The sequence below is a fragment of the Brevundimonas aurantiaca genome, assembly GCF_014199955.1.
In the GTDB taxonomy this organism is placed as follows: Bacteria; Pseudomonadota; Alphaproteobacteria; order Caulobacterales; family Caulobacteraceae; genus Brevundimonas; species Brevundimonas aurantiaca.
Genome location: NZ_JACHOQ010000005.1, coordinates 1 through 54,970, shown reverse-complemented (window position 1 = coordinate 54,970; position 54,970 = coordinate 1). Strand labels below are relative to the sequence as shown.

The 54,970-nt window shown below is 66.9% G+C and carries 56 protein-coding genes and 4 tRNA genes (1 of these 60 cut by a window edge); 32 read left to right on the top strand and 28 right to left on the bottom strand.

What is annotated here, in order from left to right; translation table 11 throughout:
- The 7 genes from GGQ93_RS11285 to GGQ93_RS11255 all read right to left on the bottom strand — a co-directional run.
- Positions 1–524: the 5' portion of a ribonuclease E/G gene (locus GGQ93_RS11285; protein WP_183217080.1), read on the bottom strand. Its footprint begins 508 nt before the window's first position; only the first 524 of its 1,032 coding nucleotides appear in the window; its start codon is at positions 522–524; its stop codon lies beyond the left edge, outside the window.
- The gene (locus GGQ93_RS11280) at positions 521–1,102 is read right to left on the bottom strand and encodes a Maf family protein (protein ID WP_183217079.1); all 582 of its coding nucleotides are present in this window, start codon (positions 1,100–1,102) and stop codon (positions 521–523) included. Before GGQ93_RS11280 ends, GGQ93_RS11285 begins: the two co-directional genes overlap by 4 nt.
- 17 nt (positions 1,103–1,119) lie before the next feature.
- On the bottom strand, positions 1,120–1,338 hold the full coding sequence (gene infA / locus GGQ93_RS11275; protein WP_008261544.1) for a translation initiation factor IF-1: 219 nt from the start codon (positions 1,336–1,338) through the stop codon (positions 1,120–1,122).
- 103 nt (positions 1,339–1,441) lie between these two features.
- The gene (locus GGQ93_RS11270; protein WP_054766060.1) at positions 1,442–1,909 is read right to left on the bottom strand and encodes a UPF0262 family protein; all 468 of its coding nucleotides are present in this window, start codon (positions 1,907–1,909) and stop codon (positions 1,442–1,444) included.
- On the bottom strand, positions 1,906–2,391 hold the full coding sequence (locus GGQ93_RS11265; RefSeq protein WP_183217078.1) for a DUF2948 family protein: 486 nt from the start codon (positions 2,389–2,391) through the stop codon (positions 1,906–1,908). The genes GGQ93_RS11270 and GGQ93_RS11265 overlap by 4 nt, the downstream gene beginning before the upstream one ends.
- A complete protein-coding gene (gene murA / locus GGQ93_RS11260; protein WP_183217077.1) occupies positions 2,391–3,683 on the bottom strand; it encodes a UDP-N-acetylglucosamine 1-carboxyvinyltransferase in 1,293 nt (430 codons plus the stop codon). The genes GGQ93_RS11265 and murA overlap by 1 nt, the downstream gene beginning before the upstream one ends.
- Positions 3,684–3,786: 103 nt before the next feature.
- Entirely contained in the window at positions 3,787–3,984 is a 198-nt protein-coding gene (locus GGQ93_RS11255) for a hypothetical protein (protein ID WP_183217252.1), read from the bottom strand.
- Positions 3,985–4,094: 110 nt separating this feature from the next.
- Here GGQ93_RS11255 and GGQ93_RS11250 point away from each other — a divergent pair.
- Positions 4,095–4,169 (top strand) — tRNA-Thr (locus tag GGQ93_RS11250).
- A gap of 60 nt (positions 4,170–4,229) precedes the next feature.
- On the opposite strand, the gene GGQ93_RS11245 is transcribed toward GGQ93_RS11250, so the two are convergent.
- From GGQ93_RS11245 to lipB, 4 genes are all read right to left on the bottom strand, one after another.
- Positions 4,230–4,826 (bottom strand): hypothetical protein, encoded by a 597-nt coding sequence (locus GGQ93_RS11245; protein WP_224764439.1) that lies wholly within the window; start codon positions 4,824–4,826, stop codon positions 4,230–4,232.
- A gap of 47 nt (positions 4,827–4,873) precedes the next feature.
- A complete protein-coding gene (msrB, locus tag GGQ93_RS11240; RefSeq protein ID WP_183217076.1) occupies positions 4,874–5,374 on the bottom strand; it encodes a peptide-methionine (R)-S-oxide reductase MsrB in 501 nt (166 codons plus the stop codon).
- Between the two features lie 74 nt (positions 5,375–5,448).
- A complete protein-coding gene (locus tag GGQ93_RS11235) occupies positions 5,449–6,933 on the bottom strand; it encodes a hypothetical protein (RefSeq protein ID WP_183217075.1) in 1,485 nt (494 codons plus the stop codon).
- A 126-nt stretch (positions 6,934–7,059) separates the two neighbouring features.
- A complete protein-coding gene (lipB, locus tag GGQ93_RS11230) occupies positions 7,060–7,776 on the bottom strand; it encodes a lipoyl(octanoyl) transferase LipB (RefSeq protein WP_183217074.1) in 717 nt (238 codons plus the stop codon).
- Between the two features lie 65 nt (positions 7,777–7,841).
- Here lipB and GGQ93_RS11225 point away from each other — a divergent pair, with 65 nt between their 5' ends.
- The 7 genes from GGQ93_RS11225 (at position 7,842) to GGQ93_RS11195 (ending at position 13,872) form a co-directional block, all read left to right on the top strand.
- On the top strand, positions 7,842–8,093 hold the full coding sequence (locus GGQ93_RS11225) for a FliM/FliN family flagellar motor switch protein (protein ID WP_183217073.1): 252 nt from the start codon (positions 7,842–7,844) through the stop codon (positions 8,091–8,093).
- 96 nt (positions 8,094–8,189) lie between these two features.
- Positions 8,190–8,274: transfer RNA gene (locus tag GGQ93_RS11220), tRNA-Leu, on the top strand.
- A 65-nt stretch (positions 8,275–8,339) separates the two neighbouring features.
- Positions 8,340–9,758: a magnesium transporter gene (gene mgtE / locus GGQ93_RS11215; protein ID WP_183217071.1), complete on the top strand. Its 1,419-nt coding sequence runs from the start codon at positions 8,340–8,342 to the stop codon at positions 9,756–9,758.
- A 69-nt stretch (positions 9,759–9,827) separates the two neighbouring features.
- A complete protein-coding gene (locus tag GGQ93_RS11210) occupies positions 9,828–11,669 on the top strand; it encodes a lysozyme (protein WP_183217070.1) in 1,842 nt (613 codons plus the stop codon).
- A gap of 81 nt (positions 11,670–11,750) precedes the next feature.
- Positions 11,751–12,914 carry an isovaleryl-CoA dehydrogenase gene (locus GGQ93_RS11205; RefSeq protein WP_054766071.1) on the top strand — a complete coding sequence of 388 codons (1,164 nt, stop codon included), beginning with the start codon at positions 11,751–11,753 and terminating at the stop codon, positions 12,912–12,914.
- 29 nt (positions 12,915–12,943) lie between these two features.
- Positions 12,944–13,132 carry a DUF3008 family protein gene (locus GGQ93_RS11200; protein ID WP_152950571.1) on the top strand — a complete coding sequence of 63 codons (189 nt, stop codon included), beginning with the start codon at positions 12,944–12,946 and terminating at the stop codon, positions 13,130–13,132.
- Positions 13,133–13,233: 101 nt separating this feature from the next.
- Positions 13,234–13,872 carry an exopolysaccharide biosynthesis protein gene (locus GGQ93_RS11195; protein WP_054766982.1) on the top strand — a complete coding sequence of 213 codons (639 nt, stop codon included), beginning with the start codon at positions 13,234–13,236 and terminating at the stop codon, positions 13,870–13,872.
- A 245-nt stretch (positions 13,873–14,117) separates the two neighbouring features.
- Here the strand turns inward: GGQ93_RS11195 and flaF are convergent, their stop codons facing one another.
- Complete coding sequence (gene flaF / locus GGQ93_RS11190; RefSeq protein ID WP_152950573.1) at positions 14,118–14,483, bottom strand: flagellar biosynthesis regulator FlaF; 366 nt, start codon at positions 14,481–14,483, stop codon at positions 14,118–14,120.
- Entirely contained in the window at positions 14,443–14,865 is a 423-nt protein-coding gene (flbT, locus tag GGQ93_RS11185) for a flagellar biosynthesis repressor FlbT (protein WP_152950574.1), read from the bottom strand. The genes flaF and flbT overlap by 41 nt, the downstream gene beginning before the upstream one ends.
- A 157-nt stretch (positions 14,866–15,022) precedes the next feature.
- Between flbT and GGQ93_RS11180 the strand changes: the two genes are divergently transcribed.
- The 7 genes from GGQ93_RS11180 to GGQ93_RS11150 all read left to right on the top strand — a co-directional run bounded on the left by GGQ93_RS11180 (position 15,023) and on the right by GGQ93_RS11150 (position 19,328).
- Positions 15,023–15,460: a hypothetical protein gene (locus GGQ93_RS11180; RefSeq protein WP_183217068.1), complete on the top strand. Its 438-nt coding sequence runs from the start codon at positions 15,023–15,025 to the stop codon at positions 15,458–15,460.
- A 10-nt stretch (positions 15,461–15,470) separates the two neighbouring features.
- The gene (locus GGQ93_RS11175; RefSeq protein ID WP_183217066.1) at positions 15,471–15,668 is read left to right on the top strand and encodes a hypothetical protein; all 198 of its coding nucleotides are present in this window, start codon (positions 15,471–15,473) and stop codon (positions 15,666–15,668) included.
- A gap of 63 nt (positions 15,669–15,731) precedes the next feature.
- A complete protein-coding gene (locus GGQ93_RS11170; RefSeq protein ID WP_183217064.1) occupies positions 15,732–16,592 on the top strand; it encodes an AAA family ATPase in 861 nt (286 codons plus the stop codon).
- A 56-nt stretch (positions 16,593–16,648) separates the two neighbouring features.
- Complete coding sequence (locus GGQ93_RS11165; RefSeq protein ID WP_183217062.1) at positions 16,649–17,461, top strand: methyltransferase type 11; 813 nt, start codon at positions 16,649–16,651, stop codon at positions 17,459–17,461.
- Between the two features lie 144 nt (positions 17,462–17,605).
- Positions 17,606–18,199: a YfbR-like 5'-deoxynucleotidase gene (locus tag GGQ93_RS11160; protein ID WP_054766983.1), complete on the top strand. Its 594-nt coding sequence runs from the start codon at positions 17,606–17,608 to the stop codon at positions 18,197–18,199.
- A 55-nt stretch (positions 18,200–18,254) separates the two neighbouring features.
- Positions 18,255–19,151 carry an NUDIX hydrolase gene (locus GGQ93_RS11155; protein WP_221233686.1) on the top strand — a complete coding sequence of 299 codons (897 nt, stop codon included), beginning with the start codon at positions 18,255–18,257 and terminating at the stop codon, positions 19,149–19,151.
- A gap of 87 nt (positions 19,152–19,238) precedes the next feature.
- A tRNA-Ser gene (locus GGQ93_RS11150) sits at positions 19,239–19,328 on the top strand.
- 125 nt (positions 19,329–19,453) lie between these two features.
- On the opposite strand, the gene GGQ93_RS11145 is transcribed toward GGQ93_RS11150, so the two are convergent.
- The 8 genes from GGQ93_RS11145 to GGQ93_RS11110 form a co-directional block, all read right to left on the bottom strand.
- Positions 19,454–21,280, bottom strand: coding sequence for a Ca2+-dependent phosphoinositide-specific phospholipase C (locus tag GGQ93_RS11145; RefSeq protein ID WP_183217058.1), 1,827 nt, complete (start codon positions 21,278–21,280; stop codon positions 19,454–19,456).
- Between the two features lie 38 nt (positions 21,281–21,318).
- Complete coding sequence (locus tag GGQ93_RS11140) at positions 21,319–24,294, bottom strand: TonB-dependent receptor (RefSeq protein WP_224764383.1); 2,976 nt, start codon at positions 24,292–24,294, stop codon at positions 21,319–21,321.
- A gap of 80 nt (positions 24,295–24,374) precedes the next feature.
- Positions 24,375–25,382, bottom strand: coding sequence for a FecR family protein (locus GGQ93_RS11135; RefSeq protein WP_183217056.1), 1,008 nt, complete (start codon positions 25,380–25,382; stop codon positions 24,375–24,377).
- Positions 25,383–25,466: 84 nt separating this feature from the next.
- Positions 25,467–25,985, bottom strand: a complete 519-nt coding sequence (locus tag GGQ93_RS11130) for an RNA polymerase sigma factor (RefSeq protein ID WP_224760962.1) — start codon at positions 25,983–25,985, stop codon at positions 25,467–25,469.
- A gap of 151 nt (positions 25,986–26,136) precedes the next feature.
- Positions 26,137–28,896, bottom strand: coding sequence for a TonB-dependent receptor (locus GGQ93_RS11125; protein ID WP_183217054.1), 2,760 nt, complete (start codon positions 28,894–28,896; stop codon positions 26,137–26,139).
- A gap of 179 nt (positions 28,897–29,075) precedes the next feature.
- Positions 29,076–29,705 carry a DUF1190 domain-containing protein gene (locus GGQ93_RS11120; protein ID WP_224764384.1) on the bottom strand — a complete coding sequence of 210 codons (630 nt, stop codon included), beginning with the start codon at positions 29,703–29,705 and terminating at the stop codon, positions 29,076–29,078.
- Positions 29,706–29,710: 5 nt separating this feature from the next.
- Entirely contained in the window at positions 29,711–30,124 is a 414-nt protein-coding gene (locus GGQ93_RS11115) for a DUF350 domain-containing protein (RefSeq protein ID WP_182713479.1), read from the bottom strand.
- Positions 30,125–30,151: 27 nt separating this feature from the next.
- Positions 30,152–30,799 (bottom strand): YjfK family protein, encoded by a 648-nt coding sequence (locus GGQ93_RS11110; RefSeq protein WP_183217052.1) that lies wholly within the window; start codon positions 30,797–30,799, stop codon positions 30,152–30,154.
- A gap of 113 nt (positions 30,800–30,912) precedes the next feature.
- On the opposite strand from GGQ93_RS11110, the gene GGQ93_RS11105 reads away from it, so the two are divergent.
- The 4 genes from GGQ93_RS11105 (at position 30,913) to GGQ93_RS11090 (ending at position 34,218) form a co-directional block, all read left to right on the top strand.
- Positions 30,913–31,617, top strand: a complete 705-nt coding sequence (locus tag GGQ93_RS11105) for a YjfI family protein (RefSeq protein ID WP_311734598.1) — start codon at positions 30,913–30,915, stop codon at positions 31,615–31,617.
- A gap of 16 nt (positions 31,618–31,633) precedes the next feature.
- Positions 31,634–32,374, top strand: coding sequence for a PspA/IM30 family protein (locus GGQ93_RS11100; protein WP_183217050.1), 741 nt, complete (start codon positions 31,634–31,636; stop codon positions 32,372–32,374).
- Positions 32,375–32,377: 3 nt separating this feature from the next.
- A complete protein-coding gene (locus GGQ93_RS11095; RefSeq protein WP_183217048.1) occupies positions 32,378–33,544 on the top strand; it encodes a glutathionylspermidine synthase family protein in 1,167 nt (388 codons plus the stop codon).
- Between the two features lie 68 nt (positions 33,545–33,612).
- Positions 33,613–34,218 (top strand): biliverdin-producing heme oxygenase, encoded by a 606-nt coding sequence (locus GGQ93_RS11090; RefSeq protein ID WP_183217046.1) that lies wholly within the window; start codon positions 33,613–33,615, stop codon positions 34,216–34,218.
- 21 nt (positions 34,219–34,239) lie between these two features.
- Here GGQ93_RS11090 and GGQ93_RS11085 read toward each other — a convergent pair whose 3' ends face one another.
- A complete protein-coding gene (locus GGQ93_RS11085) occupies positions 34,240–35,529 on the bottom strand; it encodes a PQQ-dependent sugar dehydrogenase (protein ID WP_183217043.1) in 1,290 nt (429 codons plus the stop codon).
- A complete protein-coding gene (locus GGQ93_RS11080) occupies positions 35,526–35,963 on the bottom strand; it encodes a DUF2231 domain-containing protein (RefSeq protein ID WP_183217041.1) in 438 nt (145 codons plus the stop codon). Before GGQ93_RS11080 ends, GGQ93_RS11085 begins: the two co-directional genes overlap by 4 nt.
- A 252-nt stretch (positions 35,964–36,215) precedes the next feature.
- Here GGQ93_RS11080 and GGQ93_RS11075 point away from each other — a divergent pair, with 252 nt between their 5' ends.
- The 7 genes from GGQ93_RS11075 (at position 36,216) to GGQ93_RS11045 (ending at position 44,870) form a co-directional block, all read left to right on the top strand.
- Complete coding sequence (locus tag GGQ93_RS11075) at positions 36,216–37,466, top strand: TetR/AcrR family transcriptional regulator (RefSeq protein WP_183217039.1); 1,251 nt, start codon at positions 36,216–36,218, stop codon at positions 37,464–37,466.
- Between the two features lie 268 nt (positions 37,467–37,734).
- The gene (locus GGQ93_RS11070; RefSeq protein ID WP_183217037.1) at positions 37,735–39,960 is read left to right on the top strand and encodes a TonB-dependent receptor; all 2,226 of its coding nucleotides are present in this window, start codon (positions 37,735–37,737) and stop codon (positions 39,958–39,960) included.
- Positions 39,961–40,099: 139 nt separating this feature from the next.
- Entirely contained in the window at positions 40,100–41,332 is a 1,233-nt protein-coding gene (locus GGQ93_RS11065; RefSeq protein WP_224764385.1) for a metallophosphoesterase family protein, read from the top strand.
- Positions 41,329–42,897 carry an alkaline phosphatase D family protein gene (locus tag GGQ93_RS11060; RefSeq protein WP_183217035.1) on the top strand — a complete coding sequence of 523 codons (1,569 nt, stop codon included), beginning with the start codon at positions 41,329–41,331 and terminating at the stop codon, positions 42,895–42,897. The genes GGQ93_RS11065 and GGQ93_RS11060 overlap by 4 nt, the downstream gene beginning before the upstream one ends.
- 20 nt (positions 42,898–42,917) lie before the next feature.
- Positions 42,918–43,724 (top strand): acid phosphatase, encoded by an 807-nt coding sequence (locus GGQ93_RS11055; RefSeq protein WP_183217033.1) that lies wholly within the window; start codon positions 42,918–42,920, stop codon positions 43,722–43,724.
- 281 nt (positions 43,725–44,005) lie between these two features.
- On the top strand, positions 44,006–44,158 hold the full coding sequence (locus GGQ93_RS11050) for a hypothetical protein (RefSeq protein WP_183217031.1): 153 nt from the start codon (positions 44,006–44,008) through the stop codon (positions 44,156–44,158).
- A complete protein-coding gene (locus GGQ93_RS11045; RefSeq protein ID WP_183217029.1) occupies positions 44,115–44,870 on the top strand; it encodes a reverse transcriptase domain-containing protein in 756 nt (251 codons plus the stop codon). The genes GGQ93_RS11050 and GGQ93_RS11045 overlap by 44 nt, the downstream gene beginning before the upstream one ends.
- A gap of 62 nt (positions 44,871–44,932) precedes the next feature.
- On the opposite strand, the gene GGQ93_RS11040 is transcribed toward GGQ93_RS11045, so the two are convergent.
- Positions 44,933–45,024, bottom strand: a tRNA-Ser gene (locus GGQ93_RS11040).
- A gap of 123 nt (positions 45,025–45,147) precedes the next feature.
- On the opposite strand from GGQ93_RS11040, the gene GGQ93_RS11035 reads away from it, so the two are divergent.
- The 4 genes from GGQ93_RS11035 to GGQ93_RS11020 are packed head-to-tail and all read left to right on the top strand — an operon-like array spanning position 45,148 to position 49,977.
- The gene (locus tag GGQ93_RS11035; RefSeq protein WP_183217027.1) at positions 45,148–46,653 is read left to right on the top strand and encodes an exopolysaccharide biosynthesis polyprenyl glycosylphosphotransferase; all 1,506 of its coding nucleotides are present in this window, start codon (positions 45,148–45,150) and stop codon (positions 46,651–46,653) included.
- A gap of 11 nt (positions 46,654–46,664) precedes the next feature.
- The gene (locus GGQ93_RS11030; RefSeq protein WP_183217228.1) at positions 46,665–48,110 is read left to right on the top strand and encodes a lipopolysaccharide biosynthesis protein; all 1,446 of its coding nucleotides are present in this window, start codon (positions 46,665–46,667) and stop codon (positions 48,108–48,110) included.
- Positions 48,107–49,048: a glycosyltransferase family 2 protein gene (locus GGQ93_RS11025; protein WP_183217018.1), complete on the top strand. Its 942-nt coding sequence runs from the start codon at positions 48,107–48,109 to the stop codon at positions 49,046–49,048. The genes GGQ93_RS11030 and GGQ93_RS11025 overlap by 4 nt, the downstream gene beginning before the upstream one ends.
- Complete coding sequence (locus GGQ93_RS11020) at positions 49,048–49,977, top strand: glycosyltransferase family 2 protein (protein WP_183217016.1); 930 nt, start codon at positions 49,048–49,050, stop codon at positions 49,975–49,977. The genes GGQ93_RS11025 and GGQ93_RS11020 overlap by 1 nt, the downstream gene beginning before the upstream one ends.
- On the opposite strand, the gene GGQ93_RS11015 is transcribed toward GGQ93_RS11020, so the two are convergent.
- Positions 49,974–50,675, bottom strand: coding sequence for a P-loop NTPase family protein (locus tag GGQ93_RS11015; protein ID WP_183217014.1), 702 nt, complete (start codon positions 50,673–50,675; stop codon positions 49,974–49,976). The two genes, GGQ93_RS11020 and GGQ93_RS11015, sit on opposite strands and share 4 nt — an antisense overlap.
- Positions 50,676–50,740: 65 nt before the next feature.
- Positions 50,741–52,180, bottom strand: a complete 1,440-nt coding sequence (locus tag GGQ93_RS11010) for a GumC family protein (protein WP_054766986.1) — start codon at positions 52,178–52,180, stop codon at positions 50,741–50,743.
- Between the two features lie 121 nt (positions 52,181–52,301).
- Here GGQ93_RS11010 and GGQ93_RS11005 point away from each other — a divergent pair, with 121 nt between their 5' ends.
- Complete coding sequence (locus GGQ93_RS11005) at positions 52,302–53,063, top strand: polysaccharide biosynthesis/export family protein (RefSeq protein WP_152950593.1); 762 nt, start codon at positions 52,302–52,304, stop codon at positions 53,061–53,063.
- Between the two features lie 19 nt (positions 53,064–53,082).
- Here the strand turns inward: GGQ93_RS11005 and GGQ93_RS11000 are convergent, their stop codons facing one another.
- The gene (locus tag GGQ93_RS11000; protein ID WP_152950594.1) at positions 53,083–53,394 is read right to left on the bottom strand and encodes a sel1 repeat family protein; all 312 of its coding nucleotides are present in this window, start codon (positions 53,392–53,394) and stop codon (positions 53,083–53,085) included.
- A gap of 172 nt (positions 53,395–53,566) precedes the next feature.
- On the bottom strand, positions 53,567–54,292 hold the full coding sequence (locus GGQ93_RS10995) for a glutathione S-transferase N-terminal domain-containing protein (RefSeq protein WP_183217012.1): 726 nt from the start codon (positions 54,290–54,292) through the stop codon (positions 53,567–53,569).
- A 176-nt stretch (positions 54,293–54,468) separates the two neighbouring features.
- Between GGQ93_RS10995 and GGQ93_RS10990 the strand changes: the two genes are divergently transcribed.
- Positions 54,469–54,879, top strand: coding sequence for a hypothetical protein (locus tag GGQ93_RS10990; protein ID WP_224764386.1), 411 nt, complete (start codon positions 54,469–54,471; stop codon positions 54,877–54,879).
- Positions 54,880–54,970 lie beyond the last annotated feature (91 nt).

The following is a 54,970-nucleotide window of genomic DNA, read 5'->3' as shown; positions in this document are numbered from 1 at the left end:
GCGACCAGGGCGCGCGTCCTTTCCAAGGCGAGATCGACGCCATGGGCCGCGCTGCCCCATCGGGCGGCTAAGGCCTCTTCCTCCGCTTCCACAGCGGCGTCGATGGCGGCGACGCCCTCGATCAAGTGACTATTCGGAGCCAGGGCCTGGAGACGTTCCGCCACGCCGGGCGCGGCTTGCAGCAGACGCGGCGCGCCCTCCCCCGGCCCCAGACGACGCACGACCGGCCCCTTGCCGGCGCGGGGTTCGGCGATCACCACCACCTCCAACCGCTCGCCCTGATCGACGCGATCCTTCCGATTCAGCGGCAGGAAGGCCGGCGGGCCGGCGCCCAGGTCCATGAAGGCGCCGCGAAGGCCTGGAATGACGTCGGTCACACGGCCTACGGCCCGCGCGCCCAAACGGCACTGAGCGACGTCGTCGTCGCGATGGATGATCAGATGGGTGTAGCGGCCGTTCCGGGACGCCACGCCGCGGATTTCGCCAGGCGTGTCGTCGAGGAAGACCTCGACCGCGCCGCTCATGCGCGCCAGCCGACGCCGAGCAACAGTTGGACGGCTTCGTACAGGGGCAGCCCCATGACCGAGGGATGGCTGCCGACGATCCGCTGAACGAAGGCGCCGGCCGGGCCCTGGATGCCGTAGCCGCCGGCCTTGCCGCGCCAGTCGCCCGTCGCGACATAGGTCGCGATCTCATGATCGGACAGCGGTTTGAAGGTGACGCGGGTCTCATTGATCCGCACGGCCGTCCTGCCGTCGCGCACCACCGCCACCCCTGTGAAGACGCGATGGTTGCGCCCGGACAGCAGTTTGAGGAAACGTGCAGCCTCGGCCTCGTCCGCCGCCTTTTCAAGAAACCGACGACCGACCGCGACCACCGTGTCGGCGGCCAGAACGACGGCCTGGGGGCGACGCGAAGCGACCACCTGGGCCTTGGAGGTCGCCAGCCGCTCGGCCAGACGCGGCGGCGTCTCCCCCTTCAGCGGGGTTTCGTCGATATCGGCAGGGTCGATGTGATCCGGCTTGATTCCCACCTGCGCCAGCAATTCGATGCGGCGTGGGCTGGACGAGGCCAGCACAAGCTCCAGACGCCCTTCCGACACGAAAACGACGCCGCTCCTTATTTGAAGCGGTAGGTGATGCGACCCTTGGTCAGGTCGTAGGGGGTCATTTCCACCAGGACCTTGTCGCCCGCCAGCACGCGGATACGATTCTTGCGCATCTTGCCGGCGGTGTGGGCGATGATCTCGTGGTCGTTCTCGAGCGTCACGCGGAAGGTGGCGTTCGGCAGCAGTTCGCTGACGGTGCCGGGAAACTCGAGCAGTTCTTCCTTAGCCATGCGGCCTCTCACGCCCGGTTGATATGCGTTCAGCCCCACGCCGGGCGGGCGCGAGGGGCGGAATGGAGGGGCCTAATGCCTCAAAACGGCAAGATAGTCGAGGTCAGCCGCGACGGTAGAGGGCGCACAGCAGGGTGAACAGCCGCCGCGCCGTCTCCTGATCGACTGCGATCTTGCCTTCCAGGCGGTTCATCAGCTGTTCCGCCCCTTCGTTATGCAGTCCCCTTCGACCCATATCGACAGATTCGATCTGGCTGGGCGAGGAGCCGCGCAGGGCTTCATAATAGCTGTCGCAGATCAGTAGATAGTCTTTGATGACGCCCTTCAGCGGCGTCAGGCTGATGGCGTAGGTGCGGGCGAAGGCCTCGCCCGTGACGTCGAACACCAGACGATTGTCCTGAAGCGACAGCTTCAGCCGGTAGGACCCACCCTCTGCGCCGACGGGTTCGAAACTGTTTCGTTCGACCAGATCGAAGATGGCGACGCGGCGCTCGTGCTCGATCTCGGCCGTCGCCGCCGGCAGGGTGGCGGCGTCCAGCTCGACGGACGCCAGCTTGTGGGGGGCGCTCATACCGTCTTCCCTTCGTCCAGCCCTGCGTCGTCCAAATGGGTCGGCGCCATTCGGGCCGGCCAGCGCTCGGATATGTCAGTGACGACGGCGTCCAGGCATTCGACGTCGATTCTCAGATCACCGCCCCCGGCGAACATCAGTATGACCCGACCGCTCGGCGCCTCCGTCGGGATGAAGTCGAGCGCCAGCAGTTCCAGCGTGGCGTCCGGATTGCGCGGCAACCGCCGGCTCTTTACCCCCATGACATCGCCGAACTGCATGGCGGACATGACGCGGGTGCCGCCGCATTCCCAACAGAAGCGGCTGAAGGCGATGGTCAGGGTGCGCGCGCCCTTTTCCCAGACGATGTCGATCGGCCGGAGTATGGCGTCCTGAAGGGCGGCCGAGATGATCTGCAGATCGTCGGCGTCCTCGGCCAGCAGACGCAGCGGTTCGACCGCCGTCTTGGCTTCGGACAGGGCGCCGTCGATCTCCGCTGTCATCACTCCATCCCTTCGCTGTGACCCTTGATCCGCCGAATCTCTGCGCCGCAGGCGCCGAGCTTTTGTTCCAAACGCTCGAACCCGCGATCCAGATGATAGACGCGACCGACGGTCGTTTCGCCTTCGGCGACCAGGCCGGCGATGATCAGGCACATCGAGGCGCGCAGATCGGTGGCCATGACCTGGGCGCCGTGCAGCGTCTCGACGCCGTGCACACGGGCCTCGCCCGCATGGACGGAGATCTCGGCGCCCAGCCGCGCCAGTTCCGGCACATGCATGAAGCGGTTCTCAAAGATCGTCTCCCGCACCGTGCTGACGCCCTCAGCCGTGGTCATCAGCGCCATGAACTGGGCCTGCAGATCGGTGGCGAAGCCCGGATAGATCGCCGTCTCGACATCGACCGCCTTCAGCCGGACCTTGGGGTCGCGCTTGATCAGAACGCCGTCGTCCGTCGGCGACACCTCGACCCCGGCCTCGATCATCTTGTCGGTCAGGGCGCCGATCAGATCAGCCCTGGCCTTGGTCAACCGGACCTCGCCCCCGGCCATGGCGGCGGCGACGGCGTAGGAGCCCATTTCGATACGGTCGGGAATCACCGACCAGGTCGTCCCGGTCAGCGACGAGACGCCGGTGATGGTCAGGACGTCGGTGTCGATCCCCTCGATCTTGGCGCCCATGGCGGTCAGACAGCGCGCCAGATCGCCGATCTCGGGTTCACGCGCGGCGCGGCGCAGCACCGTCGTGCCCTGGGCCAGGACGGCGGCCAGCAGTGCGTGTTCGGTCGCCCCGACGGAGACGAACGGAAACTCGATCTCGGCGCCCTTCAGGCCGGACGGCGCCTTGGCGGTCACATAGCCTTCCTCCAGCTCGATCTCAGCGCCCAGGGCCGTGAGCGCCTGAAGATGCAGATCCACGGGCCGGGCGCCGATGGTGCAGCCGCCGGGCAGAGACACCTTGGCCTCGCCGGTGCGGGCCAAGAGCGGCCCCAGCACATTGAAGGAGGCCCGCATCTGGCGGACCAGGTCATAGGGAGCGAAGGTCGAGGTCAGGGTCTGGGCGTGGAACAGGCTTTCCTGCCCATCGGCGCCGTCGCGCTCGGTCACCTCAATGCCGAACTGGCGCAGCAACTGACCCAAGAAGCGGGTGTCGGCCAGCCGCGGCATATTGGTCAGCAGCAGGGGTTGATCCGTCAGGATCGAGGCGGCCATCAGCTTGATGGCGGAATTCTTGGCGCCGCTGACGGGGATCTCCCCGAAGAGCTGAGCGCCGCCCTGAATGGCGATACTGTCCATGACGTCCTTGAAGCGCGCCCGAAGGAAACGCCTCGGGGGGAGGGTTCTCTAGCAAGCCGGCGCGCGCTTGCCAAAGGGCGGAGCGTCCGCCGGGCGATGACTTTCAGTTGCTGTCCTTGGGCGCCGCCGGGGTTCGGGCGGGCGCTTTGCGGCGTCTCAGGTTGGCGCGCAGGGCCGCCGCCAGGCGAATGGCGCGTTCGGCCTTGGCCCGCGCCGCCTCGGACGACGCGCCGCCCTCTGGCGTCAAGCTGGGCGAGGTCTCGATGGGCGGGGCGTCGGTGTCGTGCGGCGGACGAGTCATGGGCTTAGAATGCCGCGATAACGGGGCTTGTCCAAACTTTCTTTCAGATCGTCAAAAAGCCGCTTCCCTCCCCCGAACGGTTTGGCTATACGGCCGCTTCCTCAGTCGGGGCCGCCGTAGCTCAGTGGTAGAGCGCATCCTTGGTAAGGCTGAGGTCGTGGGTTCGATTCCCCCCGGCGGCACCATCTGAGACGAAAAAGGCCCGGCGAAAGCCGGGCCTTTTGCTTGATGGAAGCCGCGCCGCTTCAGTCTGAAGCCGTCGCGCCTCGCGGCCAGGCCGCACCGTCTTCAGCGTCCCGGTCCTTGCTCCAGCTGAAGCCCATCGACAGGGATTTGCGGCTCGAATCGCCGCCGTAGCCGCGCACCCGCCCGTAAGGCGGATAGAAACCAGGCCCCCGAAGTCCGTAGCCGTAAGCCTCATAGCCGTAGCCCCAGGGCTCGTTGCGCCCCTCGCGATAGGCCAGGTCCAGACGCCCGTTTTCGCCGATCGGCATCGAGACGGCTGCGCCATAGCTGCGATAGCCGCCGGTGCCGACGCCCGCCTCGACCATGCCGTGCATCTGGCGGTCGTCCATGGGGCCTTCAGGGAGGGGCTCCTGAAAATCCACGCCGGGCGTTCTGTTGCTGAGCCAGGCCTGGATCTGCTGTTCCGTCGTCATCCCATGGGGCTGAGCGTCCTGCGCGGTCGGCGCAGGCGCAGCGGCTTCCGGGGCGGCGGCCATGGCCTGGGCCAGGGTCGGGGCGTTGGTCGGGGCGGTCGCGACGACGCCGTCAGGATCGCCGTCCGCGCCTGCGCCCGAAGCTGCGAGCGCCAAGCTCGCCACAAGTCCTGCCATCAGCATGGGCCGTCTCCTTCCGCCTCATCCTAGCACGCCGATTGCGGCCATGGTCAGGCGTTTCCGTCGCCCCGTCGCAACGGGTCCGGCAAGGGTTCGCCTTCGGGCACGAAGGTCAGAGCGACCGAGTTGATGCAATAGCGGTTTCCCGTCGGCGGCGGGCCGTCGGGGAAGACGTGGCCCTGGTGGCTGCCGCAGCGGGCGCACAGGGTCTCGATGCGAATCATCCCGTAGCTGGTGTCGCGCACCTCATGGACGTGGGCCGGATCGACAGGTTCGGTGAAGCTGGGCCAGCCGGTTCCGCTTTCGAACTTGGTGCGGCTGCGGAACAGGGGCAGGCCGCATTCCCGGCAACAGAAGACGCCCGCGCGTTTTTCGCCCAGCAAGGTTCCGCAGAACGGCGCCTCTGTGCCGTGGGACAGGAGGACGCGCTTCTCGTCGGGGTTCAGGTCCGCCTCCAGCCGGGCGCGTTCCTGATCATCGGGCGGCGTCAGATCATAGCCGGCCGAGGAGCGTCGGGGGGCTAGGGAATCGGAAAGGTCGATATCGGTCATGACCCCGAAATAGGAAGGGGCGGGCCGAGGTTCCACCCCGACCCGTCCCCTTCAGATCCGATCGCCGAGACGTCCTATTGGAACAGGCTGGCGACCCAGGCGCGCACGGCCGTCTCGTCGGCCGCATCACCCGAGTAAGCCAGGCCCTGCGTCGGCGTGTACGGGGCGTCATTGCCGCGCTGGCGGGTGGTCCAGGCCTTATGGCCATAGGTCAGTTCCGCGTAGTTCGACGGCAGACGCGGCACGGTCGGCTCGATGAAGATGGTGTCCTCAGCCGTGGTTGATCCCGCCAGACGCACGTTCGGCAGGCGGGTCAGCAGATCCAGGGTGTCCAGGCAGCCCCCGCTGCAGCCGGCGTCCACCAGAACGACCACGGGTCCGGCGACCGGATTGGCCGCGCCGGTGTCCGGCACGGACGGACGACCCGGCATGGTGAAGGTCGCCTGATTGGCCGCCAGGGCCGAATCGAAGGCCGCCACGATGGCCTGGGTCTGGTCGATCACTGCGCTGGATTCCTGCACGAAGCGAGGATCGGCCTGCATGCGGCCCAAGGTGTCGACGAACCACTGGCGATTGGCCGGGGTGGCGCGATAGGTGATGGAGCCAGCTTCCGGCTGGCGGCTGACGGTGAACTCCGGCGTCCAGATGCGATTGGCCAAGCCGTAGCCGCGGCTGGTGGCGTTCAGCGACGACCCGTCGGCGCCGCGCAGATCGATCACCAGGCCCTGCGATCCGCGAATGGCCGGCAGCTGCGCCTCGACGGCGGCGAAGAAGGCGTCCCAGCCGGCGTCGTCGGCCAGACTGTGGACATGGACCCAGGGACGACCGTTGACGGTCTCGACGGCCAGCGGCGTCGCCGGCGGCACATAGACGGTCGCGCGATAGGCGGCTTCCAGCGACGCCGCGTCGGCGGGTTGCGGCTGCATCTGGAACTCGCGGTCTCGGCGCCCGACCTTGAAGCTGCACAGCGACGGCACGCCGCCGGTGAAGGGGTTGTTGCGGTTCCACAGCAGATAGGGGGCGGTGCGGACGCGCCCGGCTTCCGTCGTCAGATCGCCTTCCCAACGGTCCAGCCGCTCTTCGGCCAGTTGAGCCGCAGTCTTGTCGCCGCACTTGACCAGGGTCGAGCCGACAGGCGGCAGGTTTCGAACGCCCGGCTTGACGTAGGAGACCACATATTCGCCGTTGCGCCAGGCCGTCGTCAGGCCCGGCCAGCCGATGGCGAAGAAGGGCCCCTGCCCTTCATAGGTCGGCCGGATCGCGGTGTTGGAATCGCGGAATCCGTTCGCATAGTAGCGCAACAGATAGGCGTGGCTGTCCCCGCTGTTGACGCGGCCGACGCGGCCCAGGGCGTCCTGATAACCGGCGTCGATCCAGTTTCGGAAGGCTTCGCCCGGCGCGCCGGGAATGACGGCGGCCGGATGGTTGGCGGCCAGGGCGTCGCGGGCGGCCTGAAGGTCTTGCTGGGCCAGTGCGCGGAAATCCTGGGCCGATGCGGCTCCAGCCGCCAGACTGAGGGACATGACGGCGGCCGAGGCGGCGGCGATCAAGCGGTTCATGGAGGCTCCTGGGCTCGGATTCTAAAGCGAGGTGGCGCCGTTAAACCTTATGGCCGCCGGGCTTGCCAACCCCCATCGGCGCCCTTTGGCGCGATTGTCGCATCCCTCGCCGAGCGCCGATACGGCTCAGAGTGGCGGGGAACTTTCCGTTACCGGACCGAATATCTGTCGGAAGCTGTTCTTCAACGCCGCATCCGCCTCGTCCATCGTGGCCAGGATTCCCAGGTCCACCAGGCTGGTCACCCCGTGCTCCTGGATACCGCACGGCACGATGCCGCCGAAATGCTCCAGGTCGGGCTCCACGTTCAGGCTGATCCCGTGGAAGCTGACCCATTTGCGGACCTTGACCCCGATGGCGGCGATCTTGTCCTCGCGCGACCAGCCGGCGCCCTTGCGCTCGACCCAGACCCCGACCCGGCCCTCGCGCACCCCGGCCTCCACGCCGAACCGGTCCAAGGCGCCGATCAGCCATTGCTCCAACCCACGCACGAAACCGCGCACGTCCTTGCCGCGCTGGTTCAGGTCCAGCATCACATAGGCCACGCGCTGACCCGGTCCGTGATAGGTGAACTGCCCGCCGCGCCCCGTGCGATGAACGGGAAAGCGCGCCGCATCGAGCAGATCCTCGTCCTTGGCCGACACTCCGGCCGTATAGAGGGGCGGATGCTCCAAGAGCCACACCAGCTCCGCCGCCTCCCCCGCCGCGATGGCGGCGACGCGAGCCTCCATGAACGACTCGGCGGCGGCGTAATCGACATAGGTCGAAGAGACGGTCCATTCGACCGGGCGGCCGTCGCCGCGACGCAGCTTCTGAAGGTCGGGACTTAACGGGTCGGCAAGCATAAGGCTTCAATGTGCAGGCGGAGGCGTTTCCGCAAGGGACGACCTCTTAGTGAACGAGAGCGCCCGTGTCCCAGATCAACGCCGTCAACGTCGAAATCTCAGTCGTGCTGGGGCGTATGGTGCTGCCGATGTCCCAGCTGCTGAAGATGGGTCGGGGCGCGGTGATTCCGCTGGATGCATCCGAGGGCGACGAAGTTTGGATCCTGGCGAACAACCACCCCGTCGCGCGCGGCGAGATCGAGATTCGCGACGACCGGATCGCCATCACCGTCACCCGGCCCGCCGACGTCTATGACTTCATGGCCGGCGCGGCCTGAGGTCCGAACGGCGTCAGCCGCACAAAGCGCGCTCGGGTCAAAAGAGAGACTTTCCTTTTCCAGCGGCTTCGTCTATTCGCCGCCGCTCCGATGCGAGCGGTCGTGGCGGAATTGGTAGACGCGCAGCGTTGAGGTCGCTGTGGGGCAACCCGTGGAAGTTCGAGTCTTCTCGACCGCACCATCTGGCTAAACAGGGCGATTCATCGGCTAACTACGGCTGGACATTCTACCAAGGGAGGCGACCACGTGAGCAACACGGACACCGCCTTTGCTCCAGCCGAAGCGCCTGAAGCCGAAGACCACGCCGCCCTGGACGAGGACTACGTCCTCACGCCGCAATTCGTCGAAAAAGTCGTGGACGCCGCTGACGACGGCGACGGCATGCGGCTGCGGTCGCTGCTGGAAGATCTTCACCCCGCCGACGTCGCCGACCTGATGGGCTTTCTGACGGCCGAGCACCGCGCCGTCGTGGTGCTGTGGCTGCCGCCGGAGCTGCTGGCCGAGACCCTGCCGGAACTGGACGACGGGATTCGGGAAGAAGTGCTGGAGCGGGTGCCGCACGGCACCCTGGCCGAGGCCCTGCAGGAACTGGATTCAGACGACGCCGCCGCCGTGGTCGAGGATCTGGAGGACGATCAGCGCGAACGGGTTCTGGCCGCCATGCCTGACGTCGATCGCGCCGCGATCGAAAGCAGCCTGGGTTATGAGGAAGAGTCCGCCGGCCGCCTGATGCAGCGCGAGGTGATGGCTGCGCCCCAGTTCTGGAGCGTGGGCGACACCATCGACCACATCCGCAAACAGGGCGACGACCTGCCGGAGCTGTTCTTCGACATCTATGTGGTCGACCCGCTGAACCGCCCCGTCGGCGGGGTCCCGATCAGCGGCCTGCTGCGCGCCCCGCGCAGCGCCGCCCTGTCCGACCTGATGGAGCCGATCAATGAGATCGCAGTCGATCAGGACCAGGAAGAGGTCGCCTACATCTTCGAAAAATACCACCTGATCTCAGCGCCGGTCGTGGACGCGGCCGGCCGGTTGGTCGGCCAGATCACTGTCGATGACATCGTCAACATCATTCAGGAAGAGAACCGCGAGGACATCCTGCGTCTGGCCGGTGTCTCCGACGAGGATCGCGGCTCGTCCGTGACCGAGATCGTGCGCGGCCGCGTGCCTTGGCTGGCCATCAACCTGGCGACCGCCGCCCTGGGCGCCAGCGTGATCGGCCTGTTCGAGGGCACGATCCAACAAATTGTGGCCCTGGCGGTCCTGATGCCCATCGTCTCGGCCATCGGCGGCAATGCAGGCACCCAGGCTCTGACCGTCACTGTCCGCGCCCTCGCGACCCGCGAACTGAACTCCGCCAACGCCACCCGCACGTTTTTCCGCGAACTGGTCGTGGGCCTGGCCAACGGCCTGATCCTGGCGCCCCTGATCGGCGTCGCCGCGGGGATCTGGTTCCGAGATGAGGACTGGAAGATCGGCGTCGTCATCGCCGCCGCCATGATCCTGAACCTGCTGGTCGCGGCCTGTATCGGGGTTCTGACGCCCCTGACCCTGTCGAAGCTGAAGTTCGACCCCGCCGTCTCCTCGGCGGTGTTCGTGACCGCCACGACCGATTTCTTCGGCTTCCTCATATTCCTGGGTCTTGCGACGATCGTTCTGTTGTAAACGCTTGGCCCCAGGCTTGCTGCGGGACGGCTCAGGGCCGAGCCGTCGTCTCGCTTTGGGGCAACACCTGTGTCAGACACGTTGAAACCGACCAAGATCTCCCGCGAGGGTGTCATTCTGATCAAGAGCTTCGAGGGTTTCCGCCCTCGGGCGATCCAGCGCGACGACGGCCGCTGGATGATCGGTTATGGCCATACGGCGTCCGCCCGCGAGGGGCTGACCGTTTCGGAAGTCGATGCTGAACTGCTGTTGCAGTACGACCTGCTGCCTGTCGTCAAGGCGATCGACGAAGTCCAGGCGCCGCTGAACCAGCACCAGTACGACGCCCTCGCCAGTTTCGTCTTCTCCATCGGGGTGGATCGCTTCCGCTCCTCCGAGGTCTTGAGGCGACTGAACGCGGGTGAGACCCAGGCTGCGGCCGAAGCCCTGGCCGCCTGGATCGACGACGGCGGCCCCTTGTCGCCCCCGCGTCGCCGCGCGACCGAACGGGCCCTGTTCGTCGCCAATCCGGACGCCCCGGTCTCCCTTGCCGATCTGCTGTCCGCTCCCCTGCCCCCGGCGACGGCGACGATCTTGGAGACGACGGAGGCGGCCGGTTCGACCGGTTTCGACGCGGTCGATGTCGCGCCTTTTCCGGCCCATGACGCGTCGGAGCCCATGACGTGGGAAAGCGCAATATCCGCCCTGCTGAACGAGTCGGATCTCAAGCAAGCGGACGAAGAGGTCGACGAAGGTCCCGATCAGGCGTCTCATCCTGCAGACGACGCCGCGGACGCACCTGCGAGCCAGGACGCCGAAACCCCCATGGCGAACGGCGAAGCTCAACCGGTGGAAGCCGAGCCGGTGACGACGGTCGAACCTTTGGTCGATGCGGGCAAGCCGTGCGCAGACTCCGCCTCGCCCCCTGCCGAATCCTCTGTTGCGCTTCTTCTGGACGAGCCGGCCGTCGAGGCGGAACCCGAAGAGGCCAAGGCCGTGCCTAGGCCTGCCGAATCTTCAGATGGTGAGGCGGAAACAAGCGAGCCCCCGGTCGAGGCCGACGCAGGAGAATTCGTCGCTCCGGCCCTCGAACAGCCCACAGCGTCGGACGAACCCGAGCCTGCCTCATCGGAGCCGGCTTCAGCGTCCCCTGCCGCCCACCCGGCGCCCAGCGCGGCCGTCTTCTATTCTCCCTACGCGATTCGGGTGACCGGACCGCTCGCCCTCCTCTCCTCGCCCCCCCCGTCGCCCCCGGCGGCCTCCGCCTCAGCCGTCCCGGCGCCCCTGACGCCCGTCCCGCTTGAGACCCTTGCCGCAGAAGCGGAGCCGGCGAACGACGACGGCGTGAGCGTTCCGGAGGAGGCTGTGGGGGCGCCGGCCGCCGAGGCGGAAGCGGCCTCCGTCGATCAGCCCGCCTTCGAGCCGTCCAACGCCCCGAGCCCCACGCCGACCCTGGCATCCGCCGATGCGCCCGACGTGGAGGAACAGACGGTTCAGGTGCCCATGTTCTTGATCGCCCCGACCGAGCCGCCCGCCGAGCCGGACAGCGAGCAGGCGTCGGCGGGACGTTTGGAGGCCGCTCCGCCTCCCCACGCCGCGACCGATGCGACGGGATTCACCGACCTCGATCAGACCGCCCTGTTCGACGCGGAGGTCCAACCGGAGGACGGCCTGCATCCGTCGATCGACCAGGAGGCGACGCCCGACAAACGGTTCGACTGGAGCGAAACCGCGACCTTCCTGGTGATGGGCGGCATAGGCATGCTGGCCTTCGGCGCGGCCATGGCGGCCTTCCGACAGGCGTCGAACTCGACGGGGGGCGAGACCGCCGTCATCGGCTGGGTTCTGGCGATCATCGCCTTGGCCTGCGTCGGGGTGTCGGGCTACAATCTGTTTCAGCGCTGGGGCCGCCCGACGGATCCGACGGCCTGACGGACGGAATCGTCACAGGCTGAAACGGACAGGTCGTCCTGCGCTTTGCGAAAGGCCGTGCGCGATGCTACGCCCAAGGGCATGAGCATTCCCTTCGCACCCCAATCCATGGAATTCGGCCTCGGCGAGAACGCGGACGCCATTCGCGACACCACCGCGCGCTGGGCGGCGGATCGCCTGGCGCCCCTGGCCGCCGAGATCGACGAAACGAACAGCTTCCGCCGCGAACTCTGGCCCGAGATGGGCGAACTGGGCCTGCACGGCATCACGGTCGAGGAAGAGTTCGGCGGCCTTGGCCTGGGCTATCTGGAACATGTGGTGGCGATGGAGGAGGTGTCGCGCGCCTCGGCCTCGATCGGCCTCAGCTACGGCGCCCACTCCAATCTGTGCGTCAACCAGATCCGCCGCTGGGGCACGCCTGAGCAGAAACAGAAATATCTGCCCAAGCTGATCAGCGGCGAACACGTCGGATCGCTCGCCATGTCCGAGGCCGGTTCCGGCTCGGACGTCATGTCCATGCGCACCCGGGCCGAAAAGCGGGGCGACCGCTACGTCCTGAACGGGACCAAATTCTGGATCACCAACGCCCCCCACGCCGAGACCCTGGTGGTCTATGCCCGCACGGGCGACGGCAACGGCGGGGTGACCGCCTTTCTCATCGAAAAGGGCATGAAGGGGTTCAGCGTCTCCAAGAAGCTGGACAAGATGGGCATGCGCGGCTCCGACACCGCCGAACTGGTGTTCGAGGACTGCGAAGTGCCCGAGGAGAACGTCATGGGCCCGGTCGGCGGCGGCGCCGGCGTGCTGATGAGCGGCCTGGACTATGAGCGCGCAGTCCTCGCCGCCGGCCCACTGGGCATCATGCAGGCCGCCCTGGACGTGGTCCTGCCCTATGTCCGCGACCGCAAACAGTTCGGCAAGCCGATCGGCAGCTTCCAGCTGATGCAGGGCAAGGTGGCCGACATGTACGTCGCCCTGAACAGCGCCCGGGCCTACGTTTATTCGGTGGCCCGCGCCTGCGACGCCGGCCTGACCACCCGCTATGACGCTGCGGGCGCCATTCTGCTGGCGTCCGAAAACGCCGTGAAGGTCACGCTTGAGGCCGTTCAGGCCCTGGGCGGCGCGGGCTACACCAAGGAGTGGCCGGTCGAACGCTTGGTTCGCGACGCCAAACTCTATGACATCGGCGCCGGCACCAACGAGATCCGTCGCTTCCTGATCGGTCGGGAACTGCTGGGCGGCTGACGGCTTCTTCCGAACGGAAGGAGACGCCCATGCCCGCAAAATCCGCAGCCCAGCAGAAGGCCGCCGGCGCCGCCCTGTCGGCCAAGCGCGGCGACACGCCCAAGTCGGAGCTGAAGGGCGCGTCCAAGTCCATGGCCGAGTCCATGACGGAAAAACAGCTGGAAGACTTCGCCCACACCAAACGCAAGGGCAAACCCGAACACGCGGCCAAGAAATAGCCGGTTCGGCGCGATTCTTCGGCATTGTTGCCGTTCCGTAAGTGGCGGTGAAACCTCTGTGCGCCTAAATGGGCGAACTCCTTTCGCCGAGCCCGCCGCTGATGCCCGCCCAAGACAAGCCGAACGACGACCTGCGGCTCTTCTCCGACGTGATTGAGGAACTGGGCGAAGGCGACGACCCCAAGCTGAAGCTGGAAGAACTGGTCGCCGCTTTCGGCGAACGGGGCTTTGGGGCCATGATACTGATCCTGTCGATGCTGGCCCTGCTGCCTTGGCCGCCGGGCGGCAAGGCGGTGTTCGCCGTTCCCATCATTCTGATGTCGCTGGAGCTGGCCTTTCAACGCAGTTCGATCTGGTTGCCGCGCTGGGCTCTGCGCACCTCGATCAGCCGCCCCGCCTATCGCGCCGGGGTGTCGCGGATCATGAAGACGGTGCGCTATGTCGAGAACCTGACCCAGCCCCGCCTCCCCTTGCTGACGGGGGAGGTCGCCGACACCGTCACGGGCCTCGTCTGCGTCCTGCTGGCGCTGATCATGGCCCTGCCGATCCCGTTCGGAGACGCCCTGCCGGGCATAGCCCTTGTCTTCTTCGCCTTGGGCATGATGCAGAGGGACGGTGTGGCCATTCTTCTGGGCGCACTGGCGACCGGGGCCTGCGGTCTGTACCTGTTCCTCATCTGGCACACGGTGTCAGAGATCGCCCATCACGCGGCCGGATGGTTCTCGGGCGTTCTGCCCTGAACGACAAAAGGGCCGCCGCGTCGCCGCGACGGCCCTTCATTGTCTGACCGCGAACGGCCGGACCGCAACTCAGCCCGAAAGGATCAGGCCAGGCCTCCGACGAGGACCAGGGTCGCGGCCACCGCACGCGATTGATGACAATGAGACACTGGATCACCTCCTTTCGACTGTTGAACAGGGACTCGAAAGGTAAGACGCCTCAAGGCTTTGCGCCAATAGGCTTCGCGATTTCGTGAAGTCGGTCGTCAGGCCGCCTGCTGCGCGCCCGGCGCCAGGCCCTGCATCATCATGCGATTGATGTCGATCAGATCCTCGAACGACTCCTCTCCGCGCATGACCAGTGAAGAGTGGCGATTGACGAACAGGCTCAGCGAGATGATCTGGGCGCGCACGGCCTGAGGCAGGGCATTGGCGGAATCGCCGCAGTCCGCCGCCAGGGCCGACCAAAGACGGCGATTCCAATCCAAGGCGTCAATCCGGGTGGCCAGATCACGCTCATCAGACTTGGACGCCTGGACCAGGGCGCGCGTGACCTGACCGAACAGGCGGTATTCCAGGTCGCGCGGCGTCTCAGCCCGCGTCGCCGCCGCTGCGTACGCCTGAAGCGACATTGAGCACCTTCTCTTCGTAATCGACAATCTTACGGGCGGCCATCAAGGCCTTATAGTATTCGCGTTGCAGCACATAGCGCGAGGCGGCGACACATTCGGCCAAGACGTCCGGGTTCTTGGTCGCCCCCATGAATTCGGTGATGCGGAGGGCCATCTCGTCGTAGAATTTCGACGCCGACGCCTCGTCCAGATACATCATCATGATCGGGAAATAGATGCGGCGCGCAGGGGTCGTGACCTCATCGGCCTGCATGATGTCCTTTTCACGCAAAACACTGGCGCGGTTTTGCAGGATGAGAACGCCGCGACGGTCGCCGTTTTGAACCACCGCGCCGTTCAACACGAATTTTTCGCCGGGTTTCAACGACAGTTTCAAAGCCATTGACGACCGAACTCCTTCAGCAGGTCGGAACCGATCGAAGATGGACCGCCCCTAACGATTCGAAACCTTAAAGGCTGAGGGTTAATCATCCCTTGTTCCCAGCCTGCGCGGAACACCTGCCTCGGGGCGACGTTTCGTCACCAGACAGGAGGCGACCATGCCCGACATGGACTATCAGGACGATCAGGGACAGGCCGAGGTCTTTGACGAAACCCATCTGGACGATGAAGGCGAAGGCGACCTTCTACTGGATGAGGCTGAGCAAATTCTGGACGTGACCCAGGCCGACGGCGACGCCGATGAAGAACCGTTCGACGAGGACGATCTGGATATCGACGATCAACTGGCCTTGGACGGGATCGAGCGGGAGGCGGACGCCCTGCTCGGCATGGACGGCGAGAAAATCAATCAGTCCGACGCCGACAGCAATGATCTGGCGGCCGAGGACGAGATCGAACTGGTCTACTCCGGCCTGATGGAAAACGACCGCGGCGCCCAGGCCAGCGCCGCCCACTGGGAGTCGCGCCGCCTCGACGACGACGACCTCGAACAACTCGGCTACGCGCCGGACGAACCCCGGACGCAAAAGCCTTAAAGGAGCAGACATGCACGACACACGCGCAAAGGATGACGCCTCTACCGACGTCCCCCACGCCAAACGAGTGGAACCCCGACAAGGCAAGCCGGACCAGTTGGAACCCCGCCTAAAGCCGGACGAAGGCCGGGAGGAAGCGCTGGTCGACGAAAGCATTGAGGAGACCTTCCCCGCCAGTGACCCCATCTCGCCCAAACACATCACCTGATCGCTGTTCACGCGACTGATGATCGGCTAACCCGCTTCGTGACATCCACGGAGCGGGTTTTTCATGAGCCGGTTTGAAGGCACTGATCGCTACATCGCGACGGCGGACCTCAAGGTCGCCGTCAATGCGGCCGTGGCCTTGGAACGTCCGCTGCTGATCAAGGGCGAACCGGGAACGGGCAAGACCGTGCTGGCCTATGAGGTCGCCAAGGCCTTCGATGCGCCCCTGATCACCTGGCACGTCAAATCGACCACCAAGGCCCATAACGGACTCTATGAGTACGACGCCGTCAGCCGGCTGCGCGACAGCCAGCTCGGCGAGGCGCGGGTTCATGACGTCCGCAACTATCTGAAGAAGGGCAAGTTGTGGGAGGCTTTCACATCCCCGGCGCGCCCGGTCCTGCTGATCGACGAGATCGACAAGGCGGACATCGAATTCCCCAACGACCTGTTGCAGGAACTCGACCGGATGGAGTTCTATGTTCAGGAGATCGACGAGACGATCCGCGCCGAGGTCCGGCCCATCGTCATCATCACCTCGAACAATGAGAAGGAGCTGCCGGACGCCTTCCTGCGCCGCTGCTTCTTCCACTATATCCGCTTTCCCGACGCCGAGACCCTGGCGGCCATCGTCGACGTCCATTTTCCGGGCATCAAACCGCGCCTGGTCTCGGAGGCGTTGAAGACCTTCTACGAGATCCGCGACACGCCCGGCCTGAAGAAGAAGCCCTCCACCTCCGAACTGCTGGATTGGCTGAAGCTGCTGCTGGTCGAAGACATTGACGCGGAAACCCTGCGCGAAAAGACGCCCAACAAGCTGATCCCGCCCCTGCACGGCGCCCTGCTCAAGAACGAGCAGGACATTCACCTGTTCGAACGTCTGGCCTTCCTGGGCCGCAGAGACGGCGCGCGCCCGGGCGGCTGAGCGGCATTACCGCGATTTCACTGGACCACTCTCTTCGACGGCTCAAAATAGAGACCATGAGCGTTACACCCCCGTATCGTTTGCTGATCGTCGGCGTGGCGATCGTCGGGCTCGGTGCAGGCCTGGTCGCCTGTGACGGCGAAAACGCGGTTCGGATCACCAAGACCACCACGACCAGCGCCTCCCACGACGTAGAGCCCGGCGTGCTCAAGGTAGTCGAAGGTCTGAAATGCCCCGAAACGCTGGGCGTGCTGACGCGCAAGGGCTTTGCTGACCCGGGCGGGGCCGCCTGCACCTACGGCGGCCCTCGCGGCGCGGAGGTGGTGCTCTATCTGGTCAAGCTTGAAGATCGGTCCGCCGAGGACGTGCTGCGCGAATATGAACGCCGCGTCTCGTCGGACATGCCCCAGGCGGCGATGCGTATCGACGCCCGCCAGACGGAAAACGGTACGGAAGAGGCCACTGTCGCCGCGCCCGGCGTGAACATCCAGGCCAAGGGCGATGACGCCTCGGTCAAGCTTCCGGGGCTTCAGATCGAGACCCGGGGCGACAGCGCGAGCGTTCGCATCGCGGGCATCAACATCCAGTCCAAGGACGGCGAAGGCGTCCGCACCGAAAAGAGCAGCGTCAAGATCGACTCTAACGGCGAAACCACCCAGATTCGCACTCAGGCGCCAGGGGACGCCACGCGGGCCAGCTTCATCCTGGCGGACGACGACGTGCCGGCGGGCGCATGGCGTCAGGTCGGCTTCGAGGCGCGTGGGCCCGCTGGCGGCCCGCTCGTCATCGCGACGGTTCGCTCCAAGTCACGGCACGACCGGGTGTTCGAAGCGGCCAAGGATCTGGTCGCCCTGAACGTCGGAGACTGAAATCCACGCCGAAAACAAGCGCCGACGGCCGGACGCCTTGATCCTGACGGCGCTTTGCGTCACCTGACCAGCCCACCAGCGAGCAGGATCGACGATTTGGCCGAGCGCCCCAAGAAAAAGACCGAAGTCCGCGCCTGGCAGCGCATGCTGTCGGGCCGACGCCTGGATCTGCTCGACCCCTCTCCTTTTGACATTGAGATCGAGGACATCGCCCACGGCCTGGCCCGGGTCGCGCGGTGGAACGGCCAGACCATCGGCGAGCACGCTTTTTCGGTGGCCCAGCACAGCGTCGTGGTCGAGGAGATCGCCGCCCACATCAAGCCGGGGCTCGATCCCAAATGGCGCCTCGCCGCCCTCCTGCATGACGCCTCCGAATATGTCATCGGCGACATGATCTCGCCATTCAAGGCGGCCCTGGGGTCCGGCTACAAGGATTTCGAGGCGCGGCTGGAAGCCGCCATCCACGTCCGCTACGGCCTGCCGCCCAAGACGCCCCAAACGATCAAGACCCTGATCAAGAAGGCGGACAAGGCCTGCGCCTATTTCGAGGCGACGCAGTTGGCGGGTTTCAGCGAGAAGGAATCGCTCGGCTTCTTCGGCGCGCCGCCGCCCGGATACAGCCTGACCATAGAGCCCCTGCCGGCCTCTCTCGCCCAGGCGCGCTATCTGGAGCGGTATCAGGTGCTGGCCAAGGCCGTGGGCCTTCTGCCCGCCGACGACGCCTGGCACACGGAATAGAGCTGTGACCGGGCCGACGGATCAGGGCGTGAGAATCGGTCTGTCGGCCGTCGTCATGACGCTGAAGGACCGTCGTGCCGTGGTCCTGACCACCCAGACGGAAGACGGCGTCCGCGCCCTGCCGTTCGGGCCTTTCGACCCGGCGCGGGACCGCACCTTTGAGCGCGCGCTGCGCGACTTCGTGACCGATCAGACGGGGTTCCGGCTCGGCTTCGTCGAACAGCTCTACACCTTCGGCGACGCGGGCCGCGCCTCGCCCCGCGCAGCGCCCGGCCCCGACCAGATGCGCGAGGTGTCGGTCGGCTATCTGGCCCTGACCTCGGAAGCCGCCGCCCCGCCGGCCCATGACGCCCAATGGACCCCCGTCTTCGACATCTTCCCCTGGGAGGATCGGCGTTGCGGCCGATCGACTCTGCAGGGCTCGGTGATAGGCGCCCTTCTTAGCTGGGCCGGGGCGGATGAACGACGCCTGGGCCGCGCCCGGGCCCTCTTCGCCCTGACGCCGGATCATCGCTGGAACGAGGAGCGCGTTCTGGAGCGCTATGAACTTCTTTATGAGGCGCGCCTGGTTGCGGAGGCTTGGCGCGACGCCCGGCAGACGCCGCACGACGTCCCGCCCCTCCCCGGCGCCGTCATGGGCTCCGACCACCGGCGCATTCTCGCCACGGGCCTTGGTCGGCTGCGCAGCAAGCTGAAGTATCGGCCCGTCCTGTTCGACCTGACGCCTGAGTCCTTCACCCTTTCCGAGCTTCAGGCGGCCGCCGAGGCCGTCTCCGGCCTCACCCTGCACAAGCAGAACTTCCGCCGCGCCGTGGAACGCGCGGGCCTGGTCGAGCCCACCGGCCGGATGTCGTCGGCCACGGGCGGCCGCCCCGCCGAGCTGTTTCGATTCAAGGGCCTGGACCCGGAAACCGGCGCCGCGCCCGGCCTGTCGCTGCCGGCGCAAAGATAGGTTCGGATTTCTTTCACAGACAGCTTGCGGCGCCGCCGCTCTGCCATTAGAGAAGCCGCTCGCTCGACCAAGCGACTGATGCGCCGCGGAGAGGTGGCAGAGTGGTCGAATGTACCGCACTCGAAATGCGGCGTGCCTGGAAGGGTACCGTGGGTTCGAATCCCACCCTCTCCGCCATCATCCTGCCGTCCCGAGGCGAGGCGGGCCCCGCCTCACCGAACAGAAGAACTGCATTCGAACACTGCATGTTTCGGAGCCCTGCGCCCAGGGAGCCGCCGGTCTTTCGACCGGCGGGGCTGCCCCTATTGCGCCAGGCTGGCCCGCGCCAACGCGGCCTGGACCTCGGCGCGCGCGGCCTCCATGTCGCGGCGGAAGACGTCCGAGCGTTGTTCCGCGCCGTAAATGACCATGCCCGACAATATGCCGGCCTCGACGGCGCTGTAGCTGTGAGAACCGCAGATATAGCGGCTTTCGGCGAAAGCGCGTCCGCGGGCGTAGAGGGCGTCGGCGCGCTGGGGCGCCAGTTCCGCCAGGATCATGGCCACATGGGCGCCGTGGGCCGAATGGCCGGACGGATAGTCGGGATTGCCGGCCAGATGTTCAGTCTTGGCTTCGCAGATCGGCTGGTCCGTGCCGATATAGGGCCGTTTCGTGCCCCAGTGGGTCTTGGCGTCTCCGACCACGGACCGGTCCTCGCCGGCCCGATCCAGCAAGGCCGTCAGAACCGGCGCGGTCTCTGGCGTCAGCCGCACCCCCAGGGCCTCTGCGAAGTCATCATAGATTTCGCCCGACACGTCCGAGGTCGCCAGCGCCCAACGCGGCGTGCCCTGCAGGGCGCGCGTCTCACGGAACACGCCCTGGTCGGCGACGGCGCGAGGCGAGCCCGGTTCGGGCGGCGGAGCCAGCACCTGGGTCAGATCCGGTCGTTCCGCCGGAGTCAGATAGCCCCGCTCCGTCCCTTCGTCGGTCAGCTCCACGGCGAGCCCGTCGCACCGCTTTTCAGTCCGCAGCAGATTGCAGACAGCCGCCGCGCCCCCGGTCAGCCGCACCTGATAGGCGGGGAAGCGCGGATCCGGCGTCATATAGTCGGTAGACACATACTGCGCCCCGCTGGCGAAGGCGGCGCTGCGCCGAGTCACGTCCCCCGTTCGCGCTTCCAGAGTGTCGGCGTCGGCGCGGGTGCGGACAATGAAGCCGGCGCGGACGGCCGTCTGGATGCGCCCCTGCTCGGCCACTGGATCGTTCAGGGTCAGATAGGCGGCGGCGGGCGAGGTCTCATCGGTGTTGACGAAGAAGACCCGGCCTTCCAGCGAGCGCCGCGCGCCGCGATAGGCGGCGACCTTCTCGGGCCCTTCGTCCAGGGCGAAGAAGACCTTGCCGCGCGCTTCGCCCAGCCTCGGCCAGCCTCCGGCTAAAACCCCTTCACGCAGGGTGGCGTGCCGCCCCTGGACCCGGTCGGGCGTGATCAGGTGATCGGCGTCGAACACCGACCGCACCTCGGCGTCCAGGGCGTCCCAGGCGGCGGCGTCGAAATCCAACGGCGTCGTTCCGCCGGGCATGGAGGGCCCGCCCGTCTTGGCGTTCAGCATGATCAGAATGGGCGCGTGGTCCGGATGGGCGCGCGACCAATCGCGGATCTCCGCCAGACAGGCCACGAAGGTCAGGCAGGTGCTGCGGAAATCGACGTCGGGCATGTGCAGGGTCTTGAAGCCCGGCCGGGCCATGGCTTCCGCGAAGGCGACGCTGACCGGCGCGCCCTGTCCCGGCCGTCCCAGGGCCGACAGGGGATGGGCGTAGCGCCCGCCCTGCGGATCGTTCAGCACGTCGATCTCGATCTGGCGCGCCCCGGCGTCCAGCTGTTCCGTCAGGGGGCGATGCAAATAGTCCAGAGCCACGGCTCCGGGATTGACGGCGATCATGGCCTGAAGTTCGGCGACCGGGATCGGCAGCTTGTAGCTGTTGTGGGCGCCCACCGCCGTCAGATCGTTCATGCCCAGATTGCGATCCATCCAGGCCGGAGCGCAGGGGTCGCCGCCGGCTGTGCGCACGTCGGCTGCGGTCAGGTCGCAGGCCGGCGCCGTGCCCGCCAGAGCGGAGCCGGCCATCAGGGCCGCCATCAGATTGAGCATTGAAATCCTCGCAAGTCACAAGCAGAAGGGAAAAGGGATCACAGGGACCAACGCAGGCTGGCGGTCAGGCTGGGGCCGACGCGGCCCAGCTGGAGCAAGCGCCGCGTGTCGTGTTCGTAGGCGAGGTCGGTCGTATCGGTCAGGTTGGAGGCGGCGACGACCAGGGTGCCGCCGGACCCGATCTCGAACGAGGCCTGAGCGTCCAGATAGCCGGCGGGACCGACGGTGAAGTCGGCCACCCCTCCCCCCTGCATGTCCGCCTCGGACCGGAAGGCGGACCGCCACGACCAGGACAGGCCGATCGCGACCGGCCCCCGTTCGAAGAAGGGATTGATCGAATAGGCCAGGCGCGACACTCCGGCCAGGCTGCGTCCCCCGGGCCCGTGGCCGTCGGTGAAGGTCCCGCTGGCCCATAGTCCGAAGCCGGAGGGAAGCCGCCGATGGAGCCCCACCTCCACGCCCCGGCTGACGGCGCGCCCCAGATTGGCCGGCCGCGACATCATCACCTCGGCCCGCACCAGGGGACCGGCGCGGGTCTCGAACACCAGCATCTCCGGCGCCTCCACCAGCCCAATGAAGTCATCGATGCTCTTGTGGAAGACGGCGAGGCTGAGCGCGCCCTGCGGAAAGCTCCACTCAAACGAGGCGTCGAGATTGGTCGCCATGTAGGGGCTGAGATCCGGGTTCCCGCCGACCCCGGTGAAGATCGAGCCGGGCGACGGGGCGTCGATCTCCGCCTGTCCGCGCTCGTAGATGTTCGAGACGAGGGAGCTGGCGGGCACGGTCGCCAGACGCAGATCCGCCAGCGACGGCCGCGTCATCGTCCGCGACGCCGCGAGCCGCAGTCGCCGACCCTGATCAAGATCGAAGGCGATGTTGAAACTGGGCAGCAGGGCGGTGTCGGTCCCGACCTTGGAGACCGGACGAATGACGGCGCCGCCGCTCTCGCCGGCGTTGAGAAAGGCGCCGTCCACCACCGTGCGCGTCGTCACAAGACGAAGACCCAGATTGCCCGAGAACGGGGCGCCGCCCGCCTCTCCTTTGAAGTCCGTTCGTGCATAAAGAGCCCCGACCCGCTCCCCGACGCGATAGGAGTTCTGCAGATCAGCCCCCGTGGGAGCCAGCGCGTCGGGCCCGACCGCCAGTTCCTCGCTTTCCCTGGGGATTCGAAAGGCCTGCTGAAAGCGGTCGAAGTCGGCGGCGATCCAGGACCCCGGATGCCGTTCGATCAGGGAATCGAACACGTCGTCGGCCACGCGGAACCCGAGAAAATCGGGGGTGACCACGGCGCCCGGCCGAAGCGCGGCCTCGCGGTCGCGTCTCTGGTAATCGCGGGACCGGTCGCTGATCTGTGCGCCGAAGGCGATTTCGGTCAGGACCGTCCTGCCCAGATCGACGGACACAGGACGCCGCAGATCGAGGAGGCCCGTCAGGTCCTCGTCGACGGATTCGATGGCGCGCACGCCCAGACGCTTGAAGGCGAAACTCGCGGGGTCGGTCAGGTCCAGATCGGTCGCAAGCAGGGCCGCCTCGCGGTCGCTCGCCGCTCTGCTGACGTCGAATGCGTAGGACGGGGTTCCGATGGCCCGAGAAGATATCCGCTCCAGCGGCGTATCCAGCCTGGACCGCGCGCGCGACAGGCTGAAGCGCGGCGTCAGGCTCCAGTTGCCCAGCACCAGGTCCGCCAGGGCCGACACCACGATGTTCAGGTGGGCCTGTTCCGAAAACTCCGTGTTGTTGTCGATCGTGCCCGCCTGGATGGAAGCGGCCGTCACCACCCCGTCCGTGATAGAGGCCTTGGCGCCGGGCGTCTCCAGCAGCGCCCCGACCCCATAGGCGATCCGGTCCTCGCGAATGGTGTTGTCGAAGGTGGAGACGAGGCTGTCGAACCGCAGCCTGAGCGAAGGGGAGGCCCGCCACTCTCCACCTAGGAAGAGGCTACGCCTCAGCCGATCCTCGTGCTCGACCGTCGTCCTCACATCGCTGGGGGCGACCGCCGGCTGCCCCTCGACGACGACCGGCGTATAGCGTCCCACCTGAAAACGGTCGTAGAGGACCGACCGCCCCTCCTGGGACAGGCCGCCGACCAAACCCCATGCGCCGCCTTCGGACACGAACCGGCCCGCGAGGGAGACGTCTGTTTCCGGCCGGCCCGTTCGCGCCTCGACGGAGGCGCCCGCCCTGAGGCTCAGGAAAGGATCGCCGTCCAGTCCGCCGATCGTCTCGATGTCGATGTTGGAGCCGATCCCGCCCTCGATCAGATCGGGCGTCGTCGACTTGGTCAGTTGCGCCCCCGCCAGGAGATCGGCCGACAGGGCGCGGAACCGGAACTGCCGACCGCTCTGGGTCGAGTTGCGGATGTTCTCGTTGAAGGCGACCGGCGCTCCGTTCAGGGTCACCGACTGGAACAGCGGCCCCAGCCCCCGGACGCTGACGAACTGCCCCTCGCCCACCTCGCGTTCGATGGCCACGCCGGGGACCCGCTGCAAGGCCTCGGCCAGATTCGCGGCCGGAAGTTCGCCGATCCGGGTCGCGGACGCGCTGTCCAGGATGACGTCCGCCGCCGCCTTGCGTCGCAAGGATTCCTCGATCTGCTCCGACAGCCGCCCCACGACCGTGATCGACTCCAGCTCTGCGGTGGGAACGGCCGGGATCTCGGCGGGCTTTTGGGCTTCCATCCAGACCCGCAGGCCCCGGTCGCCGATGAAACGGTGCCGCAAGCCGGTGCCTTGGAGCATCTGGTCTGCCGCGGCGCGCCAGGACATTTGCCCGCGAACCGCTCGCGTGCGCCGCGCCTCGCCCGTGGGCGTCAGAAAGGCCAGGTCACAGCCCGCCGAAACACAGAGCTGCACCAGGGCGCGACGCGCGTCCTGGGCGGGGATGTCGAAAACCTGCGCCCGCTCCTGCGCCCGGGCGGCCGGGGCCCAGCCGCCGAGGGCGACGATCGCCAGAGCGGCGGCGGCGACGCCTCCCCGTAGCGCATCGAACGGCGTCGATCGTGCGGGCGGTTTCAAGCGAACGGCGCCTTGAGACAGGATAGCGAACAACGAAGACGCAACGCTTAGCGCGCTTGCGTGACAGCTCTGCGATAGACCTATTCGGCGCGGATCAGGACCCGGCCGTCTTCGCCAAGTTCGATCGAGATCGGCAACAGGGCGTCCAGCCGGTCGATCAGTTTCGCCTCGTCCGTCAGGGGCAAAACCGCCGTCACGCGCATCTCGGCGAGGGCGGGGTCGGCGATCACCAGAGGCGCGCCTGCGTAGCGCCCCGCCTCTTCGACCACGACCGACAGGGGCGCATCGTGGAAGACCAGTCTGCGCTCGCGCCAGGCGGTGGCCGCCTCGACGTCGACCCGACGAAGGCTGATGCGGTTGACGCCCCGTTTGAAAACGGCCTGCTGCCCCGGCGCCAGGGCGACGGCGCGCTCCATCGCACGCGCGCGGCCGACGTCCGTCCGCCCTACGGCGACCCGACCCTCCAGCAGAGACACCTCCGCCTGACCCTTCCTCAGCGCCGCCGCGAACCGCGTCCCCGTCACGATGACGTAGCGATCCTCGACAGAGACCTGGAAGGGTCGTTCGACATTGTGGGCGACGTCGAAATAGGCGGCGCCCTGCATCAGGGTCACGCGGCGGGCGTCGCGGCCATAGGCGACCTGGATCCGCGTGTCGGAATCCAGGGTGACGCGCGACCCGTCTTCCAGCGTCACATCCGTGATCTCGCCCGGCGCGCTGGCGTAAACACGACCGGCCGCGACGGCGGGCTCCTGCCCCGCGCCGGGCAGGACCAGAGCGACGGCGGCCACCGCCGCCACCGCGCCTGTCGCCAGGCCGCCGGCGATCAGCATACGTCTCTGGGACACGACATTCCGTCGCCCCCGAAGACGCGCCAGATCGGCCGCAAAGACATCGCCCAACGGCGACAGTTCCGCCACCCCCCTCTTCGCGGCCTCGTACTGGTCCAGATGAGCCTCGTCCGCCTCCAGCCATTCGAGGAAGGCCGCCTGGTCGCGTGCGGAGACGTCCGGCCGTCGCATGCGCGCCAGCCAGGCTTCGGCGGTCAGCGGCCGACGATCAAACAGGGATGTCAGGCGCTGGATCATGCGCAAACAGAACGCTCCGGGACGCGGCGGGGGGATGGGGCGCCGACGCCTTCAAGACTCACAACGACAGTTTCAGCGAACCCCTCAGCCATCGCGTGAAATCTTCAGCTGACGGAGAGCTTCGGCAATGTGTTTTTCGACCATGCTGACCGACACGCCCAGACGTTTGGCGATCTGGACGTAGGTCTGGTCCTCGAACCGGTGCAATAGAAAGGCGTCTCGGGTTCGCGGCGGCAGGGCGCGGATGACGCGGGCGGCCGCAGCCAGATTCTCTCGGCCGATCAGCTGCTGGTCGGCGGCAGGCGCCTCGCTCGCCACGGCGCGCGGCGAAGCGTCGAGGGCGTGGATGTCGTCCGTGCCCCGAACCCCCGTCCGACCAGCGGCCTTCCACCGATCCGCCTGAAGGTTTCGGGCGATGACGAACAACAGGGGGCGGGCGTCCGGCCCCGTCAGATCGTGGCCCGCGCGGTGGAAACGCGTGAAGGCTTCCTGGGCCACGTCCTCCGCGTCCTCGGCCGACAGGCCGCGGCGCTGGACATAGGCCATGAGATCGCGCCGCAGGCCGGCGAAGACCTGATCAAGCGACATGGTCGCCCCGCTCACCTGGACACTCAGACGCGACTAAGCGAAGACGCCCCCTCCTCGCGGAAGGGGCGTCGCGCCGGCCTCTGTCCCGCCGGGTTGGGCCGGGGAAGGCGAAGGACGACGTCGGTCGCCCCCCGCTTTCGACATGAGGTTCGCTTGTGGGAATGGATCAGAACTCCATCCGCAGGCCGAAGTTGATACGGCGTCCCGACTTTTCGTACATGGTCGGGAAGGAGGGATCCATCGTGTATCCCTTGGTCGCCTCGTCCGTGACGTTGATGCCTTCCACATTGAGCTGGAGGCTGTCGGTCACGCGATAGCTGGCCGACAGATCGACCTGGCCATAGCCCTCGCGCGTGATCGGGTACATCTCATAGCCGATGGCTTCGACATACTCGTCCTTGTAGTTGTAGGAGGCGCGGGCCTGCAGCTTGTCGTTCTCGTAGAACAGGGTGACGTTGTAGGTGTTGTCGGCCAGACCAATGGGCGGCGTCGGGATGTCCAGGGTCGACGAGCCGGTCAGCGAGCTGTCCAGCACCGTGTAGTTGGCGTTGATCCCGAAGCCTTCCAGCGGTGAGAAGAACTGGCCGAAGGGCACGACGGCGACCAGCTCCACGCCGCTGACCTCGTAGGAGCCGGGCTCGTTGATCGGCTGATAGACGTCGAAGGTGTAGACGCCGTCGATCGAGCCGTTGGCGTTGTACTTGGTGACGTTCGGCACCGTGCCCGTCAGGGCCTGACGCACCACGCCCTCGATCTCCTTCCAGAAGTAGGAGACCGCCAGCAGGCCGCCGTCGCCCAGATACTGTTCCAGACCGGCTTCCCACTGTTTGGCGTAGGTCGGCTTCAGGTTGGGGTTGCCGTCGGTGAAGCGGAACGAGTTCCAGCTGGCCGTGCGCTTGTAGGCCAGGTCCGTCAGGGCCGGACGGATCAGGGTCTCGGATGCTGCGGCGCGGAAGATCAGGCTGTCGGTCAGGTCGGCAGTGATGTTCAGGCTGGGCAGGACCTTGTCGTAGCTGCCGTCGCTGGACACCGGCTCCGGCGTATAGGTGGTGCCGCCGGTCGGCGTTTGAATCTGGTGATAGCCCGAAGAGGTGATCGAGGTGTCGATGTAGCGGGCGCCGCCGTTGACGGCGACCGGCACCGGTCCCAGGTCGAACTCCAGGTCAGCCATGGCGTAGGCGGCCAGAACCTCTTCCGTCACCTCGTAGTAGTCGCCGACGTTGAAGGGAGTGAAGAAGCCGTCATAGCGGAAGGTGCGACGGGCGTAGTCGTTCGAGACCTGGCTCCAGTTCAGGTCGCGGATGCTGTAGTCGCCGCCGGGCACCAGATCGCCGATCGGCGTCAGTTCGCTCTGCGACATCGGGCGCCCCACATAGTCGACCTTGCCTGCGCCGGAGCCCTGGATGTTCAGCGAACCGTACTGACGCTCCTTGGACTTGTCCGTGTAGCGCGCGCCGACCTGGACGCTCTTCAGCGCCGGGAAGAAGCTGAAGTCGAGGTAATGGGTGAAGTCGATCTGGGCGGCGTACTTGTCGTCGTTGATCTCTTCGTAGGTGGTCTCATACGCCTCGAACAGATAGCGCGAGGGCGAGTTGTACATGTCGATCGAGGCCGGGTTGGCGCTCTGGATCGTCTCGCCGCCTTCGGCCGTCCAGCGCGTCCGCGACGGCGCATAGGCCACGTGCTTCAGGTTGGCGTAGTCCAGGGTCTTCTCGGCGCCGGAATAGCCGGCGATGGCGTGCAGTTTCCAGCTGTCCCCGCTCCAGTTCAGTTCGGTTCCAAACTGCTGGTAGTCGGTTTCGTTGATGCGCTCCTTGCTGAGCATCTCGTGCTGGGTCGCGGTGTAGGAGACGTCGCGCAGCACCACCATGCCGTAGTCGGCCAGGGTTGTGGCGTCATATTCGTGGATCGTCTCCAGGGTCGAGCGGCTGGAGGCCGAATAGGCCGCCGCATCATACTCGTCCTCGGTCGTGTCGTAGCTGCCGATCATGGCGTCGAAGGCCAGGCTGAAGTTCGACGACGGGCGATACTGCAGAGAGACGGTGCCGCCCCACTGATCCTGGGTGTTCAGATAGGCGCGGTCGCCGACCTTGTCCTGGAAGATGATCCGGTTGGTGACATTGGTGTCGGACCGGTTCGGAATGGCGATGCCGGCGTCTCGCAGCAGAACCGCCGCCGCCTGGGTCCCCCGGGCGCCGGTCGAGGTCGCCAGGAAGCGCGACATCGGGCGGAAGTTGATGCCCGATTCCGAGTCGGTGCGGTTGGTGCGGCGGGCCGTCGAGAAGGACACCAGGGCCCCGAAGTCGCCCCAGGTGTCGCTGGCCAGGAAGGCGATCTTGGGATCGATCTCTTCGGAGATGGAGTTGTAGGCGCCCTCCACCGAACCGACGACCCGGCGACCGGCGTAATCGAACGGACGGGCGGTCGAGATATTGACCGAACCGGCGATGCCGCCTTCTTCATCGGCGGCGCGCGGCGACTTCTGGACCGTCACCTGCTGGATGATTTCCGAGGCGAAGATGTCGAACTCGACGTCACGACCGCCGCTGCCCGAGGCGGTGGCCAGGCCGTTGATGCTGACGAAGGTGAAATCGCTGGGCAGGCCGCGCACGTTGACGCGCTGGCCCAGGCCGCGGTTGCGTTCGATGGTGACACCTGGGATGCGCTGCAGCGCCTCGGCTAGGTTCTGTTCGGGGAAGTTGGCGACGTCGGTGGCGACGATGGAGTCCGAGAAGCCGACCGTCTTGCGCTTGATGTCGACCGCCTCTTCAAGGCTGCGGCGATAGGAGCCGGTGACGACGATCTCGTCCAGAGTGGCTGTGGCCTGGCTCGCGACGGCGGCCGGTTCGGCGGTCTGCGCCAAGGCGACGAACGGCGTTGCAGCGACCACGGCGAAGGCCGTCGTGCCCAGAATTCGGTTCTTCATGTGAGTAGCCCCCAGTGAGTTCTAGGCGCTTCAACGACGGGCTCTCAGGCCCCCTCAATGTGTGACAGGCCTTTTCATTCAAACTTCACGGCCCTGTCGCGTTCGACCTTCTCACACAAGCAAAACGGCCCGCAGGCGCAACCTGCGGGCCGTCGTCCGATTCTGGCGAAGGGACGAGTTCAGCCGCCGAAACTGCGCCCCCCGCCGCCGAAGCCGCCGCGCGAGACGACCGTGGTCCGGCTCTGTACCCGCGTCGGCGCCTGCTTCACGACATCTCCGTTGTCGCGCGTCGTCACCATCCGACCGGTCCGGTAGTCGCGATAGGCATAGCCGCCGCCGTATCCGTTCACATAGCGGTCCTCGCGATCCCGATACAGCGGACCCCCGCCATAGTATCGCCCGCCGTCCAGCATCTGGCCGATGACGAAGCCGGCCAGCAGCGGGGTGAAGAAGGATCCCCCGCCCTGATTGTTCGGCTGGCACTGCGATGGGCCCCATTGGCCCTCGCACTCCTCGCGCGTGGCGTAGCGTGGAGCAGTCCGCGCCGCATCCTCCTGCGCCTTGGCCAGGGCAGCGTCGCACTGGGCGTCGGGTATGACGTCGGCGGTCCGACACTCATCCAGCGAGGCATAGACCAGCGCCGGCTCGGCCTCGGCCCGCGGGGCTGGAACGTCCGGAGAATCGCAGGCCGCCAGCGTAAAGCCGGCCGTGGCCATCAGGCTTCCGATGTGCAGGACACGCGACCGCTTCAGCCGTCGCATCGTCCTTGTCTGGGGCAGATCGCCCGATCCATTGTTGTGGTCGGTCATGGCGGTCACGAGGTCATGCAGGCGGCGTTTAGCAGGCCGACACAGATCGAGATGGAGGCCAGATAGACAGCCGCCGCGATCTCGCCCGCCTCGATCCGGGCCACCAGATTGCGGAAGGCCAGGCGGCTGATGGTGACGAAGACCACGATCTGGATCACCCCGGCCAGCAGGGCCCAGGCGGCGAACTCGGCCAGGCTGACCGTATGGGACAGGGCCGAGGCCAGCGGCAGGACATAGCCGATCAGGGCGCCACCCAACGCAATGGCGGCGGCCGTATTGCCCTGCCGGATCAGCGTATGCTCGTGGTACGGCGTGACCCACTGGTAGAGCAGCTTGAACGCCAGGGTGAAGCCGCCCGCTACGGCGAAGGCGATCAGAAAGGCGATCGCACCTTGCTGAAACAGGAACCAGTCGAACATTCGGTCTTCCCCTCTTTAAACACGCCCTCAGGCGCGGAACTCGGCCATTTCCAGCGGAATGCCGATCATGATCTCATGCGTCGTCTCGCCGCCCTCGGGCTGCTGCTCCAGGGCGATCATCAGTTCGCGCCCGCCCGCCAGCTCCCGCGCATACAGCATACAGGTCTGGAAGATCCTGGCGTAGGGCTTGGTCGCGGTCCGGTCGTCCCAGACGGTCTCCCACAGGGTGACCGGCGGCTGGATCGCGTCGCTCTCGGAGAACCAGAACCGCGGATAGTCGGGCAGGTCCTCGGCCGCCCCGTGGAAGACCGGCGCCGACAGCCGGTCGCGCCAGACCCGCCGTTCCCGCTCTCCCGGCGGATAGGCCGAGGTCCAGGGCACGAACAGGCTGAAATCATAGTTCTCCAGCCCCGCCTCGTCGTCACTCATGGCCTGAAGCATGACGTGGTCGTCGGTGTAGAAGCGATGGACGAACTGGCCGCTTTCCAGACTGATCAGCCCCTGAGCCGAGATGTCGAGCACGTCGCGATCCAGTGCGAAACGGGTCTCTTCGCCCAGCCGCCGCCAGGCCAACGGGTCCAGCGACACGGTCCGACCCACGGTGATGTTGCGCACCGCCGCCAGCTTCGATGCGGGCTCAGCCTTGTTCGACGATCCGAAGAGTTTCTTGAACATGGCGACTATCTAGGCCCCATGGACGCCAAGGGCGAGCCTCGGACGCAAGAGCGACGGAACGAAGCGGTTCATACGCGCAACCTCTGCCCGATCTTGCATCATGTCAAGCGTTCATGTTACACGTTTCATGTAACGCCATGCCCAGCCGCACCCCGCACTCTTCCGCCGCCAACGACCGCATTCGCGCGTGGCGACAGGCGCGCCGGGAAGCGGGCCTCGTCAAGCTGGAGCTCTGGGTGCCGGAGGCCGCGCGCGACGACGTCAAGGCCGCCGTCCGCGCCATCGTCACGGACTCCACCCGCGGCCCGGAGCTTGCCGGGCGCCGCCGGATCCCCACTTCTGACCCCATCACCCCTGGAGACGACCACCCTATGGACGCCGTGATCGAAACCCCCTGGACCGTGCCCGCCATCAAGGCGGCGCTGGACCAGTCCCCCCTGGTGCGCGAGGGCGAAATGACCCTGCGCGTGCTGGAGGGGGCGGACCCCGTACTGCTGGCCACCATGCATGAATACGGCGACCTGCCGGTCTATCTCAGCGTCGGGGGCGCCCAGATCGTCTGTTCGGTCCTGCTGTGGCCGGTGTCGGAACAGACCGATCGCCATGCCTTCAACGAGTTTCTCCTGAAGGCCCAGCGGGTGGTGCCCCTGTCGAACTTCGCCATCACCAACGTCGGCGGCGAGGACGTGTATGAGTTGATGGGCGAGCTGTCGTGCAAGACGACGCTCCAGACCATACTGATCGAACTGCGCACCCTGGCCGAGAATGCGATCGACGCCACCGAACTGCGCGAAACCTTCGGCGCCGAAGCCGCCTGATCCGAAAGACCCGACCATGTCCATGCTCAGAAAACTCTCCGCCCTGTTCCGCGGCACGGCCCATGATGCGGCCCAGGGCGTCGTCGACGCCAACGCCCTGAAGATTCTCGATCAGGAAATCCGCGACGCCGACAACGCCCAGGGCAAGGCGCGCGACGACCTGGCCGGCCTGGTGGCGCGTCGCCGCATGGCCGAAAACGAGATGGCCAGCTTCCGCGACCAGATCGCCAAGTACGAAAGCTCGGCCCGCACCGCCCTGGCCCAGGGCAAGACCGACCTGGCCCGCGAGGTCGCCGCCCGCATCGCCGAGCTGGAGGTCGAGATCACCAGCCGCAGCCCGTTGATCGAGGACATGAAGACGGCCGAGACGCGTCTGCGCACGGCCATCGCCGCCACCGACCAGAAGATCGAGACGCTCCGTCGCGAGATCGACATCGTCAAGGTCAATGACTCAGTCCAGCGAGCCCAGACCTCGGTCGCCCTGAACTCGGCCGGCGCCCATTCGCGCATCGGCTCGGCGGCGGACAGCCTGCAACGGATCAAGCAGCGCCAGGCCATCCAGGAAGAAAAGCTGAACGCCAGCCAGGCCCTGGAAGATCGCCGCACCGGCGCCGATCTGGACGCCAAGCTGCGCGAGGCCGGCATCCTGCCCGGTCATTCGTCGGCCGACGATGTCCTGGCCCGCCTCAGCCAGCCGGAAGTGACCGTGGTCACCCCCCGCATCGGCCAGGCCACACCCGACAAGGACCCGGCCTGATCCATGGAGCGTCTGCGGTTCGATCCCCGCCCCGACTGGGAAGCCACGGCCGAGCGCCTGGGCTTCACCTGGCGCCACATCAACGGCGAGATCTACTGGGACGAGACGGCGGCCTACGCCTTCTCCATGGAAGAGGTCGAGGACGGGATCGAGGCGCCGACCGCCGAACTGCACGGCCTCTGCCTGGAGCTGGTGGAGGAGGCCGTCCAGTCCGAGCGGCTGATGGAGCAGTTGGATATCCCCGAGCCCATGCGGGACTATGTGGCCGCCAGCTGGACGCGCGGGGATCCGTCCCTCTACGGCCGCTTCGACTTCGCCTACGACGGCCGGGGTCCGGCCAAGCTTTACGAGTACAACGCCGACACCCCGACGAGCGTCTACGAGACGGCCGCCTTCCAGTGGCTGTGGCTGGAGGATCAGATCCGGGCCGGCGTCCTGCCCGCCGACGCCGACCAGTTCAACAGCCTCAGTGAAAAGCTGATCACGCGGTTCCGCACCATTTTCCCGAACGGCGGCTTCGTCCACTTCAGTTCCGACGCCGACTTTGTGGAAGACCGCCAGACGGTGCGCTTCCTCGAAGACCTGGCCCAGCAGGCCGGGCTTGAGCCCCAGTTCGTCGCCATCGACCAGATCGGCCTGAACGCCGACGGCCGGTTCGTCGATCACGAGAACTGGATCATCCAGGCGATGTTCAAGCTGTATCCCTGGGAGCAGATGCTGCGCGACGACTACGCCGCCCCCCTGCCGACCGCCGATGTCCGGGTGCTTGAACCCGCCTGGAAGAGCATCCTGTCCAACAAGGCCATCCTGCCCCTGCTTTGGGAACGCCACAAAGGCCACCCCAATCTGCTGGAGGCCTATTTCGAGGGCGATCCGGCGCAGGCTGCTCTCGGGAATTCCTACGTCCGCAAGCCCCTGTTCTCGCGCGAGGGCGCCAATGTCGAACTGATCGACCGGGGCGTCAGCGCGGAAGCAGTCGTGGACGGCGGCTACGGCCAGGGCGGTTTCATCCGTCAGGCCCTGCACGACACCCCCCGGTTCGACGACGCCCATGTCATCGTCGGCTCCTGGGTGGTCGGCGACGAGCCGGCGGGCATGAGCCTGCGCGAGGACGCGGGCCGGATCACCCGCGACACCTCACGCTTTGTCCCGCACTTCATCCGTGACTGAGGCTCAATCGAAAACAGCGATCGGCCCGCGCAACCACTCTCAGACCCACGCCTGGATGGCAGCTGCTGATGATCGAAACTGAGACAAGCCGAGCCAAAAGACTGAAGGCGGCGACGCAAGGCGTGCATCAGGGCCTGGACGAAGCCGTCATGGCCGCCCGCCCCTTCGAAAGTCGCGCGCGATATGCGGAGTTTCTGCGAATTCAGCAGATATTCCATCGCGACGTGGCGGCCCTCTATAAGAACGAGGCTCTGACGGCCCTGATCCCGGATCTGGCCGCGCGGCGAAGGTATGACGCGGTGATCGCAGACCTTGGCGACCTGGAGGCCGAACCCGGCGTCGAGTCTGACAGACCCGTATTTGAGGATCAGATCGCCGACATTCCCACCGCGCTGGGCTGGCTTTACGTGGCGGAAGGATCGAATTTGGGCGCGGCGTTTTTGCTGAAGGCGGCGGCCGGCCTGGGCTTGTCAGAGGCGTTCGGCGCCCGGCATCTGGCCGCCTCTCCGGACGGTCGCGCCAACCAGTGGCGCAGCTTCACCGCCGCCCTGGACGCGGCGGAGATGACGCAGGCTCAAGAGGATCGGGCAACGGCCGGCGCCACAGCCGCCTTCGCCCGCGTGCGCGCCCTGGTGGAGGCGCACCTCGGACCGGATCAGTCGGCGGCGGCCTGAACCCCGCCGACCGTCTCCGCCTTATTGCGGCGCGACCCGCCAGACGGTGTTCGACAGATCGTCGGCGATCAGCAGGATGCGACGTTGAGGGTCGAAGGTGACGCCGACCGGCCGTCCCCTCGCCTTGCCGTCCTTGATGAAGCCCGTAGCGAAATCGACGGGCTGTCCCGCCGGACGACCGGCGTTGAACGGCACCCAGCTCACCTTATAGCCGGACAGGTCCTGGCGGTTCCAACTGCCGTGCTCGCCGATGAAGGCGCCCTGGCTGAAGGCGCCGCCGAAACCACCGTTGGTGGCGAAGCTCAGGCCAAGGGCCGCGACATGGGAGCCCAGGGCGTAGTCGGGCTTGACCGCCTCGGCCACCTTGTCCGGCCGCTGCGGATGGGCGCGCGGATCGACGTTCTGCCCCCAATAGCTGTAGGGCCAGCCGTAGAAGGCGCCGGGCCGCACCGAGGTCAGATAGTCGGGAGCCAGTTGCGGGCCCAATTCGTCGCGCTCATTGACCACGGCCCAGAGAGCGCTGGTGGTCGGCTCAATCGCCAGGGCCGTCGGATTGCGGATGCCGCTGGCGAGGATGCGGTGGGCGCCGGTCTGCCGGTCGATTGCCCAGACCACGGCGCGGTCCTGCTCCACCGCCATGCCGCGCTCGCCGACATTGCTGTTGGATCCGATGCCGACGTAAAGGGTCTGGCCGTCGGCGCTGGAGGTCAGTGACTTGGTCCAATGGTGGTTGATGGCCGAGGGAAGCTCGGTCAGGACCGCGCCGGGCGCTGTGATCCGCGTCTGTCCAGGCTGATAGGGAAAGCGCAGCAGGGCGCCCTGCTCGGCCACGTAGAGGGCGCCGTCCACGAAGGCCAGGCCGTAGGGCGCGTCCAGATTGTCGATGAAGGTCGTGCGGAGTTCGGCCTGTCCGTCTGCGTCGGCGTCGCGCAGCAGGGTGATCCGATCCCCGCCCTTCACGCTGCTCTTGCCCTTGGCCTTGATGAGGCCGGCGATGACGTCCTTGGGACGCAGCTTGGGCGCATGGCCGCCCGACCCTTCCGCCACCAGAATGTCCCCGTTCGGCAGAACAAGAATCTGGCGCGGAATCTTCAGGTCGGTCGCCAGGGGCGTGATGGCGAAGCCAGCGGGCACGGCGGGCCGGTCGCCGTTCCAGCCCACCGGCTCGGCGATCTTCATCGGTGGAACCAGGGTCTGGTTCTGGGCCGGTAGATCGGGATTGGGACCGGTCTGTCTGAGGTTGGGATCACTGCGGCTGCAAGCCGTCAGGGCCAGGAGCACGGCGGTCGCGCCGAGAAGGTGTCTGATCATCGTGCAATCCCCCGAACCGGCGCGGCGCTATAGGCGAACCACCCTGCGACAAGGACGAAGAGGGTGGACAGGACAGACAGGGTCAGGCCCAGGGTCCCGACCGAGCTCCATGCGTCCTGGCTGTGCTTGAAGGCGTTGATCAGGCCGCAAAGCCAAGCCAAGGCCAGGGCGACCACATAGATCAGGGTCGCCAGCCGCTGAGGGGTGCGCCAGGCCAGGACCAGCTGGACGATCGCCCACAGTCCTGCGACGCCGCCGAACACCAAGGCGCCGACGATCAGCCAGGCCGAAAAATTCGACCACTGCATCTCAGCGGTCCGCAGATAGGCGATGTCGCTGATCAGGGCCGAGGTGAACAGGGCGATCGGAAAACACAACAGTATGGCGTGGAGTGGATTGTGGGCGGGGCGCTCCGACCCTGTGGCGGCGATCATCGACCTTCAATCTCCTCGTCCGGCCTTCGTCTGTCCGAGCCCAATCCTCCATTGCGGGATTTGGTTTCATCAGATCATCGGGGGAGCGCGGGCCTTGGCGGAAATGCTGTCGCCGGCGCCATCATCTCCGCTACACAATCCGAGATTAAGCCGCGCTCGGTCCGCGACGCTTCGTCGCTGAAGACAGGGCCGTCTTCCCCGAACCTCGCGCCGCGCACTCGACAGCTCATCATCGAGACTTCATTGAAACCTATGCCTCCAGTCCAAGCGCCCAGCCGGGCCGCCGACGCCCTTCAGATCATCGAGGCCGCCATCGCCCAGGCGGCGGCCAACGGGCTCGACAGCCTGACGATGCGGGACCTCGCCCACGCCGTCGGCAAGAGCACGACGGTCATCGTCAACCTCTTCGGATCGAAGGCCGGGCTGATCCAGGCGGTGGGAGAAGAGGCGCTGCGGCAGGACACGGCGTTTCACACCGCCTTCTTCGGCCCCGTCGTCGGCCTGCCGCCCAGCCGAGACGCTCTGCTGGCCTTGTTGCGGCACTATCTGCGCCTGCGCGCTTCCGAAAGCGCCGGTTTCGCGCGGATCTGGGAGGCGCTGTTGATCGACGGAGACGCCTGCGCGGAGCGTCGCGATCTCATTCGACGCTGGGCCGCGATGCGGGAAACGGCGTGGGCCGACTATCTGGCGGCTGATCCCCGGTTGGTCGACTTCGCCTCCATCATCGTGGCCTGGACCACGATGGAGCAGTTCTACGCCGGAGCCCTGGGCGAACGCGCAGACTATGAGGTGATCGCGTCCGAAGGTCTCGGCGGCCTCGTCGATCGCGCCTTCGGCGAGACCGAAAGGCCGGCGGCGGCGACCCTATGGCACAGGGAAACCCTGATCATACCCCAGGCGCCGGCGGCCGGACTGGAACCGGACTCGATGAAGCTTAAGCTTCTGCATATCGCGGCGGATCAGATACTGGAGCGGGGTCTGGGGGCCCTGACCAACCGGTCCGTCAGCGCCGTGGCGGGAACATCGACCTCAACCATCGCCTATCACTGGCCCGACATGCGCCGCTTCGTCCTGGACGCGGTCTGGCACAGCGTCTTCCGCGACATGCCGCTGTATCTGGCCGGTCAGCGTCCAGAAGGCGACCCGGCGTCGGCGGACCTGGAGCGTTGGGCGCGGCTGATGGCGCCGACAGTCGCCATCGCACCCCAGTCAGAGGGCTTCTACGTCCGATACGCCAGGCTGATCGCGGGCGTGTGCATGGAGGCGCGGCGCGACCCCGCGCTGCGTGACCTGGCCATGTTGCTGCGCGGTCCCGAAGGCGGTGGCACCTATTACAATCAGGCCGGGGTCTGGCCTGCCGACTTCGATCTCAATCGGCTGGCGGCGACGCGGTTCGCCCTCTGGATCAAGGCCGCCGCCCTGACCGCTCGGGCGAGCGGAGCGCCCCTCGATGAGGCGGCGCTCAAGGCGGCCGCAACCCGGCTGGTTGCGCGCCGCACGTGACAGAACACACGTTATCGTCGTGCGCACTCAGCCCTAACTACGGCTGACAAGAACAGTTCTAACAAGCTTCATAAAAGCATTGCGCGCGCAATCTAATGCCGCATCGTTGTCGAACATCTGTTTTTCCGCGCGACGATGCGGCCGGACTTCTCCCCAGGGTCAGGGCCCGCTTCGATCAGGAGGCGATCAAACGGCTGTTCGACGACCTTCAGCAACACATCGACACGCGAGGGTGGGGGCCCCGCGCGTCGCCCGATGGATGGTCAACATGCAACGTCTTCTTCTCGGCGCCTCGGTCGCCGTCCTCACGGCGGCGGCCCTGCCCGCCTCCGCCCAAACCCAAACCGCCTCTCAAACGGCTTCGGTCGATGACGTCATCGTCACGGCCCAGCGTCGCTCCGAATCGTCGCAGAAGGTCGCCGTGGCCCTGACCGTGGTGTCCGGCGAAACGCTGGACGACCGCAACATCCAGACCGTGAACGATCTGGAGAACACCGTGCCCAGCCTGGAGGTGGACAGCCAGCTGGGCGGCAGCCAGCCCCAGTTCCGCATCCGCGGCGTCGGCCTCACCGACTACGCCGCCAACAACACCTCGACCGTCGGCATCTATGTGGACGAAGTCGCTTATCCCTACGGCGTGATGACCCAGGGTCTGCTGTACGACATCGCCCGCATCGAGGTGCTGCGCGGCCCACAGGGCACGCTCTACGGCCGCAACACGACGGGCGGCGCGGTCAGCGTCATCACCAACGCCCCGACCGATCACGTCGCCGCAGGTCTGAACCTTAGCTACGGCAGCTATGATGCGGCCAAGATGGAAGCCTATGTCTCCGGCCCCGTCGTCGATACCCTGACCGCCCGCCTTTCGGTCGCGGCTGAATCGGGCGGAGCCTGGCAGTACAATCGCGACACCGGCGAGAGCCTGGGCGACAAGGACACCAAGGCCGCGCGCCTGCGCCTGACCTGGCGTCCATCGGCCCAGACCGACGTCGATCTGAACCTGCACTACAGCCGCGACGAGTCGGACGGGCGGGGCCTGCGTCTGATCACCACCCCCTTCACCGCCGGCGGCGGGCGGGTCTATCCGATCGACACCGATCACCGCATCACCGGCTGGGGCATCTCGCCCTATTTCGCCCAGTTGATCGGCGCCTCGCCCAACGCCAAGCCCTTCCGGGACAATGAGGGCAAGGGCGTCAGCCTGCGACTGAACCAGGATCTGAACTGGGCCACCCTTACCGCCATCGCCAGCTACGAGACGTTCGACCGCAACGAGTTCAACGACTGGGACGCCACGGCGTCGAACGAGGCGGGCACCTTCTTCTTCAACGACATCGACACCTCGTCCCAGGAGGTCCGCCTGGCCTCGCCGGCCGGTGGTCGGGTCCAGTGGCTGGCCGGCGTTTATCACGCCAATGAATCCGTGGACGGCGGCTTCTATTCGGACTTCTCCGAAGCCAAGAGCCTGGCCTTCTGGATGAGCACCACCTACGGCCAGAAGGTCGAGACCACCGGCGTATTCGGCAATGTGGACTATCGCCTGACCGACCGCCTGACCCTGGTCGGCGGCCTGCGCTATGAGGATGAAACCCGCGAACTGAACAACTTCAAGACCGAGGTCCTGGCCCCCACCCCGTCCGTCCGGGCCACCACCTCCAAGTCGCAAGAGATGGGCGAGTGGACCGGCAAACTGGGCGTCGAATACACCCTCAGCGACGACATACTGACCTACGCCAATGTTTCGCGTGGCGTGAAGTCGGGCGGTTTCACCACTTACAACAGCGGCCTGCCGGACCAGTTGGAACCCTTCAAGTTCGAGGAGCTGATCGCCTATGAGACCGGGCTGAAGTCCAGCTTCTTCCAGCGCAAGCTTCAGTTCAACGCCGCCGCCTTCTACTACGACTATCGCGATCAGCAGCTGCAGGGCATCCTCTACACCCGCACGGGCCGCGTGGGCCGTATGATCAACGTGCCCAAGTCCCACATCCAGGGCGCAGAGATCGAGGCCGTCTGGCGTCCCCTCCCCAATCTGACCGTCACCCAGGCCCTCGCCTACAAGTACGGCGAATACGACGAGTTCTTCTTCGTCAACAGCGCCGCCACCGAGGCGGCGCGCGACAAGGTGACGGGCGAGTACAACACCATCGTCTACAGCGACCGGGCGGGCGAACGCCTGCCCTTCCCCAAATGGGACTACAAGGGTTCGATCGCCTATGATTGGCGGATGGGCGACTGGGGCGTGGAGGCCCAGACCAACTACGCCTTCCGTGACGAGAAGTTCAGCACCTCGGCCAACTCGATCATCGACTCCTTCTGGCTGGTCAACGCCGGCCTGACGGTGCGGCCGATGGACGGGAACTACGCCCTGGGCGTCTATGTGAACAATCTGACGGACGACTATTCCGAGGAGTCGCGCAATCGCTTCATCTCGGCCTCGACCGGTTCGCCCAACCCGCCCCGCACCTGGGGCGTGCGCCTGAGCTATCGGTACTGACGCCTTGCGGGCTTCGGTGGGTCGGCCGAAGCCCGCCCTTCTTCGTTGGGAGAGACACGCCTTGCAATTCCCTTGGACACGTCTGCGCGGGACCGCCGCCGCCCTCGCCGCCTTGACTGCCTTGGCCGCTGGAGCCGTCATGGCCGAACCGGCGCCGCAGCGGTTCACCATCGCCGTCATTCCCGACACTCAGAACTACGTCGACTTCACCCATCAGCGCGCGGAGGGCTTCGCCTTCGACGCCCGCGACCTGATGGATCAGCAGCTTCAATTCGTCGCTGACAACTCTGTGTCGCGCGGCGGCGACATCGTCTTCGCGACCGCCGTGGGCGATGTCTGGCAGCACCCGATCATCGACATCGACCCGGACCATGCGGCCCGGGGCTTCCGCCCTCGCCCAGCGCCGGCAGGCGCGGGCGTCGCGGCCTGGGCGGACGGCGTGCGGAATGTCGAAATCCCGGCGGCCACCGCCGCCTACGACCGGATCGACGGCGTCCTGCCCTTCTCTGTCGTGTCAGGCAACCACGACTATGACGGCCAATGGTGGGACGAGCAGTGGCCCCAGGATCTGACGGCGCCGCCGGGCGACCTGCGTCGTCTGGGCATGATCCACATCGGCGGCCTGACCGCCTTCACCCAGGCTTTCGGCGCGACCTCGAAATATTTCAAGGACCGGCCCTGGTATGTGGCCTCTCATGACGACGGCGCCGACAGCGCCCAGGTCTTCGAGGCGGGCGGCTATCGCTTCCTGCACATCGGCCTGCAGATGGCGCCGTCCGACGCCAGCCTGAAATGGGCGGAGACGGTCATCCACGCCCACCCCGGCCTGCCGACCCTGATCACCACCCACGACTTCATCGACAAGACCGGCCAGCGCCGCGCCCATCCGGTGGTCGATCTGAACGCCCTCGATCCCTTCGACAACAGCGCCCAGGGCGTGTGGGACAAGCTGATCAGCCGCAATCCGCAGATCTTCATGGTGCTGAGCGGCCATCATAACGGCCAGGCCTTCCGTACCGACCTGAATCGACAGGGCGGCGCCGTCTATCAGCTTCTGTCCGACTATCAGGACCGCAATCAGACGGCGCTCGACACCGGGCTGGCGCCGGGCCGCGCGCCGGGGATCGGCGACGGCTGGCTGCGGCTGATGATCTTCGACATGGGCGGCGATGTCCCGACCGTGCGAGTCCGCACCTATTCGACCTATTATGGGGTCTATGCGTCCGACCAGGCCGAATACGCCCGTCGCTACAAGCCCAATGAACAGCCCCAGATGACGGACGACGGCTTTGTCGCCGCCGACGACTTCGTCATCCGCCTGGAAGATTTCCGCGCCCGCTTCGGCCCCGGCGCCCACGAGGCCGGGCGATGAACGGCCTGAACGATCGACTGTCGCGCCGCGCCCTGATCGGGGGGCTGGTGGCCGCGCCGGTCGTCCTCCGGTTCGGCCGGGCCCAGGCGGGCGCCGATCTTTTTTCCCTAGGCGTCGCCAGCGGCGACCCTTGGCCGGACGGCTTCGTTCTGTGGACCCGCCTGGCCGCCGATCCCATAGCGCCGGACGGCCTGGGCGGTCTGGGCGACCCGATGGAGCTTCTTTGGGAGGTCGCCGCCGACGAAGGTTTCAACCGCATCGTCGCTGTGGGCCGGACCACGGCCCAGCCCGCCGAGGCCCATTCGGTCCATGTCGAGGTCCAGGGCCTGCTTCCCGGCCGCCCCTATTGGTACCGTTTCACCGCCGCCGGTCAGCGCAGCCCCGTCGGCCTGGCGCGCACGGCGCCGGCGCCCCACGCCGAGGTGGATCGGCTGAAACTGGCCGTGGCCTCCTGTTCGAACTGGGAGGTCGGCTATTTCAGCGCCTATGGCCATATGGCCGACGAGGCGCCGGACCTGACCCTGTTCCTCGGCGACTATATCTATGAATACACCCGCACCGGCGCGCGAGCGGCCAATGTGGTGCGACACTACGGCTTTGAGGACGCCACCACCCTGGCCGGCTATCGCAACCGCTACGCCCTGCACCGCACCGATCCAGACCTTCAACGTCTTCACGCCGCCGCTCCCTGCCTGGTCACCTGGGACGACCATGAGGTGCTGAACAACTATTCCGGCGTCTGGCCGGACGAGGGCGGGCGGCCCGACGACTTCCTGCGCCGCCGCGCCGCCGGCTATCAGGCCTTCTATGAAGCCATGCCGATCCGCCGCACGCGGCTGGACCGCCGGCTTCAGATGCCCATTCACAAGCGCGTCCGCTACGGCCGTTTGGCCGAGTTCTTCATGCTGGACGGACGCCAGTATCGGTCGCGCGGGGCCTGCGTCGACGAAGGCGGGGCCAAGGGGCAGATCGTCCCCGACAGCCTCTGCCTGGACCGCGCCGACCCGTCACGCACCTTCCTGGGTTTCGAACAGGAACGCTGGCTGTACGACGGTCTGGCGGGCGGCGACGCGCGCTGGACCATCCTGGGCCAGGACCTTGTCATGGCCGGGCTGCGGTTCGAAAACCCCGATGGCGAGACCCGCTACTGGACCGACACCTGGGACGGCTTCCCCGCCGCCCGCGACCGCATGACCCAGGCCCTGCATCAGCTGAAGCCGCGCAATCCGGTGGTTCTGTCCGGCGACTACCACTCCTTCTGGACCAATGACGTCCTGCTGGACAGCCGCGACGAGACCTCGCCGGTGGTGGCGACCGAGTTTGTGGGCACCTCCATCACCTCCGGCGGCCCGCCCTATGAGGGGCTGATGGCGGCCATGCCGGCCAATCCGCACATCCGCTTCTTCGAAAGCCGCGTGCGCGGCTATATGGCGATGGACGTCACCCCGGAGCGGATGATCACCCGCTATCAGGCGATCAGCGACGTGCGCGATCCCAAGGCGTCGGTCTCCACCCTGAATCGCTGGGTCGTCGAGGACGGCCGCCCCGGGGCCCAGCCGGCCTGATCCCGTCCAGAGTTGATTTCATGATTCGAATCCTGTCCCTGCGCGGCCGCGCCGTCGCGGCGGCCCTGGCGCTCGCCCCGTTGATCGTGCTGGCCGGATGCGCCTCCAGCCCCTCTCCCGCCCCGACCTTCTGGAGCGGCTTCCGCGATCACCCGAAGGGGTATCTGACCGCAGGCGCGGCCCCTGACGCCTCCCGTTTCCTGCCGCCCCCGCCGGAGGCCGGGTCGCTGCGCGATCAGGATGACATCGACCGGTACCGCGCCACCCGCGCCTTGAAGGACACGCCCCGCTGGGATCAGGCCCGCGCCGACAATGAGATCGAGACGCCGACCGCCCCGCGCGTCTTCAATGAAGCCCTGGGCATCCGGTTCGAGCCCGCGCGCATGCCGACCCTGACCCGGCTCCTGGGCCGGATGCTGGGGGATCTGGAGACCATCCAGACCCCCGCCAAACGCGGCTTCTTCCGCCCTCGTCCCTTCGTCGCGGAACCGGCCGAAACCTGTTTCCCGCCCGAGCCCTGGCTGGCGAACAGCGGCTCCTACCCCTCCGGCCACGCCGCCCTGGGCTGGGCCTGGGCCCTGGTCCTGGCCGAAATGGCGCCGGACCGCGCCGACGCCGTCCTGGCCCGCGGCCTGGCCTATGGCGACAGCCGAATGATCTGCGGCGTCCACTACGCCAGCGACGTCGAGGCCGGCCGCCTGGTCGGCGCCGCCCTGGTCGCCGCCCTGAAGGCGAATCCCGCCTTCCAGGCCGACTTCAGCATAGCCCGCAATGAACTGAAGGCGGCGCGGGCCGGGGAAACAGAAACTAAAAACTTTCGCCGTTAACGGACGCCACGCATCTTTCCGCTTCCCGGTAGTCTGCGGCTGCCTGTCGCCCCACGTCCGAACACTCTATTGTAGACAAATAGCTTGGCAACTACCCGGTTTCGCGCATAGATTGAGCTGACGTCTGGCGATAGCCCGCAACACCCGCCTGTCGGAAATCCCGCTTAGCCGCAACTCAGCTACGCAGATTTCACGTTTTGGAGCCTCAACGGGTTCCTTGGCTGACGACCCCTCAAGAGAGGGTTTGTGGTTTGCTGGACGTGTGATTGAGGGAGGTGCCCATGGCTCACAAGTCACGCATCGGCCTTGGTCGCGAGATCGTCTCGTTGCTGACGGCAGTTCTTAAACTGTCGTTGGTGATCTACGAAATCGTGACCAAGGTCGTCAGCTATGCCCGTCGCCATTCCGAACTATCGATACTCGTACCGGCGTAAAGGTAAGCCGGTGTATGTGCCCACGAGTATCGGGCGCAGGATTGGCAACGAGATCAAGGAAGCTGTCGAAGAGACGTATGATTTCTCCCCGACATACTTCCACATGGCTTCGGGAGGCCACGTCGCGGCGATGCATCATCACCGCGACAGCGCTGTGTTCGCTAGAATCGATATTGCTCGATTTTTCTACAGCATATCGAGGCGCCGAGTGCAGAGCGCGATTGACCGCATTGGGCTGAAGACCTCTCGGTTCTACGCCCGATGGTCCACAGTGCGAAATCCCTATGGGGAGCCGGACTATGCGCTTCCATACGGCTTCGTCCAGTCGCCAATCCTGGCATCCCTTACAATCGCTACGTCAGCACTGGGCGAGCATTTGGAAGCCCTTCCCGAAGGCGTCCGAGCGAGCGTTTACATGGACGATATCGCTCTTTCGGGAGACAACCCCGAAGAGTTGGAAGCGGTGTTCCGCGACACTCTAGCCGTGCTGGAGCGGGAAGGCTTCTCCGTAAACGAGGACAAGCTGCGCTCGCCTGCACCTCTCATGGATATCTTTAACTGCGATCTGTCGTCCGGGCGCAGCGTCGTGCGGGCGGAGCGAATCGAAGAGTTCTTGTCAGATGGTCCATCGGAGGAGTCCGAAAGGGCGTTCACAGCCTACTGCGCCAGCGTGGAAGACGGCAATGCACCGCCTGCTCCCGACGTCACATAGAACGTCACAAAGGACCACATCCAACCTCGCTAGTGTTTTGTTTTCCTGACACTTTATAGGGATGGCGGAGACGGAGGGATTCGAACCCTCGGTACCCCTTACGGGGTACGACGATTTAGCAAACCGTTGCCTTCAGCCACTCGGCCACGTCTCCAGCGAAGGGCTCGATAGCGGAGCCTGATGCGTCGTGCAATCCGCTTCGCGCGAAACGACGATGTTAACGTCACATAGAGGGCCGAGCGTGCAGGGTGGCGGCTGTACGACGCCACGGATATCCATGCCTGACTGCGCCTCCTCTCTCGCCGCGACCGCCGCCGCGACGCCGCCAGGCGACGCTGGCGAGGCGCGCGCCCAGCGGGGTCCGTTCCGGCCCGAGGTCTGGCTGAACGCGCGCCGTCGCTCCAGCGTGCGCCTGGCCGCCCACTGGTTTCGCGCCCTCGACGTGACGATCGCCGTCGGCCTGGCGGCGCTCGTCCTGTGGGCGCTGGAGTCGATTGATCTCCGCATCCTGCCGGTCGGCGCCGTCCTGCCCCTGGCCGTCGGAGTGACGACGGTTCTGGCCCTGCTGCGGGGCCTGGACCTGTATCGATTCGAGCCGGAGCGGTCGCCCCTGGTCCATCTGGCGGCGGTGCTCGCGGCCCTGGCGCTGGCGATCGCGGCCGCCGTGACTGTGGGCTGGGCGCTGCAAGGCGACGGCCTGGGTCCGGTCCTCCCCTGGGGCCTGACGGCGGCGGCGGCCCTGACCGGTCTGCACGGTCTGTGGCTGATCCTGGTCGGGCGCTGGCGCCGCCAGGGCGCCCTGTCGCCCAACATCGTCATCGTGGGAGCCACCCGAAACGCCCAGGCCCTGATCGAACGCGCGCTGGAGCGGCGGGACCTGAACGTCCTGGGCGTGTTCGACGATCGGCTGGCGCGTTCGCCCAGCCGACTGGCCGGAGTGCCCGTGCTGGGCCGGGCCGACGCCCTGCTGAGCCACCGCATGCTGCCCTATGTCGATCATATCGTATTGGCCATCGACCCTGAGGCCGGGCCGCGCGGGCGCGACTTGGCCCGTCGGCTGGAGACCCTGCCCACGCCCGTGGCCATCCTGGTCGATTCCGAAGCCGGCCGCGACGATGCGCTGAAGCGGCTGGCCGGAGGCCGCCTGGCGCCGCTCGGCAACACGCCCAGCGACGAGCGCCGGGCCTTCGTCAAACGGCTTCAGGACCTGGCGATCGGCGGCCTGGCCCTGATCGCCTCGGCGCCTCTGATGATGCTGATCGCCCTGGCGGTGCGTCTGGACAGTCCTGGGCCGATCTTCTTCCGCCAGCGGCGACACGGCTTCAACCAGGAGACCATAGTGGTGTGGAAGTTCCGCTCGATGCGCCATGCCGCCGCCGACGCCACCGCAAGCCGCCAGGTGGCCGCCGACGACGACCGCGTCACCCGCGTCGGCCGCTTCATCCGCGCCACCAGCCTGGATGAGCTGCCCCAGATCTTCAACGTCCTGTCCGGCGAAATGTCTCTGGTCGGTCCCCGGCCCCACGCCATCGGCATGAAGACCGGCGAGACCGAATCCGCCCTTCTCGTGGCCGAATACGCTCATCGTCACCGCATCAAGCCCGGCATCACCGGCTGGGCCGCCGTCAAGGGCTCGCGCGGCCCAGTTCACACCGAGGCCGAGGTGCGCCGCAGGGTCGAGCTGGACATCGACTATATCCAGCGCCAGTCCTTCTGGCTGGACCTGTGGATCCTGCTGATCACCGTGCCCGTTCTGCTGGGCGACCGGACCGCCGTCAGGTGAGCGAGAAACGCATGTTCTGGCGCGGCGTCTGGGGCTATCTGCCGGCCCAGATCGTTCAGGGCGTGGTCGGCTTCCTGACCATCGTCGTCTTCACCCGCCTGCTCAGCCCCGAGGATTTCGGCCGCTACGCCCTGGCCTTTTCGGTCACCAGCCTGGCCCATACCGTCAGCTTCAGCTGGCTGGAGGCGGCCATGGCCCGCTTCTGGGCGGCCGAGCGCACGCCGGGCGGCCTGGCGACCCATTTCGCCAGCCTGTACCGCACCTCCTTCGCCGTCATCGCCGTCTTCACGCCCGTCGCCGCCCTCGTCGTCTGGCTTCTGCCCCTAAGCCCGGCCTTCAAACTGGCCCTGGCCTTCGGCTTGGCCGGAGCGCCCATTCGCAACCTGGCCAAGCTGGCGCAGGAGCGGTATCGCGCGGCCGGCGAGGTGTCCAAGGCCGCAACCGTCGACATGGCCGTCGCCGTCCTGGGCTTTCTGGTCGGGGCCGGGTTCGCCCTGGCCGGCGCGGGCGCCGCCTCTCCCATGCTGGGGCTGATGATCGCCCCCCTGTTCGCCCTGCCCTTCATCCTGCCGGGCGAGCTGCGCCAGTCGGCCGGCGGAACCGTGGATCGCGCGCGGCTGAAGGCCTACGCCGCCTACGGCTATCCCATCGCCGCGTCGCTGACCCTGGCCCTGCTCCTGGCCTCGACCGACCGGTTCCTGTTGGCGGCCTTCCTGGATGCGGCGGCGGTCGGCGCCTATCACGCCAGCTACAGTCTGGCGAACCGCACCCTGGATGTGATGTTCATCTGGCTGGGCGCGGCAGGCGCGCCGGCCATGGTCATGGCGCTGGAGCGCGGCGGCCGCGAGGCCCTGCGCCAGACGGCGCTGGAACAGGGTTCGACCCTGATCCTGATCGGACTGCCCGCCGCCGTCGGCCTGGCCCTGGTGGCCCGCCCCCTGGCCGAGCTGATGATCGGCCCCGAGCTGCGCGTCGCCGCGACCCTCGTCACGCCATGGATCGCGGCCTCGGCCTTTCTGTCCGGCCTGATCGCCTATTATTTCGGTTTCGGCTTCACCCTAGGCAAGAAGACCGGCCTGCTGCTGGTCACCATGGCCGTCCCCGCCGTCGCCAACATCGGGCTGAACCTGATCCTGATCCCTCGTCTCGGCGTGCTGGGCGCCGCCGTCGCCACGGCCCTCAGCTTCGCCATAGGCCTGGTCGCCTGTCTGCTGATCAGCCGCCGCGCCATCGCCCTGCCCATTCCGTGGGAGGCCCTGATCCGTTGCGGCCTGGCCTCGACCGGCATGGCCCTGGTGGTCTGGCGCCTTCCGCCTCTGGGCGGCTTCATCCAACTGATGCTGGACGCGGGCGTGGGCGGACTGGTCTATGCGGCCCTGGCGCTGACGCTCAACGCCGCCGGAGTGCGCGACGTGCTGAACCGACTGATCCAGGCCCGACGGAGCGCGACGGCATGAGCGGCTCCCGCGCCGATATCCACGACAACCCCGGCTGGGCCGCCGCCCGGCCCGCCCTGTCGGTCCTGATCCCCTTCCTGGGCGACGATCCCGAACCCCTGCTGCGCCGGCTGGATACCGAAGCCGCCGCCCTGGCCGGCCGGGTCGAGCTGATCCTGCTGGACGACGGCACGGGCGACGCCGCCCTGACCGCCCGGCTGAAGGCGACGCTGGACGCCCTGGCCCTGCCTGCCCGCCTCGTCACCCTGTCCGCCAATGAAGGCCGGGCGCGCGGTCGCAATCGCCTGACCATCGCCGCCCGCGCCGGCTCGTGGCTGTTCCTCGACAGCGACATGAAGCCCGACAGCCCGCGCTTTCTCCAGACCTGGATCGAGCTGATCGCGCGCGACGACCCGGCCGTGGCCTTCGGCGGCTTTTCGCTGAAACAGGCGCCGCGCGACCGTCGCTTCGCCGTCCACCGCTCCCTGTCCAGCGCCAGCGAGTGCGTTCGCGCCGCCCAGCGCGCCAGAACGCCCGAGAAATACGTCTACACCTCCAATCTTTTGGTGCGTCGCGATGTCTTCGCCGTCGAATCCTTCGACCCCGGCTTCACCGGCTGGGGGTGGGAGGACGTCGAATGGGCCATGCGGGTCGCCCGCCGGTTCCAGGTGGTCCACATCGACAATCCCGCCACCCATATGGGCCTGGACACTGTGCCGGACCTGGCGCGCAAGTTCGACCAGGGCGCCGCCAACTTCGGCCGCGTCGTCGCCCTGCACCCCGAGATCGTCCAGACCTACCCCAGCTACAAGGCCGCCCGCGCCCTGAAACGCCTGCCGTCCCTGCCCCTGATCCGCCGCATGGCCAGGGGCGCGGCCCTGTCGCCTCTGTTGCCGACCCGCACCCGCGCCTTCGCCCTGCGCCTGTACCGGGCGGCCGTCTATGCGGACGCGATCTGATGCGGGACGTCGCCGTCCTCATCCCCACCCTGCGCCGCCCCGCCACGCTGGAGCGCGCCCTGCGCTCGGTCTTCGCCCAGGTCGGGTCGCTGGACCGGATCGCCGCCGTGGTCGTCGCCGACAATGATCCCGACGGTTCGGCCTCGGCCGTGGTCGAGCGGCTGCGAGCCGAGGCGCCGGTTCCCTTGATCTACGCCCACGCGCCCGTCCCCGGCGTCGCCACCGCCCGCAATGTCGGTCTGGCCGCCACCGACGCCCCCCTGATCGCCTTTCTGGATGACGACGAGGCCGCCTCTCCCGGCTGGCTGGCCGCCCTGTTGCAGGCCCAGGCCCAAACGGGCGCCGACGTCCTGTTCGGCCCGATCCGGGGTCGCGTGCCTGAGGGCACGGGCTGGACCACCGCCTATCTGGAGCGGTTCTTTGGCCGCGACGGCCCGGCTGAGCCCGGCCTGACCGACCAGATCCACGGCTGCGGCAACAGTCTGATGGTCCGCGCTACGGCTCTGCCCGGCGACGCTCCTTTCGACACGGCCATGAACGAGACCGGCGGCGAGGACGACCGCCTGTTCACCGCCCTGCAGGCGCGCGGCGGCCGGTTCGGCTGGGCCGCCGACGCCTGGGTCGACGAGTTCGCGCCCCCCGACCGCGCCACCCTGAACTACGCCCTGCTGCGCGCCTTCGCCTATGGCCAGAGCCCCAGCCAGATGGCCGCCGCCCGCCGCGACTGGCCCGGCGTCGCCCGCTGGATGCTGATCGGCGCTGCCCAGACCGCCGTCTGGGGCCTCGCCTCCCTGATCCTCGCCCTGCTCCGCCGCCCCGCCCGCGCCGAGGCCCTGGACCGCACGGCGCGCGGCCTGGGCAAGGTCTTCTGGACAAAAGGGTTGGAGCCGAAGCTCTACGGCGCGGCCATGCTTCGCAAAGCCGCTTAGCCCGCCAGCCGGGAAAGGAATTTGGGCGGCTTATAGGTCGAACGGTTCATGACCACCCCGGCGATGCGACCGCCGACAGCCTCGATCTCGTCGCGCAGGATCACCGGCGCGCTCGCGCTCGCCCCGCCCGCCGCGACCACCAGAACCGTCATATCGACGAAGGGCGCCAGAATGATCGCCATGTCGTTGCGGTCCGCCGCCGGGCTGTCGATGACGATGGTGTCGGCGTGCGGCCTCAGGGCGTCCCAGTAGCGCGGCTCTCCCACCGCCTCGATGCGGTGCCCCGAGCGCAGGGCCTCCATGTGAAACCGCGTCGTCCACAGCCGTCCGCCCAGACAGGGTCGCGCGGTCAGCAGGCGCGCCGATGGAACCGGCTTGCCGTCCCGCCCCGTCGGGGCCGGCGTGACCGCGAAGAAGCTGGAGCCGTCGGGCGAAGCCTGGGCCGGCTTGCCCAGCTGCCCGAACCGGTCCGGTTCGGCGGCGATGGCTTCAAGCTGTCCTTGCTGCGCCAGATCGCCGTCCACCAACCAGACCGGCTTTCGCGCCCGCACGGCGGCCAGCCGGGCGTATTCGCGCGTGACCGTCGAGACGCCTTCGCCGGTCGTGGCGGCGGCGAACTGGATCACCCGGGCGCGATGCGCCGGGGCCGGCCCCAGCGCCGCCCACAGACCGGCCATTTCGGACGTCAGATCGACCATCGAATCGCTACGCGCGCTCCACCACGCGCCACAGTATCATGGCCGCCCGCCCAAGCCCCACCGACCTAGTGCGCCTTGGCGGGGGCGACCGCCAGGACCGGCACGTCCAGAGTACGGCGCACCGAGTCGGGCGTCGAAAATCCCCGCCGCGTGAAAATCCTCAGCAGGCCGATGCACAGGGCGGTGAAGGCGGCGAACAGGAAGACGGCGGCCAGGGCCGGCGCCTTCAGGCTCTTGCCCGTCGCCGGCGGCTGGGCCCGCTCGATGACGGTGACGTTGTCGGCGCCGGCCGCCACCAGGGCGTTGTCCGCTCGGCTCTGGCTTTCGCGCTGCTGGAACTCGCGGATATTGGCGGTCAGGACCTCGCGATTACCCGCCAGGGTCGCATTCTCGGACTCCAGAGCCGTCAGCCGCGCCTGCCGCGACCGGATGTCCGAGAGCTGCCGATCCAGCGCCGCCAACCGGGCCGCCAGGGCGTCACGGTCGGCCTGGGTGTTGATTCGGGTCGTCTCCAGCTCGGTCCAGACCGGGTTGGGTCCGGTACGAACCTCCTTAGGCCCGACCGCCGTCCCGCTGGCGACATAGGCTTGCAGCTGGGCGATCCGCGCCTCGATGTCCTTCACCGGCTGGGCGTCGGGTTGATAGCGCGACAGCAGCTGCTGACGTTCTGTGCGCAGTTGCAGCACCTGATCCTGGGCCGAGATATTCAGATCCTGCTGCAGGGCGACCTCGGCCGGCGTATTGGCCTGCTGCGCCACCAAGGTGCTCAGCCTCTGGCTGGTCTGGTTCAACTGGCTCTGCGTCGCCATCCGGTCGGCGAAGGTAGTCTGATAGGTCGCGGCCAAGGTGGCCTTTGCGGCGGCGAAGTCGCCGATGTCGTTCGACGTCAGAAACTGCTCATAGGCCCGGTCCGCAGCGTTCAAATCCTCTTCAAACGCAAGGCGCTGGCTGGCGATGGCCGGGGTCTTGTCCTGAAAGACTTCGCGACGATAGGCCAGATACTGATCGATCACGCTGTTCAGGATGCGAGCCGCCTGCTGAGGATCATCCGCCTTGTAGCTGACGCGGATGACCGCGCTGCCCGGCGCCGTCGCGACGTGCAGGCTGGAGCCCAGCACCTTGCTGGCCGCCGCCTTCGACTTTTCCGGCGCGCCCTTGGGCGCCCTGCCCAAAATGACCTGGGGCCCCAAGGCGTCGATGACGCGCTGGCGCACCTGGCCCGAACTGAGGATGGCCGCTTCGGAATTCGCCACCTCGTCGCCCTGCGGCGCCTGCCCCCGTTCGGCCGTCCCCACACGGGGTTGATAGACATATTCCTGGCCGACGCCCGCGAAGACGGCGCCCTGGGCCGTATAGGTCTTCTTCAGGGTGAAGACGGCGGCGGCTCCCAGGGCGAAGATCAGCAGGAAGACGACGACCATCAAGAGCAGTTCGCGGAACAGCAGTCCGACGACGTCCAGCACGCCGTAGCGCGGTCGGGTCGTGACATAGGCCGTCGAACGCATGGCGAGCGAATCCAGGAAACTCTTGATCGACGCCACCTTTCGCTGACCGGCGTTAACCATCGGTTACCCATAAGGGGCGAGGCTGTGATCCATCCTCTTTCCCGGCGGACCAACCGATTCCATGACGTCAGATCGCCGACTGTTCCTGCTGGCCCTCGGATCGGCCGCCGCCACCCTGGCGGCATGCGGCGGCGGGGCTGCGGGCCGAATGCCCCGCCCCAGCGACCGCGCGCAAAGGATCCAGCCTTCCAGCCGCGGGGATTTTCCCAACATCCCCTTCGCCGACTGGACCGACGAAGAGCCAGAATATCTGCTTTATCCCGGCGATGAGATCGAGGTGGCCCTGCCCACCGCCGCCGAACTGACGCGAACGCTGAAGGTCGGACCGGACGGCCGCGTCGCCCTGCCCCTGATCGGTCAGGTCATGGCGGCGGATCGGAGTCTCTCTGAGCTGGAACAGGCGGTGTCTGCGGCCTATGGGTCGCAACTGCTGCGCCCGACGGTGGAGGTGACCCTGCGCCAGGCCGGGCCCATTCGGGTCTGGGTGGATGGCGAGGTCCGCACGCCGGGGGTGATCGAAATGGTCGGAGACCTGGACGCGCACCAGGCCGTCATTCAGGCAGGCGGCCTGCTGCCCACAGGCAAGGCGGAACGGGCGGCCCTGATCCGGCGCGGCCCTGGCGGCGCGCGCATGATGCGGGTGATCGATCTGCGTCCCCGGCGGGGCGAGGTCGTCGCCCTGAGGCGCGGCGACATCATCTTCGTGCCGCGTTCGACCCTTGGCGAACTCGCCGCCTTCTTCACCCAGGTGCGCTCGGCCATGCCGATCGGCTTCAGCTATTCGATCAACGGCTCGAACGGCGCGGGTTACGCCAGCTTCTGAGGCGTAACCGTCTCTGCGGTCAGGCGACCAGACGAACCACGCCGGTGTCGATGTAACGGCGCGCCGCCTTCTGGGCCTCGGCGATCTCTTCGCGATCCATCTCCTGGCTCATCTCGCGGCGGTAAACGCGCGCCTCGATCGAACCCTTCATGGCCGCCAGGTTGAAGATCATGTGGGCCGAGACCCGGTCCATCGGACAGCCGCCCGATCCGGCCGAATACATCATGCCCAGCTTGAACAGCTCGTCGCCCGACATGTCGGCAGTCGGCAGGGGCAGTTCATCTGTCTGCGCGCCGGCCGCCAGGTCGTGCGCCATTTCTTGCGCTTGCATCACCACATCTCCTGAACGAACGCCCTTCTGGGTCCGTCTCTGATGACGCATCAAATACCGCTGGTTTGAAGTTAAAGTTAACGCCGAAAGCCCGTGCAGGACTTTTCAGTAAAGCGAGAATGAATACTCCAGACTCGATTCATAAATCCGAAATCGTTCGGAAACCTGTCGTTTACGCGGGGCGCGCTCGCTGGCCGAAGAGGATAGCCCGCGCCGCCTCGGCGGCCTTTCCAGACCCGCCGGCGTTTCCGCGCCGGTCTTCCAGCACCGCCCTGCCCGCCCTGACAGCCGGCCGGGCGCCGACCCGCTCAAGCCAAGCCGCCAGACGGGGGAACTCGGCCACATCCTGACCTTGGAGACTGGGCAGTATCCAGGGCCAGGCGGCCATGTCGGCGATGGAATAGTCTCCGGCCAGATAGTCTCGATCCCGCAGGCGGCGATCCATGACGCCATAGAGACGATGGGTCTCGTTCGTATAGCGCCGGACGCCGTAGGCGATCTGGCGCTGATCCTTGATCATGGCCGGAGCATACTGGCGGAAATGATGGGTCTGTCCGGCCATCGGCCCGAGGCCGCCGACCTGCCAGAACAGCCATTGATCGACCTCTACCCGCGCCCGCGCGTCGGTCGGATAGAAGAGCCCCGACTTGTTTCCCAGGTACTGGAGGATGGCGCCGGATTCGAAGATCGAGATCGGCGCGCCGCCGGGTCCGTCCGGATCGACGATGGCCGGCATCCGACCGTTGGGGCTGATCGCCTGGAAGGCCGGCTCGAACTGTTCGCCGACGCCGATGTTCACAGGCCTGACCTCATAGGCCAGGCCCATCTCCTCAAGCGCGATGGAGACCTTCCACCCATTGGGGGTGGGCCAGTACCAGAGCTGGATCGGCGCGTTCATTAGACGATCTCCATTGAGCCTTGCGGACATCTGGGTCGGCAGCCTCGCCTGCGCAACGTCCGCTCGATTAATCCTGACACGGTCATTCAGGAGGCGTTCAGACGCAAAGCCGGACTTTGACGTCATTAACGGGTGCTTTCGTCCTCTCGGCGGAAGGCCCAGATTGGAGCACGCTGATGAAACGCCTTACCAAGGCCGCCGTCGTCGCCCTCGCCCTCTCCGCTACCGCCGTTCCGATGATGGCCCAGGCGCAGAGCCGCGACGACCGGCGCGAATATCGCCAGGACCGCCGGGACGACCGCCGCGACTATCGCAACGAACGCCGCGACGATCGACGTGACTGGCGTCAGGGCGAATACCGGGATCGCCAGGAATACCGCCACGATCGCCGCGATGACCGCCGCGATTATCGCGTCGAACGCCGGGATGATCGTCGCGACTGGCGTAACGACCGCTGGGACCGCAACAATCGCGACTGGTGGCGGGGTCGGTCCGAGTTCCGCGGCTACAACGGGCCTCGGTCGGGCTACTGGTACGCCCCCAGCTACGGCTACTACCGCGTCGAGCCGCGCTACTACGGCTATTGACGTGACCCCCGTTTCTCATCCAGCCATAACGAGAGTCCTTTGGTGATCTGAACTGGGGTTGGTGGGGTTGGCAAGAGGCCGGTCAGCGTAG

Coding starts and splice junctions, on each gene's coding strand:
- infA (WP_008261544.1), bottom strand. CDS start 1,338: ATGGCTAAGGAAGAACTGCTCGAGTTTCCCGGCACCGTCAGCGAACTG.
- GGQ93_RS11270 (WP_054766060.1), bottom strand. CDS start 1,909: ATGAGCGCCCCCCACAAGCTGGCGTCCGTCGAGCTGGACGCCGCCACC.
- GGQ93_RS11265 (WP_183217078.1), bottom strand. CDS start 2,391: ATGACAGCGGAGATCGACGGCGCCCTGTCCGAAGCCAAGACGGCGGTC.
- murA (WP_183217077.1), bottom strand. CDS start 3,683: ATGGACAGTATCGCCATTCAGGGCGGCGCTCAGCTCTTCGGGGAGATC.
- GGQ93_RS11255 (WP_183217252.1), bottom strand. CDS start 3,984: ATGACTCGTCCGCCGCACGACACCGACGCCCCGCCCATCGAGACCTCG.
- GGQ93_RS11245 (WP_224764439.1), bottom strand. CDS start 4,826: ATGCTGATGGCAGGACTTGTGGCGAGCTTGGCGCTCGCAGCTTCGGGC.
- msrB (WP_183217076.1), bottom strand. CDS start 5,374: ATGACCGATATCGACCTTTCCGATTCCCTAGCCCCCCGACGCTCCTCG.
- GGQ93_RS11235 (WP_183217075.1), bottom strand. CDS start 6,933: ATGAACCGCTTGATCGCCGCCGCCTCGGCCGCCGTCATGTCCCTCAGT.
- lipB (WP_183217074.1), bottom strand. CDS start 7,776: ATGCTTGCCGACCCGTTAAGTCCCGACCTTCAGAAGCTGCGTCGCGGC.
- GGQ93_RS11205 (WP_054766071.1), top strand. CDS start 11,751: ATGAGCATTCCCTTCGCACCCCAATCCATGGAATTCGGCCTCGGCGAG.
- GGQ93_RS11200 (WP_152950571.1), top strand. CDS start 12,944: ATGCCCGCAAAATCCGCAGCCCAGCAGAAGGCCGCCGGCGCCGCCCTG.
- GGQ93_RS11195 (WP_054766982.1), top strand. CDS start 13,234: ATGCCCGCCCAAGACAAGCCGAACGACGACCTGCGGCTCTTCTCCGAC.
- flaF (WP_152950573.1), bottom strand. CDS start 14,483: ATGTCGCTTCAGGCGTACGCAGCGGCGGCGACGCGGGCTGAGACGCCG.
- flbT (WP_152950574.1), bottom strand. CDS start 14,865: ATGGCTTTGAAACTGTCGTTGAAACCCGGCGAAAAATTCGTGTTGAAC.
- GGQ93_RS11180 (WP_183217068.1), top strand. CDS start 15,023: ATGCCCGACATGGACTATCAGGACGATCAGGGACAGGCCGAGGTCTTT.
- GGQ93_RS11175 (WP_183217066.1), top strand. CDS start 15,471: ATGCACGACACACGCGCAAAGGATGACGCCTCTACCGACGTCCCCCAC.
- GGQ93_RS11170 (WP_183217064.1), top strand. CDS start 15,732: ATGAGCCGGTTTGAAGGCACTGATCGCTACATCGCGACGGCGGACCTC.
- GGQ93_RS11165 (WP_183217062.1), top strand. CDS start 16,649: ATGAGCGTTACACCCCCGTATCGTTTGCTGATCGTCGGCGTGGCGATC.
- GGQ93_RS11160 (WP_054766983.1), top strand. CDS start 17,606: ATGCTGTCGGGCCGACGCCTGGATCTGCTCGACCCCTCTCCTTTTGAC.
- GGQ93_RS11155 (WP_221233686.1), top strand. CDS start 18,255: ATGACGCTGAAGGACCGTCGTGCCGTGGTCCTGACCACCCAGACGGAA.
- GGQ93_RS11145 (WP_183217058.1), bottom strand. CDS start 21,280: ATGCTCAATCTGATGGCGGCCCTGATGGCCGGCTCCGCTCTGGCGGGC.
- GGQ93_RS11135 (WP_183217056.1), bottom strand. CDS start 25,382: ATGATCCAGCGCCTGACATCCCTGTTTGATCGTCGGCCGCTGACCGCC.
- GGQ93_RS11125 (WP_183217054.1), bottom strand. CDS start 28,896: ATGAAGAACCGAATTCTGGGCACGACGGCCTTCGCCGTGGTCGCTGCA.
- GGQ93_RS11120 (WP_224764384.1), bottom strand. CDS start 29,705: ATGACCGACCACAACAATGGATCGGGCGATCTGCCCCAGACAAGGACG.
- GGQ93_RS11115 (WP_182713479.1), bottom strand. CDS start 30,124: ATGTTCGACTGGTTCCTGTTTCAGCAAGGTGCGATCGCCTTTCTGATC.
- GGQ93_RS11110 (WP_183217052.1), bottom strand. CDS start 30,799: ATGTTCAAGAAACTCTTCGGATCGTCGAACAAGGCTGAGCCCGCATCG.
- GGQ93_RS11105 (WP_311734598.1), top strand. CDS start 30,913: ATGTTACACGTTTCATGTAACGCCATGCCCAGCCGCACCCCGCACTCT.
- GGQ93_RS11100 (WP_183217050.1), top strand. CDS start 31,634: ATGTCCATGCTCAGAAAACTCTCCGCCCTGTTCCGCGGCACGGCCCAT.
- GGQ93_RS11095 (WP_183217048.1), top strand. CDS start 32,378: ATGGAGCGTCTGCGGTTCGATCCCCGCCCCGACTGGGAAGCCACGGCC.
- GGQ93_RS11090 (WP_183217046.1), top strand. CDS start 33,613: ATGATCGAAACTGAGACAAGCCGAGCCAAAAGACTGAAGGCGGCGACG.
- GGQ93_RS11085 (WP_183217043.1), bottom strand. CDS start 35,529: ATGATCAGACACCTTCTCGGCGCGACCGCCGTGCTCCTGGCCCTGACG.
- GGQ93_RS11080 (WP_183217041.1), bottom strand. CDS start 35,963: ATGATCGCCGCCACAGGGTCGGAGCGCCCCGCCCACAATCCACTCCAC.
- GGQ93_RS11075 (WP_183217039.1), top strand. CDS start 36,216: ATGCCTCCAGTCCAAGCGCCCAGCCGGGCCGCCGACGCCCTTCAGATC.
- GGQ93_RS11070 (WP_183217037.1), top strand. CDS start 37,735: ATGCAACGTCTTCTTCTCGGCGCCTCGGTCGCCGTCCTCACGGCGGCG.
- GGQ93_RS11065 (WP_224764385.1), top strand. CDS start 40,100: ATGGCCGAACCGGCGCCGCAGCGGTTCACCATCGCCGTCATTCCCGAC.
- GGQ93_RS11060 (WP_183217035.1), top strand. CDS start 41,329: ATGAACGGCCTGAACGATCGACTGTCGCGCCGCGCCCTGATCGGGGGG.
- GGQ93_RS11055 (WP_183217033.1), top strand. CDS start 42,918: ATGATTCGAATCCTGTCCCTGCGCGGCCGCGCCGTCGCGGCGGCCCTG.
- GGQ93_RS11050 (WP_183217031.1), top strand. CDS start 44,006: ATGGCTCACAAGTCACGCATCGGCCTTGGTCGCGAGATCGTCTCGTTG.
- GGQ93_RS11045 (WP_183217029.1), top strand. CDS start 44,115: ATGCCCGTCGCCATTCCGAACTATCGATACTCGTACCGGCGTAAAGGT.
- GGQ93_RS11035 (WP_183217027.1), top strand. CDS start 45,148: ATGCCTGACTGCGCCTCCTCTCTCGCCGCGACCGCCGCCGCGACGCCG.
- GGQ93_RS11030 (WP_183217228.1), top strand. CDS start 46,665: ATGTTCTGGCGCGGCGTCTGGGGCTATCTGCCGGCCCAGATCGTTCAG.
- GGQ93_RS11025 (WP_183217018.1), top strand. CDS start 48,107: ATGAGCGGCTCCCGCGCCGATATCCACGACAACCCCGGCTGGGCCGCC.
- GGQ93_RS11020 (WP_183217016.1), top strand. CDS start 49,048: ATGCGGGACGTCGCCGTCCTCATCCCCACCCTGCGCCGCCCCGCCACG.
- GGQ93_RS11015 (WP_183217014.1), bottom strand. CDS start 50,675: ATGGTCGATCTGACGTCCGAAATGGCCGGTCTGTGGGCGGCGCTGGGG.
- GGQ93_RS11010 (WP_054766986.1), bottom strand. CDS start 52,180: ATGCGTTCGACGGCCTATGTCACGACCCGACCGCGCTACGGCGTGCTG.
- GGQ93_RS11005 (WP_152950593.1), top strand. CDS start 52,302: ATGACGTCAGATCGCCGACTGTTCCTGCTGGCCCTCGGATCGGCCGCC.
- GGQ93_RS11000 (WP_152950594.1), bottom strand. CDS start 53,394: ATGCAAGCGCAAGAAATGGCGCACGACCTGGCGGCCGGCGCGCAGACA.
- GGQ93_RS10995 (WP_183217012.1), bottom strand. CDS start 54,292: ATGAACGCGCCGATCCAGCTCTGGTACTGGCCCACCCCCAATGGGTGG.
- GGQ93_RS10990 (WP_224764386.1), top strand. CDS start 54,469: ATGAAACGCCTTACCAAGGCCGCCGTCGTCGCCCTCGCCCTCTCCGCT.